The sequence below is a fragment of the Streptomyces sp. NBC_00045 genome, assembly GCF_045041095.1.
Lineage (GTDB): Bacteria > Actinomycetota > Actinomycetes > Streptomycetales > Streptomycetaceae > Streptomyces.
On sequence record NZ_CP108271.1, the window covers coordinates 3,880,415 to 3,936,347 of the forward strand.

Genomic DNA, 55,933 nt, shown 5'->3' on the forward strand with positions numbered 1-55,933 from the left:
ACGTACTGAACGCGCCGTCGCCCGCGGCCACTGCTTCGCTGCCGATCGGTCGCGAGATCGCGCGCCGCGCCCTGACGACCCTCCGCGCGTCGTAGTCCCGGGCCCCTGCCGCACCGGGTTCCGCCGGGCGGGGGCGGCCGGGCGCGGTGCGGGCGGGCGCGGTGCGGGCCGTGTCCCCTGCCCACCCTTCCGCCGTTCCCAGGGGCTCCGCCCCTGCCCCCCCCGCCTCGATCGGCGGCGGGGCTGGACGGGCCCCGGAAGCACGGTGGGGCTGGAGGCGCGGGCTACGGGTTCGGCTGGGGTGGGGGTGGCGGGGTGCGGCGTAGAATCCGGGGATTGTGTCTGAGTCCCTTAACCCCCAGCCCAGCGTCCCGGAAGCCGTGCCGGAGGCGAACTCCTACGTGCCCCCGAAGTGGCGGACCGAGCCCCGTTTCCCCGACGGGCCCTCCCCCGATCCGGCCGGCTCGCACCACGAGCGGCGGATCCGGAGCTTCCAGCCGCGGCGCAGCCGGGTGACCACCGGGCAGGGCGAAGCCCTGAAGCGGCTCTGGGGGACCTGGGGGCTCGACATCGACGGGAACTCCGTCATCGATCTCGACCGGATGTTCGACGGACTGCCCGTCGTCCTGGAGATCGGCTTCGGGATGGGTGAGGCCACCGCGCAGATGGCCGCCGCCGACCCCGCGACCGGGATCCTCGCCGTCGACGTGCACACCCCCGGCCAGGGGAACCTGCTCGCGCTCGCCGAGCGCGGCGGGATGACCAACGTGCGCGTCGCCAACGGCGACGCCATCATCCTGCTGCGCGAGATGCTGCCGCCGGCCTCCCTCGCCGGGCTCCGCGTGTACTTCCCGGACCCGTGGCCCAAGGCTCGCCACCACAAGCGGCGGCTGATCCAGCCCGAGTTCCTCGACCTGGCCGCGACCCGCCTGGCTCCCGGTGCCGTACTGCACTGCGCGACCGACTGGGAGCCATACGCCGAGCAGATGCTCGAAGTGCTCACCGCCCACCCGGAGTTCGAGAACACCCTGGCGGACGGCGGCTACGCGCCGCGGCCGGACTTCCGGCCGCTGACCCGTTTCGAGGGCCAGGGTCTCGACAAGGGACACGTCGTACACGACCTGTTGTTCGCCCGCCGCCCGAACGAGTAGACAACCACTTTCCTCACTCCGCGTGTCAGAGCGGCTCGCTAGAGTCATCGTGTGTCCCGAGCGCTCCCTGGTGTCCGTGCGTGCGTGCTCGCCGTGCTGTCGCTGTCGGGGCTGGCGATCCTCGAACTCGTGCGGGAGCAGACGGGTACCGCGGGGTTCTTCGTCGGCCTCGGGCTGGCCGTGCTGCCGGTGCCGCCGCTCATGGCGGCCTTCCGGTGGCTCGGCCGGGCCGCGCCCCGGCCGTGGGCGCAGTTGCTGTTCTGCTTCGGCTGGGGCGCCTGCACCGCGGCCCTGATCTCGATACTGGCCAACAACTTCGCCACCGAGTGGATAACGGCGGCCACCGCCGACGCCTCGGCGGCCGACCGCCTCGGTTCGGTGGCGATCGCCCCGGTGGTCGAAGAGAGCGCCAAGGCCGCGGCGCTGCTGCTGGTGTTCGTGTTCCGAAGACGCCAGTTCACCGGTCCCGCGGACGGGTTCGTGGTGGCCGGGTTCACCGCGACCGGCTTCGCGTGCACCGAGAACGTCCTCTATCTCGGCAACGCCTTCGGCGAGGACGTGCAGAGCGGTGCCGCGGCGCTGGACTCGGTGACGGCAGCGACGTTCTTCGTGCGGATCGTGGTGTCGCCGTTCGCGCATCCGCTGTTCACGGTGCTCACCGGGCTCGGTTTCGGTGCGGCCGCACTCGGCGCGGGCCGGTTGCGCCGGGTGGGGCTTCCGCTGCTCGGACTGCTGGCCGCGATGGGCTTGCACGCGCTGTGGAACAGTTCCTCGCGGTTCGGGGAGTACGGCTTCTACGTGGTCTACGGCTGCGTGATGGTCCCGGTGTTCGGGCTGCTGCTGGGGCTGGCCGTGCTGATAAGGAGGCGCCGGCTGCGGGCCGTCGCCGGGGAGCTGGCGGTGTACGCGGCCGCGGGCTGGTTGCGGCCGGCGGAGGTGGCGGCGCTGGTGTCGATGCCGGCCCGTTCCCTGGCCCGCGCCCTGGCCCGGAGCACCGGCGGCCGGGCGGCGGGCCGGGCGGTCGCCCTGTACGAGGCGGACGCGGCCGCCCTGGCCCTGCTGCGGCACCGGGCCAAGCACAGCGGCCCGGCGGGAGAGCCTGATTTCGCCTGCCGGGAGCGGGAGCTGCTGCGCCGGATGTGGCTGCGCAAGGCGACGGCGGGGCCGGCCCTGGCCCGGGCCGCGGTCCTGGAGGAGCTCCTTCCGCCGCGGCCGGCCCCCTGGGGACCGCGCGAACCGCTGGAACCCCTGGAGCTGGTGTCCGTACCGCCCGCTAGACGCTCAGGCCCTTGGACTCAAGCCACGCCAGCGGGTCCGATGTCGAGCCGCCGATGCGTACTTCCAGGTGGAGATGGGGTCCGGTGACGTTGCCGGTGGCGCCGACGCGGCCGATGGTGTCGCCGGCGCCGACCGAGCCGGAGGTCACCGACATCGAGGACAGGTGGCAGTACCAGATCTCCGTGCCGTCTTCGAGCTCCAGCACGATCCGGTAGCCGTACGCGCCGGACCAGCCGGCCGAGGCGATCTTCCCGGCGGCGACGGCCTTGACGGGGGTGCCGGTCGGGGCGGCGAAGTCGAGCCCGGTGTGGTGGCCGGAGGACCACATGGAACCGGCGTCGCCGTAGTGCGAGGTGAGGGTGTAGGCGGAGGTGGGCAGGGAGTAGGAGCCGGCCGGCTTGGCGGTCCGCTCCTGCTCGGCCTTGGCGTCGGCGGCCGCCTGAACCTCCTTGGCCTGCTTCTCGGCGGCCAGGCGGGCGTCGTCGGCCTCCTTTTGGGCGGCCTCCCGTTTGGCTTTGGCCTCCGCGGCGGCGGCCTCCTGCGCGGCGCGCTCGGCCTGCGCCCGGGTCTGGGCCTCGGCGGCGGTCTCCTGGGACTCGGCCTGCTGGAGGATGCGGCCGACCAGGGTGGCGCCCGCGTCGGCAGGCCGCCCCGCCTGCTGCGCGATGATGCCCGCCGATTCGCCGGAGGCCCCGGCACCCGCGGCGGAGTGACCGGCCTGCGCGTGCCCCCCGCCGCCGACGCCGAAGTCGGGCAAGTCGGGCAGGTCAGGCAACGAGGGCATGGAGATGGCGACTTGGGGCCGGTCCTGGGCGGTGGCGATGCCACCCGCACCGACGGCCGCGATGACGCCGACACCGAGCACGGTGGAGCTGCGGGCAAGTCCCCCGCGCTGCTTGACGACCCGGTGCTTGCCGCGGGGCGGGCGGGCCGAGTCTTCGGTGGGGTTCCACTCGCCCCAGGCGCCCGCGGTGGGTGCTTCTTGGAGCTCTATGCCTTCGGGGGCAGGCGAGTTGGAGGCCACCGGGCCACACTCCTCAGGGGGACGCGCACGCGCACGGCGCCGTCTCTTGCGACGGCTTGGACGACCGCGCTGCGTTATCGAACGGTAATAGACGGAGGGGAGTGATTCCAAGCTGTTGCGATTGATCGTTAACGGCAATCAGCCACCCTCTGCGCAGCCTTGGCCATCACTAATGCCACATTAACGGATCAACCCGGGCAAAAATAAAGCAAGATCCACATCTCTCCAGCCACGCCCACCTCTTGACGTGGCGTCATAAACCTTGCAGAGCGCACCAGTTCGCTTACGCACGGTTACGTGGCGACCACCGGTACGGTCCGCCGTCGCTGCGGCTCGCCCGCGCCCGGCCGGCCCACCGCGAGCAGTGCCATGTCGTCCGTCGCCCCGCCGCCCGTGTGTCGGCGCACATCGCTGCTGAGTGCACCGAGCAGCTCGCCGGGCCCGGGGAAGACCCGGCCGCTCAGCCGCACCGCCGGATCGTAGAAGGCCCCCGCCGCATCGCGGGCCTCGGTCAGCCCGTCCGTGAACAGGAGCAGGGTGGCGCCGGCCGGGAAGGCCCACTCCTCGACGCGGTCCGCCCACGCCCCGGAGAGCTCCCCCATCCCGAGCGGCAGCGCGGGCTCCGCCGGGGCGAGGACCGCCAGGCGCCCGTCGGCGTGCAGCAGCAGCGGCTCGGGGTGGCCACGGTTGACCAGGCGCAATACCCCCGCGCCCGTCAAGATCTCGCCGAGCACGCAGGTCGTGAAGCCCTCCACCGAGTCCAGGCTGTCGCGGCGGGTGCCCTCGCGGGTCAGCGCCCGCTCCAGCCGCTGCGCCACGCCCTCCAGCGTCGGCTCCGTCTCGGCCGCCTCCCGGAAGGCCCCGAGGACCACCGCCACGGCCTCCACCGCCTCCAGCCCCTTGCCCCGTACGTCCCCCACCGCCAATCGCACTCCGTACGGGGTCTCCTGTACGGCGTACAGGTCCCCGCCGATGAAGGCGTCGGCCTGTGCGGCCTCGTACCGGGCGCAGACGTGCAGCCCGGCGATGCGCTCGGCGGGCGTCGGCAGCACGGCGCGCTGGGCGGCCTCCGCGATCCCGCGCGCCGAGGCGAGCCGCTCGCCGCTGCGCCGTACGACCCGGTTGATCAGGACCGCGAGCCCGGAGACGGTCATCACGGTCACCAACTCGGTCAGCGCCTCGACCTTCCAGACGGTGCCGTTCAGGACGTGCAGCAGGAGCACGGCGAGGGAGGCCAGCACACCGGTGACGACCGTGCCCCGCAACGAGGACACCGGGGCGGCGACCAGCGGTGCCGCCGAGAAGAAGGGGGATCCGGTGTAGCTGGGCGGGGTCATCAGGTCGAAGGCCAGGCCGACCGCGATCAGCCCGGCCGGGAGCAACCGGACCACCGTGCGGGCCGTACCGCTGACGGTGTCCTGCGCGTACTCGTCGCCGCCCTGCCGCCCCAGCCGCGCCACGCTGCTCTCCTGCCGGTCCCTCACGCGGGTGCGGGCCGCCCCGCATCGCCCCTCAAGGCTGGCGGCAGTGGCGACCTACGGCGACCCGGCCCGGGCTAATCGGGTGAGGGCGCGGTGGGGAACGACGAAGGCCCGGTTCCCAAGGGAACCGGGCCTTCGTACTGAGTAGCGGGGACAGGATTTGAACCTGCGACCTCTGGGTTATGAGCCCAGCGAGCTACCGAGCTGCTCCACCCCGCGTCGGTAAACACAACTCTACGTCATCAAGGGGAGGGCTTGCGCCAATTAACCTTCCCGCCACCTCCAGGGCGGACGTTTCCGCAGGTCAGGGGCGTACAGAACGGTGGTAAGACGGTCGGCATCAGCCCATGAGCAGGCGGAGCAGGGCCAGGGAACCGATACCGAAGGCGATCGTCAGGTAGAAGTTCCGCGTGCGCCAGGCCAGCAGCAGGGTCGGCACGGCCAGCCAGAGGCAGTAGTTGCCGGGGCCGAGGTCCAGCGTGCCGGCCGGTGCGAACAGCGACGGGGTGAGTAGGGCGGCGATCACCGCGGGCGGCACCTGCCGCAGCCAGACCACGACGGGCCGTGGCAGGGCGGCCGCCGCGAGGAAGAGGGTGGGCACCAGGCGGGGGCCGAACGTGACGGCCGCCATGCCTGCGATGGTCAGGGCGAGGGTGAGGTGGCTCATCAGCCCGTTGCTCCTTGCGCGTCGCGGGGGTCCGGGCCGTCGGCCGCGACGTCCGTGGGGTCCTCACGGGGCGCGATGGCCAGACCGAAGGTGGCCGCGACGGCCGCCGCCACCAGGACGGCCCAGTACTGGAGGCCGAGCAGGGTCAGGCCCACCGCCCCGCCGCCCGCGACGACGGCGACGACGAGCCCGCGCCGGTCGGCGATGATCCCGGCGGCCAGCAGGGCCATGAACATGGCGGGCAGGGCGTAGTCGAGGCCCAGCGCCTGCACGTCCGTGACCAGGTCCCCGGCCAGCACGCCCAGGAGCGTGCCCGCCACCCAGGAGGCGTGCACGGCGGTGTTGAAGGTGAAGACCTCGGCCTTGGGGCGCTCCGCGCGGTCCGCGTACTGGGCGGAGTGGACGGCGAAGGCCTCGTCGGTGAGTTCGTACGCGAAGAGCGCCTGCTCGCGGCGGCGCCATCCGGCGAGCCGCGGCGCGATCGCGGCGGACAGCAGCAGATGGCGCAGGTTGACCACGAAGGTGGTCAGGACGATGGCGTACGGGGCGGCGCCGACGGCCAGCAGCTGCAGGGCCGCGAACTGCGAGGAACCGCCGTACACGAAGGCCGACATGGCGACCATCGCCCACCACGGCAGGCCGGCGGTGTGGCCCAACACGCCGAAGGCGAAGGCGACCGGCACGTAGCCGAGCATCACGGGGACGGCCTGCCCGAAGCCCGCCGCCCAGGCGGGCCGGGTTCCCCGGGCGGGGGCGGCCGGGGCCGGGACGGGGGCGGCCGGTCGGACGCCGGGCGGGTGAACCGACGCGCACGGCCTAGCGCAGGCCCAGCGATGTGTACGTGGCGTCGAGCTCGGCGACGTCGAGGCCGGCGGCCTCGCGGACGAGGCGGATGGCCCGGTAGATCTGGTTGATGTGCGCGATGTCGTGGCCGATGACCTTGCGGATCATGACCTCCATCGTTTCGCCGCCCTGCTCGCCGTGGCGGCCGGTGCGCTGCCGGTCTTCGGGCGTGAGCGCGGCGAGGAGCGCGACGTTGGAGGCGCGCAGGCCGGTCCAGGCGTCGAGCATCTGGCGGAAGGGGAGCCGGGGCAGCGGGGCCCACAGCTGCTCGTCGTAGCCGGGGTAGACGGGGTTGTCCTCGGTGGCCACCAGGCGCCAGCGGAAGCCGTAGACGATGTCGACGTCGAAGAGGTGGCCGACGATGAAGGCGGCGGGCCACTCGCCCGGCTCGGGGACGGTCTCGGCGAGGTCGGTCGGCAGGTCGGCGAAGAGCTGCGCGGCCCAGACGGGGGTCTTGGCGAGGACGTCGAACGCGTCGCGGTCGCCCGCGACTTCGAGGAGGGCGGCCACGTACGCGGCGGGGTCCTCGGTGGCGGAGGGGATGTCGATGCGGTGGACGCTGGCGCTGGCCTGTGCGGTGCTGGTGGTCATGTGGGTTGCCTTTCGGGGCTGGAATGCGGGTCGCGGTTGCGGTGGGCGGGGTCGGGGTCGCTGCGCGCGGGCTTCTCGGGGGCTCCGCCCCCGTACCCCCGCGCCTCAAACGCCGGCGGGGCTGAAAGTGCCTGGGCGTCCGCCGGGGGTGGACTGCCTTGGTGACCGTCAGGGGGGGGCAGAGGCTCGGTGGCGCCGGGGTCGGAAGTGCCTCGGCCGCGGCGGGGGTGGGAGTGCCTTGGTGACCGCCAGGGGGGAAGGGGCTCGGCCGCGGCGGGGGTGGGAGTGCCTCGGCCGCGGCGGGGGACGTGGCTCGGTGGCGGCGGGGTGGGAAGAGGCTCGGTGGCGGCTTTCGGGGCTCGGCACCGGGTGCGGGGGGAGGGTCAGGTGGCTGACACGGGTTCGGGGGTTTCGGTGGGCTGCGGAGTGTTCGCCTCCCCGCGGTTGCCGGGGTTGGCGCCCAGGATCAGCAGGGCGCCGAGGCCGGCGACGGCCGCGCAGGCCGTCCAGTGCAGCGACGGCGAGATGCTGTAGAGGAGGCCGCCGACGGCCGGTCCGAGGGCGCCGCCGAGGGTGTGGGCGATGCCCTCGGCCCCCTGGTAGCGGCCGCGCAGGTGGGCCGGTGAGAACTCGGCCGGGTACGCGTTGGCGATCGGGGTGTAGACCGTCTCGGCGACCGTCCACACCACCACGGTCAGGGCGAGCAGCCAGACCGCCTGCGCCGCTCCCGTGAGGGCCATGCCGATGCCCAGCAGGGCCAGCCCGGCGGCGATCACCCGGCGCGGGTTGCGGCGCTCGGTGTGCTTGGTGAGCGGGAGTTCGATGACCACGCAGAGCAGGGCGTTGAGGCCGAGCAGCAGGCCGTAGACCTTGTTGCCGAAGCCCGCGTCGGTCACGTGCAGCGGCAGGGTCGCGGTGGACTGGCCGTAGACGAAGGTCGCGGCGACCATCGAGCCGAGGAAGAGCAGGTACGGGCGGTCGGAGAGCACCTCGCGGTAGCCGCCCTTGCCCTTGGTGGCCCCGGCTGCGGCACCGGCCTGCGTGTCGGGGAGACCGCCGGGCAGCGTGCACAGGGCGAGCACGCCGAAGGCGAAGGAGAACAGCGCGTCGCCGAGGAAGACGTACGTGTACGAGGCCCCGCTGAGCAGGCCGCCGACGAGGGGGCCGACCGCCATGCCGACGTTGATGGCGAGGCGCAGCACGGCGAAGGCGGTCACGCGCTGCTCCTCGGGGACCACGTCGACGAGCAGTGCGCCGGCCGCGGGCCGGTACAGCTGGGCGAAGACGCCGACGAGGCCGACGAGCGCGGTGGTGGCGATCAGTCCGTGGGTCAGCGGGACGAGGGCGGTGGCGGCGCTGCTGCCGAACATGGAGACGGCGATGGCGGTGCGCCGGCCGAAGCGGTCGGCGACCGTGCCGCCGACGGCGTTTCCGATGAACGCGCCGACTCCGACCACGCCGAGGGCCACACCGGCCTGGAATGCGGAGAATCCCTGGGCGACCAGGAAGAGCACGAGGAATACGTTCAGGAAATTGCCGAATTTGATGAGGAACATTCCGGAGAAGATCACCCAGGCGCTTCTGGGCAGGTCTTGCAGTCGTCGGCGCAAGGGGTCCTCGCCGGCCATGGGGGGCTCCTTCTCGATCGGGGGGTGCAGCGTGGATGAGGTGGCGTCCACCATGAAACCCGCCGGTCAAGGCCCTGCCCAGAGCTGAGGGCTGGCACAAAGGAGGCTGGCACATTCCTGCCCGGCCCCCATTTCAAGATCGCTGCCGGGCGGTTGCTGCGTCATTCGTGCCGGGCATGGTTGTGCCAGCCCGAATCCATTTTCCGGGCCGGAATTCTGCTGCAGAGTTCTGGCCATGACCGAACACAACCTTCTCGTCGTCGGCGGACGGATACAGACGCTGCGCAAGGCGGCTGCCCTCGGAATCCGCTTCGTGCTGATCCAGCACAAGGACCAGTTCGTGCCCGAGGCCGCCCGGCTCGCCGAGGCCGTCCTCATCGCCGACTACACCGACTGGGACGTCACCCGTCCGCTGGTGGAGGCCGCGCAGCAGGCGTACGGCTTCACACGGGTGGCCTCGATCACCGAGCCGGGCCTGGTCCCGGCCGGCCGGATCAGCGACCACCTGGGGCTCGGCAACACCTCCGAGGAAGTCGCCGAGCTGCTGCGCGACAAGCACGCGATGCGCCGCCACCTGGCCGCGTCCCCCTCCGCTGAGGTGCGGGCCCTGTCGGTGGCGGCCGCCGAGGTCGACGGCGCCGAGGCACTGACCGCGTTCGGCGCCGAGCACGGCTACCCGTTCGTGCTCAAGCCGACCGACGCCACCGCGAGCCTGGGCGTCGTACGGATCGACGGGCCGGAGCAGGCCGCCGAGGCCTGGGCCGGGGTGGAGGCCCTGCGGGCCCGCACCGACCTCCAGTGGGGTTCGTTCTTCACCATCGGCCGGTTCATCGCCGAGCAGTACATCTCCGGCCCCGAATACAGCGTCGAGAGCTTCTCGTTCGCCGGGCGGCACATCGTCCTGGCGGTGACCGAGAAGCTCACCGGCGGCGGGTTCATCGAGCTCGGGCACGCCCTGCCGGCCCGCCTCGACCCGGCGGACGAGCGGAGCATCGAGGAGGCCGTCGCCCGCTTCCTGGATGCGATGGGCCTGACCGACGGAGCCGCGCACACCGAGCTGCGGCTGTCCCCGACGGGCCCGCAGATCATCGAGAGCCACAACCGGATGGGCGGCGACCGGATCTTCGACCTGCTGGACTCCGCCTACGGCATCGACCTCGAAGAGTGGATCGTGGCCTGGCAGTTCGGGCTGGTCCCGGCGCTCACCGAGCGCCCCGTCCCCCGCCACGCGGCGGCGACCCGCTTCCTGTCCGCCGAGCCGGGCACGGTCGTGGAGGTCCAGGGCGCGGACGAGGCCCGGGCGCTCGCCGACGTCATCGACGTGGAGACCACCGTGCGGCCCGGCGACAGCGTCGGGGAGCTGCGCGGCAACTGGGACCGGGTCGGTCAGGTCCTGGTCACCGGCTCGGACACCGAGGCCGCCGTCGCGACCGCGGAGCGGCTCACCGAGAAGGTCACCGTCGTCACCACCACCCCCTCCGTCTCCCATGGAAAGACCGCGTCATGAAGATCCTGCTGATCATGCGGAACACGTACGCGTGGCACCGCGAGCACATCGAGACCCTGGAGCGGATGGGTCTGGAGATCCACCTGGCGACCCGGGTCGCACAGGCCTCGGACGACGGCCGGTTCGCGAACGTCGTGCCCATCCCGCAGGAGCTGGAGGGCACGGAGCTCGCCGAGTTCTGCGCCGCCGCGGCCCGCCGGCTCGGCATCACCTCGGCGATCACCTTCTACGACAGCGACATCGCCGTCACCTCCACCGTCAACCGGCTGCTCGGGCACGCCTGGCCGCGCCCCGAGGCCGACCTGATCTCCCGCGACAAGCAGCTCCAGCGGTCCTTCCTGGAGCGGCACGGGCTGCCGGGACCGAGGTTCGCGGGCGTCGACGGCGTCGAGTCCGGGCTGGCCGCCGCGGAGGCGTTCGCGTACCCGTTCATCGTCAAGCCGAGCGCGCTGGCCGCCAGCATCGGCGTCAGCCTGGTCCGCGACCGCGCCGAGCTGGAGCGGGCGCTGACGGACGTCGCCCGCCTCGCCGAGGAGTGGGGCGGCTACTTCCCGAGCGACGGTCCCGAGATCGCGCTGCTGGAGGAGTTCCTGCCGGGCAAGGAGGTCACCCTCGACGGGGTGGTCCTGGACGGGGCGTTCCACCTGGTGGGCGTCACCAACAAGATGCAGATGCCCGGCCCGTACTTCGAGGAGGACTTCTACACCCTCCCTTTCCGCACGCCGGAGGAGGAGCCGGAGCTGGTCGCGGTCGCCGAGGGGATCGTGGCGGGCCTGGGCGTGCGGCACTGTCTGTTCAACGCCGAGTTCCGGCAGGACTCCGAGGGCCGCTACCGGGTCGTGGAGTTCGCCACCCGGATGAGCGGCGGCCAGAACTACCGCAACCTGCGCGAGGTCCACGGCATCGACGCGGTCCGGCTCTACGCCAAGGCCGTGCTCGCCGGGGACGACGCGGCGGCCCTCGCCACGCTGCTGGACCGCGAGGTGCTGCGGGCCGCGGCCCCGCGCGCCGCCACCTGCATCAAGTTCGCGTACCGGACGGGGACCCTCGTCCGCAACAACCCCGGCGACGCCACGCACTCCCCGCACTTCCGCTCGTACATCCCCGCCTCGAAGCCGGGCGACCGGCTGCGGCGCGCCCCCGAGGGCTGGTACGAGATCGCCGGCTCGCTCGCAGTGGCCGCGCCCTACCGCAGCGCCGCCGACATCGACCGGGTGGAGCGGATCGCCGCCGACCTCGACGAGCGGCTCGACGTGGTCGTCGTACCGGCAGCCTGACCGGCCGCGCCCCGACCGCGGCGATGTTTCACGTGAAACATCGCCTGCCGCCGGGCACTTCACCCGACTCCCCTTCACTCCACCGACGCGGAAAGAGCCCCACGTGCACGCCAACGACCCCGTGTTCCGGATGGGAATCACGGAGCCCACCGCCATCGACCCGTACAAGGCCCAGGAAGGGGAGGGGATCCTCGTCTGCAAGGCCCTGTTCACCGGGCTCCTCGCCCTCGACGAGGACGGCGTCCTGATCCCGGCCACCGCCCGGTCCTGGGAGAGCGACCCGACCGCCACGACCTGGACCTTCACGCTGCGCGCCGGGACGGTGTTCAGCAACGGGGAGCCGGTCACCGCGCACAGCTTCGTGCGCGGCTGGGCGCGGGCGCTGGACCCCGAGGCCAACACGGAGACCGCGTACCACCTGGCGGGCGTGCACTCCTTCACCGCGGTCGACGACACGACGCTGGTGGTCGAGCTGTCCGAGCCCGACGTGCAGTTCGACCTGAAGACCCTCCAGCCGATCTTCAGCCCAGTGCCGGAGTGCGCCGGCCCGGCGCTGAACCCGGCGTACAACGACCTGCCGGTCGGCAACGGCCCCTTCAAGATGGCCGGCCCCTGGGAGCACGGGACCGCGATCCGGCTGGAGCGCAACGACCTGTGGGCGGGGCCCGCGCCCGAAGTGCGCGAGGTGCACATCGACGTCCTCGACGCGGTGACCGGCCTGGACGACGAGTACGAGCGTTTCCTGGCCGGCGTGTACGACTACGCCCGGATCCCCCCGGCGCGCACCGCCGAGGCGGCCGCTCTCGACGGTTTCCTGGAGCAGGAGGGCGCCGGCCTCTTCTACCTGATCCCGTTCTGCCGCCAGGCGCCGATGGACTCGCTGGACGCCCGCCGGGCCCTGTCCGCGGCCATCGACCGCCAAGCTCTGATCGACACGTACTTCCAGGGGCGGCGCAGCGCGGCCCACTCACTGCTGTCGCCCTGGTTCGGCAAGGCCCACACCCCGCTCGCGGAGGCGGCCGCGGATCCGGACAGCGGCTGGTCGGGGTACGACCCGCAGCGGGCGCGTGCGGCGGCCCTGCGGGCGGGTCTGGAGCCCGGCAGCCGCGTCGAGTTCGCGTACAACACCGGTGCCGGGCACGACGACTGGGTCAAGGCGCTGGCCCGCGGTCTGGAGGAGGTCCTGGGCTGGCGGATCGATCTGCTGCGGACCGACGCCCGCGGGCTGGTCGACCACCGGACCTCGATCTCGGCGACCGGTTTCTGCCGGGCCGGCTGGGCCTGCGACTACCCCACGCCCGACAACATGCTCTTCCCGCTGCTGCACTCCTCGTGCACGGCGCCCGACGCCGAGGGCACGGCCCACGGCGACAACGAAGGCCGGTACGTGAACCCGGAGTTCGACGCCCTGCTGGCACGCGCCCGGGCCTCGACGGACCCGGCGGAGCGCGCCGACGCCTGGCGCCGCGCGGACCGCGCGGCGATGGCCGACCTGGCGCTGATCCCGCTCTGGTACCGGACCGACCAGCGGGTCCACGCCGCCGGCCGGATCACCGGCCTGCGCATCGACTTCGACGGAAATCCCACCCTCACCACTGTCAAGGCAAGGAAGACCACCCGATGAGTGCCAGCACGACTCCCGTCTACGACATCCTCGGCATCGGCTTCGGGCCGGCGAACCTGGCCCTCGCCATCGCCCTGGAGGAGCGCGAGTCGCCCCTCACGGCCCGCTTCCTGGAGGCCCGCCCGAGCCCCGAGTGGCAGCCCGGGATGCTGCTGGACGGCTCCGACATCCAGAACCACCCGAGCCGCGACCTGGTGACCCTGCGCAATCCGCGCAGCCGCTACACCTTCCTGAACTACCTGCACGAGCAGGGCCGGCTGCTGCGCCACCTCAACCTCCCCTCGGAGTTCCCGCTCCGCAAGGAGTACGCGGGCTACATCCGCTGGGCCGCCGGCTTCTTCTCCCACCTGGTCGACTGCAACCAGCGGGCGGCCCGCGTCGAGGTCGTCGAGGAGTACGGCGAGCGCGTCTACGAGGTCACCACCATGTCGGGCAGCCGCTACCTGGGCCGCACGCTGGTGATGGGCCCGGGCCGCACCCCGTACGTCCCGGCCCCGTACGACACGCTGCGCACCCCGCGGATCTTCCACCTGACCCAGTACCTGCCGAAGCTGGCGGAGCTGGCCGGCGAGGGCCGTGCCCCGGAGTCGGTGGCCGTCATCGGCGGCAGCCAGAGCGCCGTCGAGCTCGCCCTCGACCTGCACCGCCGCTTCCCGCGGACCAAGGTCACCACGTACACGCGCTCGCACTCGCTGCGGCTGAAGGACACCAGCCCGTTCAGCGAGGAGGGCTACTTCCCCGAGTTCACCGACTACTACTTCCGGGCGTCCCGCGAGGGCAAGAAGGCCCTCGACGCGTACATGCACGGCACGAACTACTCCTCCGCCGACGCAGACGTGCTGCGCGACCTCTACATGACCATCTACGAGCAGGAGCTCGACGGCGACCAGAAGGTGTTCGTCCGCGGCAACCACGAGGCCGTGGGCGTGGCCCCGGAGACCGGGGACCGCATCGCCCTGGACTTCGTCGAGCGCACCACCGGCGAGCGGATCAGCGAGGTCGTCGACTTCGCGGTCCTCGCCACCGGCTTCCGCAACATGGGCCCCGGCACGCACGAGGAGCTGTGCCCGCCGCTGATGGCCCCGCTCGCGAAGCTCTTCGCCACCGAGCCGGACGGCCGTCTCCAGGTGTCCGCCGACTACGCGCTCGAACCGGTCGCCGACGGGACCCCTCCGCTGTTCCTGAACGGCCTGTGCGAGTCCAGCCACGGCATCGGCGACGCGGGCTCCTTCAGCCTCCTGTCGCTGCGCGCCGCGACCCTCACCGACGCCCTGACCGCCCGCCTGACCGCCGCCGCCACCGACCGCAGCGCCGTACTCGCCGCCGCCTGACCGGAAAGGTCCACGTTTCCCATGACTGCCACGATCGACACCCCGGTCTCGGGCCCTCGGGTCTACACGGCCCCCGTGATCAACGGCCCGCTGCCCGGGCCGCTCAGTGCCGAGCTGCTGGACCGGCAGGCCGGCCGCGAGTCCAACTCCCGCTCCTACCCTCGCAAACTGCCGATGGCGATCCGCCGCGGCCGCGGCTCGTACGTCGAGGACCTCGACGGGAACGTCTTCCTCGACTTCCTCAGCGGCGCCGGCGTGCTGTCCCTGGGCCACAACCACCCCGAGCCGCTCGCCGCCGCGCACCGCCAGCTCGACGAGTTCGTGCACGGGCTGGACTTCCCCACCCCGGTCAAGGACGAGTTCACCGACCTGACCATCGGGATGCTGCCGGAGCCGATGCGCGAGCGCACCCGGATCCACTTCTGCGGGCCGACCGGAGCCAACGCCGTCGACGCCGCCCTCAAGCTGTGCAAGACCGCCACCGGCCGCGAGGAGATCATCACCTTCCAGGGCGGCTTCCACGGCGCGACCCTGGCCGCGATGAGCGTCACCGGCCTCGTCGAGCAGAAGGAACCGGTCCGCGGCCGGATGCCGGGCGTGCACTTCTTCCCGTACTCCAACTGCCACAACTGCCCCCTCGGCCTCAAGCGGGACGCCTGCCAGGTCAACTGCGCCGCGTTCCTGGAGAAGGCGCTGACCGACGTCAACGGCGGGATCACCCTGCCCGCCGCCGTGATCATGGAGCTGGTGCAGGGCGAGGGCGGGGTCATCCCGGCCGAGGTCGAGTTCGTCCAGCGGATCCGCGAGGTCACCCGGCGGCTCGGCATCCCGCTCATCGTCGACGAGGTGCAGAGCGGCTGCGGCCGCACCGGCACCTGGTTCGCCTTCGAGCAGTACGGCATCGAGCCCGACGTCGTGTGCGCCTCCAAGGCCCTGTCCGGCATGGGCCTGCCCGCCTCCGTGATCCTCTACGACGAGAAGCTCGACGTCTGGAAGCCCGGCGCCCACTCCGGCACCTTCCGCGGCAACCAGCCCGCCTTCGCCGCCGGCGTCGCCACCATGAAGGTCGTCCAGCGCGAGCGCGTCCTGGAGAACGTCCGGGCCCGCGCCGACCAGCTGATGGTCCACCTCCAGGGCCTGCGCGAGGTCACCCCGTACGTGGCCGACGTACGCGGCCTCGGCCTGATGACCGGCGTCGAGCTGACCGACCCGGCTACCGGGCTGCCCTCCGACGCACTCGCCAAGCGCGTCCAATGGGAGGCCGTCAGCCGCGGCCTGATCATCGAGCTCGGCGGCCGCGACGACTGCGTCGTGCGCATGCTGCCGCCGCTGAACTGCTCGGCCCGCGAGATCGACCAGGCCGGCCGGATCATCCGCGAGTCCCTGACCGCCGCCCTGGCCGCGCTCGACCTGCCGACCGGCGGTGCCCTGTGACGACGCACGACACCACCGTCCAGGACCTGGTGGTGGCCGGCTTCGGCCCCTCCGGGATCGCGCTCGCCGCCGCCGTCGAGGACCACGACGACGCCACCGGTACGGCCCCGCTGGCCGCCCGCTACCTGGAGAGGGCCGCCGACTCCGCCTGGCAGCCCAACCTGGTCCTGCCCGGCACCGACATCCAGCACCACTTCCTGCGCGACTTCGCCACCCCGCGCGACGCCCGCTCCCGCTTCACCTTCCCCCACTACCTCCAGCAGAGCGGCCGCTTCTACCCGTTCACGCTGATGGGCGGCTACGTCAGCCGCCTGGAGTGGTCGGACTACGTGCAGTGGGCCGCCGCCCAGGTCCGCGGCGCCGTCGACTACCACCGCGAGGTGCTGGGCGTCGAGCCCGTCACCGGCTCCGACGGCCGCGTCCGCACCGCCCGCGTCCTGTCCCGGGACACCCGCGACGGCTCCCTGCACACCGTGGAGGGCCGCAACGTCGCGCTCGCCACCGGCCACGAGGCGTACGTACCGGAGCTCTTCCGCCCGCACCTGGGCGAGCGGGTCTTCCACGCCTCCAAGCTGCTGCCGGGACTGGCGGCCCTCGGCGACCGGCCGCTGCGCAGCATCGCCGTCATCGGTGCCGGGCAGACCGCGGGCGAGATCGTCCTGCACCTGGCCGCGCAGCACCCGGACGCCGAGATCCACTCCGTGGTGCGCCACGCGGGCTTCCGGATGTACGAGCTCGGCCACTTCAGCAACGAGGTGTACTTCCCCGACGAGACCGACTACTTCTACGGACTCGAAGGCGACCAGCGCGAACGCGCCCTGGACCAGGCCCGCGCCACCAACTACGCGGCCGTCGACCCCGACGTCTCCACCGCCCTCTACCAGGCCGTCTACCAGGACCGGTTCACCGGCCGGCAGCGCCTGCACATGCACAAGCGGACCGAGGTCACCGACGTGGAGCGGGCCCCGGACGGCCGGGTGCTGCTGCGCACCGCCGAGGTGTTCACCGGCGGGGCCGGCCTGATCGAGGCCGACGTCGTGATCGTCTGCACCGGCTACCGCGAGGCCGCCCTCCCCCGCCAGCTCGCCGCGTTCGTCCCCCACCTGCGTCTGGACGCGCAGGGCCGGCCCGAGGTCACCCGCGCCTACCGCGCCCTCACCGGCGACGACTGCGAGGTCGGGATCTACCTCGACGGGCTCACCGAATGGCGGCACGGCATCGGCAGCGCCACCTCCTTCAGCCAGATGGCCGCCAAGGCCGACACCATCCACCGCGACCTGCGCGCCCGCCTGCGCCAGCCCGTCGCCGCCTGATTGGACCCGTACGCGATGCACATCTTCACCGCCCACGAGGACGACATGGTCTTCGAGGAGCCGTACAACGTCAGCGGCCGGCGGATCTTCCCCTGGCCCGAGGCCGTCGAGGAGCCCAACTGGGGCGGCGCCTGGGTCGACGTGGCGCCCGGCGCCACCTCCACCCCGCACGACCACGACGAGAACGAGATGTTCTTCATCGTCGAGGGCAGCGGGGTCATGCGGATCGGCGACGAGACCCGCCGGGTCCGCGCCGGCGAGACCGTGTTCATCACCCCCTTCCAGGACCACGACCTGACCAACGACGGCGACGTGCGCCTGCGCTTCGTCACCATCTGGTGGGGCGGCTCCGACGCCGTCGCCCGGGACCGCGCCAAGTGGGCCGCCGAGTTCGGCATCACGGACCCGGCGGCCCGCCCGGCAGCGCAGAACACCCCCGACGCCCCCGCGGACCCCCGGCAGGTGGTGGCATGAGCCCCATCGTCCACGCGCACGCCGACGCCATCGTCGTCGGCGGCGGGGTGATCGGCGCGGCCATCGCGCACCAGCTCGCCCTCGCCGGCGTCGGCCGGATCGTCCTGTGCGACCAGGGCCGGGTCAACGCCCAGGGCGCCACCTCCCGCTCCGGCGGACTCCTGCGGCTGCACCACACGTCCGTCGCCGACACCCGCCTCGCCGCCCGCAGCCTGCCCGTCTTCGAGCAGTGGTCGGACATCATCGGCGGCTGCTGCGGCTACCGCCGCACCGGATTCGTCATGATCGTCGGCGAGAACCACGCCGACGACCTGCGCTACAACGCCGCCGCCTCCGCGGACGCCGCCGGATACCGCCGCGTCGAGGTCATCGACCCCGCCGAACTGAAGGAGATCTACCCCGGCCTGCGGACCGACGGCGTCGCCCTCGCCGCGTACGAGCCCGAGGGCGGCTACGCCGACCCGATGGCCGCCTCCGCCTCCCTCCTCACCGCCGCCTACCGGCTCGGCGTCTCCCCCTCCGAGGGCATCCGCGCAGTGAAGGTGCTGGAGAAGGCGGGCACCGTCACCGGCGTCCTCACCTCCATCGGCCGCATCGACGCCCCGCTGGTGGTCCTGGCCGGCGGAGCCTGGGGCTCGGCGCCCGCCGAGTACCTGGGCATCCACATCCCCGTCACCGCGCGCCGGATCGGCCTGGCCCAGGCCGAACTGCCCGGCGCCGGCCGGCGCGGATCGGGCGCCTCCGTACCGACCTGCATCGACGACACCACCGGTAGCTACTTCCGGCCCGACGGCCTCGACCGCTTCTACTTCGGCGTCCCCAGCAAGCCCGACACCGAACTGGGCCGCGACGTGGAACCGCTGACCGAGAGCGAGCTGGAGTCCGCGATCGCCGCGATCGCCGACCGGGTACCGGCCGCCGCCACCGCCCCGCTCGCGGGCACCCGCTCCGGCCTCGACGGCTACACCCCCGACAAACGCCCCGTCGTCGGCGCGGCCGGCCCCGACGGGCTGTACCTGGCCCTCGGCTTCAGCGGCGGCGGCTTCAAGCTGGCCCCCGCCGTGGCCGAGCTCGCGGCCAAGGAGATCGTCGAGGGCGGGGCCGTCCCCGGCAAGGCCGTCCAGGAGCTGCTGGAGCCGTACCGGCCGCAGCGCTTCCTCGCGGGCCGCCCGATCCGTCCGGAGGCCCCGTATGACCACATGTGAGACGACCCCGAAGGACGACCTGCGGGACGGCGAGCCGCACGAGGACCGGCGCCCGCTGCGCGACGTGCTGCGCGAGGACGTGCAGACCGTCCTCGACAAGGACCCGGCCGCCGGCTCCCGCGCCGAGGTGCTGCTCTACCCGCACATCCACGCCCTGTGGACCTACCGGCTCGCGCACTGGCTATGGGGCCGCGGCCACCGGGTCTGCGCCCGCGCCCTGTCCCTGCTGGCCCGCGCCGTCTCCGGCATCGAGATCCACCCCGGGGCACGGATCGGCCGCCGCTTCTTCGTCGACCACGGCACGGCCGTCGTCATCGGCGAGACCGTCCGGATCGGCGACGACGTGATGCTCTACCACCAGGTCACGCTCGGCTCGGTCGGCTGGTGGAAGGACCTGCGCCGGCCCTCCGGCTCGCGCCGCCACCCCGTCGTCGGCGACCGCGTCGTCATCGGTACCGGGGCCAGCGTCCTCGGCCCGGTCACCATCGGCGCCGACTCCCGGATCGGCGCGCACTCGGTCGTCCTCGACGACCTGCCGCCGCGCAGCCGCGTCGTCGCCGCCGCCTCCGCCGCCCTGCCGCCGCTCGACACCGCCGCCCCGGCGGACGCCGCGGCCCTCGACCCCTCCGCCCTGATCCTCCCCGAAGGAACCCACGCGTCATGACCTCCTACGTCGTCACCAGCGCCCCGCCGAACCCGAACGGCGACCTCCACCTCGGCCACCTCTCCGGCCCCTTCCTCGGCGCCGACGTCCTGACCCGGCACCTGCGCCAGCGCGGCCACGACGTGCGCTACGTGGGCTACTCCGACGAGCACTCCTGCTACGTACCGCGTCGCGCCGCCGAGATCGGCTCCACCGCCCACCCGACCGCCAAGCTCTTCGGCGACCGCATGGAGGAGACCCTCTCGCTGGGCGCCATGCACCACGACTGGTTCACCCGCCCGCTCACCGACTCCGCCCACACCGAGTTCGTCCAGCGCTTCTTCCTCGAACTGTGGGAGTCCGGCGCCCTTGAGGTGCAGGAGCTGCCCGTCTTCCACTGCGCGCCGTGCGAGCGGTACCTGTACGAGGCCGAGGTGCGCGGCGAGTGCCAGTTCTGCGCCGTGCCCTCCGACGGCGTGTACTGCGAGGCCTGCGGCCTGCCGCAGAACCCGGCCGGGCTCGCCGCCCCCCGCTGCACCGCCTGCTGGAACGCCCCCGAGACGAAGACCATGCGCCGCATCGTCTTCCCGCTGGAGCGCTACCGCGAGCGCCTGCAGGCGTACTACTGCGACGCACAGGCCAAGGCCGAATGGCGGCCCCGGCTGATCTCGTACCTGGACGGCCTCTTCGAGCGGGCCCTGCCCGACACCGCGATCAGCCGCGAGGCGGACTACGGCATCCCCGTCCCGCTGCCCGGCTGGGAGGGGCACATCCTCGACACCTGGTTCAGCGGCATCTGGGGCTACGCCGCGGGCACCGCGCGGGTCGCCGAGGCGAACGGCGACCGCTCGGAATGGGAGCGGCTGTGGACCGACCCCGAGACCCGGATCGTCAACTTCATCGGCTTCGACTGCTCGTTCTCGCACGCCGTGCTGTGGCCGGCGCTGCTGCTCGCCCAGGGGGAACTGACCCTGCCCGCGCAGGTCGTCATCAACGAGTTCTACCGGCTGGAGGGCGACAAGTTCTCCACCAGCCGCGGCCACGCCATCTGGGGCGGCGAGTTCCTGCGCCGCGTCAACGCGGACGCCCTGCGCTTCCACCTGTGCCTGACCGGCCCGGAACGGGCGCAGAACAACTTCTCCATGAAGGAGTTCGCCGACACCCTCAGCACCGTCCTCGCGGGCGGCCTGGAGCGGTGGACGGACACCGTACTGGACCTGCTCGCCCAAGACTTCGACTCCGTCGTGCCGGCCGCCGGGCCCGCGGACGGCCCGCTGGCCGCCGAACGCGCCGCACTGCCCGGGCAGATCGCCGGCGCCCTCGGCGCGGAGGCCTTCTCCCCGCAGCGCGCCGCCGACGTCCTGGCCACCGTGATCGAGCGTGCCGACGCCGATCTGCGGGAGCTGGCCCTGCTGCGGGTCTCCGGGCCGCGCGAGGAATACGCCGGCCGGCTCGCCGCGCACGCGGAGCTGCTGGCCGCCGTCGCGGTCACCGCGGCGCCGCTGATGCCGGGCTGGTCCGCGTTCCTCGCCGGGCACCTGGGCCTTCCGGTGGACCTCGGCACGCGGATGCCCGAGTGGGCCGGCGTGGAGGGACGGCTCCTGGCGGAGGGCACGACGCTGCCGACCGCCACCCCGCTGTTCTTCCACGAACTGTCGTGATGCCGGACCGGACTGCGGGTGCGGGCCCGGCCGCGGGCCCGGCCGCGGCTCGCGGGGCCGGTGACGGCTGGGCCGCCGGGGCCGCGAAGACGCTGGGAGCGGTCCTCGGCGCGGGAGCCCTGCTGCTTCCGGCGGCCCTCGCCCCGCGGCCCGGCCCCTGGACCGGCATCGCCGTCGCGGCGGTGCTGGCCGGCTGGTGCCTGCTGGTCGCCGCTGCGGGCGGTACGGCTGATTCCGGGCCCGTGGCCTTCGTACGGGACCGGCTCGGCCCGGGACCGGCCCGGGCGGCCACCGCGCTCTACTTCGGTGGTTTCGCCACCGGGCAGGCCGCGCTCGCCCTCGGGGCCGCCGAGTTCGCGCTCCGCGACTCCGGCTGGCGCGCGTTCCCGGTCGCCGCCGCGATCCTGGGCAGCGCCGCCGCCTACGCCTGGTTCGCGCCGCGCGGGCCGTCCCCCGCGGGGCAGCGGCTGCGGCTCGCCGCCGTACTGGCGCTGGCCGTCGCCTGGCGGGCCCTCGGCGGGCCGCTCCCGGGACCGGGCTCCGGGGACCGGGCCGCGCTGCTCGTGGCCGTACCCCTGCTGTTCGGCTGGGTCGGCCTCGAAGGGGCGGTTCCCGCCCTGTCCCGGCGGCGGGCGCTCGGCGGGACCCTGCTGGGCCTCGCGCTGGCGGCTGCGCTGTACGCCGTGCTCCTGGCTCCGCCGGCCGCAGCGGCGGAGCCGTCCCCGGCCGTGGCCGCCGCCCTCGGGCTCGGTTCCGCCGCGCTCTGCTGGACGTACGTGCGCACCAACCTCCGGGCCACGGCCGTCCGGTGGACCGAGCTCACCGGCCGGACCCCGCGCGGCGGCCTCCTGACCGCGGCCCTCATCGCCCTCGGGGCCCTCGCCCTCGGCCGGGCCGCCCACCGGGACGTGTCCGCCCTGCTCCTCGGCCCCGGCGCCGCCGCCGCGGCCCTGTTCGCCCTCATCGCCCTGGCGGGCGTACGCCGCCCCCGTCCACCCCGTCCTCAGGAGTCCACCGATCATGACCGCGACCACGACCACGACCACGACCACTCAGACCGTGTCCCCGTCCTCGAAGGTGCTGCGCGTTCCGCCGGCTGACCCGGCGACCGCCGCCGCCCACTTCCACCGCCGCTTCACGTTCGAGGCCGACGTCGCCGACGTACACGCGGACGTGGAATCGGGCGCCGGCGGCTTCGTCCTCGTCGACAGCCGAAGCGCCGAGGCCTGGGAGCAGGGCCACGTCCCCGGCGCCGTCCATCTGCCCACGGACGAGATCCCGGCCCGGGCCGCCGAACTGGTGGTGCCCGGCAGCGTGGTCGTCACGTACTGCTGGGGCCCCGGCTGCAACGGCGCCACCCGGGCCGCGTACGCCTTCGCGAGCGCCGGGTACGCGGTCAAGGAGATGCTCGGCGGTTTCGAGTACTGGTCCCGGGAGGGCTTCCCGGTGGAGGACTCCGCCGGCACCCGCCAGTCGCCGCCGGACCCGCTGACGGCCCCCGTAGCGGCGGGCGCGGCCTGCGGCTGCTGAACCGCGGTTCAGAGCAGGCCCTCCTCCACGGCCCGCTGCCCGAGCTGGAAGCGGCTCTGCGCGTCCAGCTTCTCCATCAGCTCCGAGATGAGCCGCCGCTCGCTGCGCAGGGAGATCCCCAGCCGGCGTGCGGCGGCCTCGTCCGTGTAGCCCTGGGCCAGCAGGCGCAGCAGCTCGCGCGGCTGCGAGCCGGGGTCTTCCAGGCTGCGCCGGGGCGGCTCGCCGAACGGGGTGGCCGTCTCCCACACGGAGTCGAACAGCGCGCAGAAGGCGGTGACGGCGCCCGGCTCGCGCAGCAGCACCGCCCCCTGCGCGCTGTCCGCCGGGTCGATCGGCATCAGCGCGAACTCCCGGTCGGTGATGACCATGCGCATCGGCAGTGAGGGCACCGTCCGCACCTCGCCGCCCCGCTCGGTCAGCCAGCGGGCGTGCTCCAGGCTGCCCGGGTCGTTGCGGATGGCGTCCTGGTAGATGGTCCGGATCTTCACGCCGCGCGCGATGAGGTCCTCGGTCAGCGGCTCGCTGGCCTTGAACTGCGCGGCGGGCACCGGCCCGCCGGGATGGAAGCTGATCGACTCGCGGCGGGTGCGGGCGGACAGCTCGCTCAGCTTGGCCCGGACCGCCTCGACGCCGAGGAACCGCTCTGCCTCGTGCGCGGGCTGGGCCGGGTGGAGTTCGGCGTACTGCGACAGCAGCGCGCTCGCGGCGGCCTGGCTTTCTGCGAGGGCCCGGTGGCGCTGGGCGATCTCCGCCTGCTGGTGGGCGAGCAGCGAATCGAGCGCGGCCTTCGGGTTCACCGCCCGTAGCCGCCCATCGGTCCGCCAGGACGGTGCGAGGAGGGAGAGCCGGGTCAGCTCCTCCAGGTCCGCGCGTACGTCGTCCTCGGACCGCGCGAGTTCTGCGGCGACATCGGCGACGGCGAGATCCGGCCGTCTGAGGATGAGGCGGTAGAGCGCGTCGGAGCGCTCTGTCAGCCCAAGAGAAACCAACAAAAGGAGCCCCCCAGCTCACGGTTCGGAGCGGCAGCACAGCTGGACCGACAACGCTGGCGGCATGCGGCCCTCCGAGGGCCGATCTTGCACCCTGGATTGTCCATACCAGCCATCGTCTGCACAAACGACGTCCATCACGCGGACACGCCGCGCGGCCAACTCGCCCTGGAAACCGGCCCGCTGGCACGGTTATGTCAGAGCGTTTTGTGCCAGCGGAAACCGGCGACAGGGCCCTGCCGGGCTCGGCACGATGGCGGCACCCCGGAACGAGAGATCCGGCCAACCGCCCCCCTTCCCGCCGGCTCGATAAGAGGCATCCCCACCATGCGTCGCAAGCTCGTCACCCTCATCACCGTCACCGCCGCCGCCCTGATCGCCGTGATCGGCACGAGCACTTCCGGCCAGGCCCACGAACTCGCGGCAGGACCGAAGGACCCGGGCTGGTCGGTGGCCACCCCCCAGGACCCGGGCTGGTCGTGAACGCCGAAGCGCCCCGCCCGGCAAGATCATGCCGGGGTATCCCACTCGGTCCACCGAGGTCCGGAAGCGCCTGCTCAGAAGGCTGCACCGTGTCGTGTCTCAGGCGACCTACCGTCCCAGCGGAGGGCGATCCAGGATTGCTACACCACAGCCACATCTCGGCTGATCGCTGAACTCGGCAGTCGCCATCTGGTGGTGGCACGGCCTTCCGTCATCCACGCCATTCGAACAGGACGAGCGACGCATCGTCCGAGGTGGTCTCGCCGCGTGCCCTCTTGAGGGTGTGGGACAGGTCCCGGGCCACCGTGCGGATCCCGTGGTCGACCTGCTCCAGCTGGTTCACCCAGTCGATCAGCTGCTTCTCGCCGAACTGTTCCTGCCCGGTTTCGTGTTCTTCGATCAGGCCGTCGGTGAAGCAGAGGACGCGGTCGCCAGGCTCCAACGCCACCGCGCTGACCTGCGGCTGGGCCCCTCCGAAGCCGACAGGGAGGGTCGTGGGGCTGTCCAGGCGGCGTACGACGCGGTGCGCGCGGATCAGCATGGGTGCGGGATGCCCCGCGTTGACCCACTGGAGGCGCCCCGTGTCCGTGTCCAAGCGCATCATCTGGGCGGTCACGAAGTGGTCCGGGTCGAACTGCTCCGCGACGGCACGGTCCATGAAGAGGTAGATCTCGGACAGTTCGATGCTGATCCGGCGGGCGTGGCGATACGCGCCGATGGCCACCGTGGCCATCGTGGCCGCGTCCAGGCCGTGCCCCATGGCGTCGACCATGGCGAGGTGCAAGACGTCGCCGTTCAGGGCGTAGTCGAAGCTGTCCCCCGCCACGGCGTAGGCGGGCTCCAGAACTCCGGCGACCGCGACGTGCGGCATCACCATCGACAGCGGGGGCAACAGGGACCACTGGATCTCCGCAGCCACGCTCATCGGTTCACCGCGGCGGATCCGGAAGAAGAGGTCCGTGTAGCCGTTCTTGGTCTGCAGCAGGTCGGCCGCCAGGCCCGCGATCCTGCGCAGGAGGCGGCGGGTGTCGTCGTCGACCCCGTCCAGGGTGACCGCGAGCACCCCCACCTGGTCGCCGCCGTCCAGCAGGGGCAGGTGGACCCGTATGCCGTCGGGCGTCAGGACTTCGACGGGGCGTGACTCCAGGAAGCACCGGCCGGCTTCGGACCGGTCGATGGGCAGCGCATCACCGGCGGCCCCGCCGTCGGCGGGCAGGGGGACCAGCTGTTGCTGTCCGTAGTCCTGAAGCAGGATCTGCGGGTCACGTCCCCCCATGCGGGCAATCGTCTCCGCAACCAGCGGGCCGACCAGATGGGGCGGCAGCTCGTGCGCCCCGTCCAGGAGCACCCCGAGCAGTTCCTCCCCGAAGCTCTCCGAGCGGTCCGGGTCCGCGCGGCCTCCGACGGTCATCCTGTTGCCTCCAACCAGGCGGCCTGGCGTCCGGCTGCACGGGCGGCGTGGCCTCCAGGATGCTCCCAAGCGACCGGGCACGCCACACGGCTTCGATGCTCCGCCCTCAACGGCACTGCCGGGGCGCGCGGTCGCTGCCGCGCGCCCCGGCTCGCATCGGCTGATGATGGGAGTACGGCCGAACACGCGGAGCTGACCATGACGGGTTGGCATGTCAGGGACTACGCCCAGGACGATCTCGAAGCGGTGATCCGGATCGACGCGGAAGGCGGCACGGCCGGAGAATCACCTCTCTTTCCGCTCTCGGACGCCGTGGCGGCCCTCCAGGCCCTCCACCCGGCGGTGGTGGCCACCGCGGACGAGGAGGTGGTCGGTGCCGCGGTGAGCAGGGTGGACGGTGACCGAGCGTGGATCCTGCGCATCAGCATGGCGCCCGCCTGGCGGCACCAGGGGCTGGGCAGCGCCCTGATCACGGCCTTGGAGCACCGGCTGTTCACCGGTGGCGTCCGAACGGTGCACGCGGTCCTGCCCGACGGCGAGACCGGTGCCACCGCCCTGCACAACTGCGGCTTCGGCGCCCGTCCGGGCCTGGTCTTCTTCGAGAAGCGCGGGCGCGTGACCCCTCAGGCGGTCAGCATTCTCGCGTCGCTGGGAGCGGAGCTGCCGCCCGGGGGACTGTGGCAGAAGGTCGCGGGCATGCAGCGGGAGAAGGAGCTCATCGAGCGGCGTCTGGTCCTGCCACTGGCCCATCCCGAAATGGCCGCCCAGCACGGCGTGGAGCTGCCGCGGGCCGTGATGCTGTTCGGGCCGCCCGGGACGGGGAAGAGCACGTTCGCGCACGCGATCGCCAGCCGCCTGGGATGGCCGTTCCTCGAACTGTTCCCCGCCCGGCTGGCAGCCGAATACGGGCTGGCCAGCGGGCTGAACCGGCGCTTCGACGAGATCGCCGCGCTCGATCACGTCCTGGTCTTCATCGACGAGGTCGAGGAGATCGCGGGGACCCGAAGCGGCGCGGACGCGACCGCGGTCGGCGTCGTCAACGAGCTGCTCAAGGCGATCGTCCGGTTCCGCGGCCAGGACGGGCGCCTGCTCGTCTGCGCCACGAACGACGTGACCTCGCTCGACTCCGCGTTCCTGCGGCACGGCCGTTTCGACTACGTACTGCCGATCGGCCCGCCCGACGACCGCGCGCGGACTGCGCTGTGGGAGAGCTACCTGGCCCGAGCGGGCGCGCAGGCCGACAGCGCGGTGCTGGCGACCGCCAGCGAGGGGTTCACCCCCGCCGACATCGCCCATGTGGCGCGCACCGTCTCCCAAGTCCAGTTCGAGCGCACCTTCGACACCGGAGCCCGGGTCCGCCCCACCACCGAGGATTACCTGCGCACGATCGGCGAAACCAGGCCCACGGTCAGCGCGGCCATGGCCCAGGAGTTCGCCCAGCAGACCGAGAAGTTCGCCCGCATCTAGGCCGTCCCTCCCATCAGGCCGGGCCCGTGGCCGTCCCACCGTACTCCGGTCCGTGATCCAGGAACCGCTTCTGACCAGGTATTTTCCGGCGCAGACGGCGAGAGCGGCGCAGTCGGGTCCCCTCGCCACACCGTGAGGGTGGGCGGAGTACCGTGAAACGACGGAGACGTTTCCCAGCTCAACAGCCTTTTCGACGCCGCTGCCGGCCGTCGAACGGGGGTCGCCGCACCGCGAGACAGGCGGAATCACCATGGCCGCATCCGACAACCCCGACCCTTTGAAGCTCCTCCCAGACGCGATCCACCAAGCGGTCAAGCCGGGCGCCGCGCTGCTCCGGCTGGAAACCACACAGTCCCGCCAAGGGCTCCTGGACGGCGCCTGGTGGCCGCGCTCCCGGGACGTCACGATCGAGCTGCCCCTACTGATCACGGCACTGACCGCGCACCTCGGGCCCATCACGCGGGTTGGCCTGGACACCTCCGCCTGGCAGGACATCCCGACCCGTCTGGTCATCGACGGCCAGGTCGTGCACCTCGACGCCGACCCCGTCGGCGACGACACCGTCCTCGTCACTCGCGGCCACAACGACCATTTCGCCCTGCTGGTGGTCCCCCCGGACACCACCGCCGACGCCGCCCGCGAAGCGATGGCGCGCGCCGTCCGCGCCGACAACATCACGCAGGCCACTCAGATCCTCATCGCCACCACACCCGAACCTGAGGACGGCGCCGCCGGGGCGGCGGGCTGACCCCGAATCCTCAGTGGCGAGTGGCCGAGTGGTGCGCCGGTCAGAGCCCCTCGTCGTGCAGGTCCTCTTCGCGCAGAAGATCGTCCTCGCGGCGGCGCGAGGTCTCCTTCTGGCCGGCCTTCTGTCCCTTCTCGCGGGACGACTTGCCGGGCTGGGGCTGCGCAGGGTCTCCGGGGCGACGGTGTTCCTGCGCCTCGCGCCCCTTGCCCGGCTCCTGGCGCTTGTCCTGCCTACCGTCCATGACAGTGACTCCTCTGGATGCGTGGGGTACGGATTCCCTCTCCGTTCACGCTGACACGCACCGCGACGGTCTGCACCATGTCGCCCGCGAAGCGAGGCACACGGATGACGCCCCTCCCCGGTGTGGCAGCGTCGGAAGGCTGGCCATCCACTGTGGACCGCGCGGCGTCGTGCACGGTCTTCACCCGCTCGGACGGGAAGGAGGCCCGGTTCCCGCTGTACGCCTTCATGTTCGAGGACACGAGTGTCGTGGCCCGGCTGGACTTCACCCCGGCCTTCGGAGCTCTGGGCCAGCGGACGGGGCGCGCGACACGGGTCTACCGCCGCCTCGCGGATGCCGTAGTGGCCATCGAAGAGGCGCTGGAGACGACGCCTGTCCACGGCGAGCCCGCATCGTGGTGCTGGATGGCGCTCCGTCCCGGGCCGTCCGCTCACGCATCGCTCACGCACGGGCCCGGAAACGACTTAGCGCCCCAACTGGCCGAAACCAGATGGGGCGCTAAGCGACAGGACAGAGGGGTCAACCCCCGCCTGCGAGCGGTAGGCCATGTCGGACTCGAACCGACAACCAACGGATTAAAAGTCCGCTGCTCTGCCAATTGAGCTAATGGCCCTCACGTGCTCACCCCAGAGCATAGCCGGAGACCAACGGCCAGCCGATCGAGTATCGACCGACCGGCCCCGTCACGGCTCACAAAACGCGGACAGGGCCCCCACGACGGTGTCGTGGGGGCCCTGTCGGGCAGTCAGCTCAGGGCCGACAGCCGGGGTCAGCCGTTGCGCTTCCAGCGGGGCTTGTCGTCACGACGGCCACCGAAGGAACCGGTGGAGCCGGTGGAGCCGGTGGAGCCGGACGGGCGGTGGTCGTCGCGGCGGCCGTACGGGCGGTCGCCGCCGCCGGAGCGGAAGCCGCCCGACGGGCGGTCGTCGCGGCGGAAGCCACCGGACGGACGGTCGCCACCACGGTCGTCACGGTTGAAGCCACCGGAAGGGCGGTCGTCGCGGCGGAAGCCACCGGACGGACGGTCGCCACCGGAGCGGAAGCCACCGGACGGACGGTCATCGCGGCGGAAGCCGCCACGGTCGCCACCGCGGTCGTCACGGTTGAAGCCGCCCGACGGACGGTCGTCACGACGGAAGCCGCCACGGTCACCGCCACGGTCGTCACGACGGTCGCCACCGGAGCGGAAGCCACCGGACGGACGGTCGTCGCGGCGGAAGCCGCCACGGTCGCCACCGCGGTCGTCACGGTTGAAGCCGCCCGACGGACGGTCGTCACGACGGAAGCCACCGCGGTCACCGCCACGGTCGTCACGACGGAAGCCGCCACGGTCACCACCGCGGAAGCCGCCACGGTCGCCACCGCGGTCGCCACCGCGGTCGCCACCGCGGTCGTCACGACGGTTGTCGCGGCGCTCGTAGTTGCCGCGCTCGTCGCGGGCCTGGAAGGACGGACGCTCCTCGGCGACCGGCGCGGCCGCGACGGCTGCCGCGACCTCGGCCTCGGCGGCCTCGGCCACCTCGGCGACAGCGGCCTCCGGGTCCTCGCCGCGCTCACGGGCGGAGCGGGCGACCAGGCGGTCGGCCTCCTCGCGCAGCTCGGCGGCACGGCGCGTCAGGCGCTCCAGCTGCTTGGTGAGGTCGGCGACCTCACGCTCGGCCTGCTTGGCGGCGTTGTTCGCGGAGTCGGCCTGGACCTCGGTGAGCGAGCGCGCACCGGTGATCTCGGCGACCTCCGGGTCGAAGGCGCCGGCGCCCTGGACGATGTGGCGCGAGGCGTCCACGCCCGCGTCCTCCATCAGGCGGAAGATCTGGCGGCGCTGGTGCGGCAGGGCCAGGGAGACCACGACACCCGACTTGCCGGCACGGGCGGTACGGCCCGAGCGGTGCAGGTAGTCCTTGTGGTCGCCGGCCGGGTCCACGTTCAGGACCAGGTCGATGCCGTCGACGTGGATGCCTCGGGCGGCGACGTCGGTGGCGACGAGCGCGTTGACGTAGCCGTCCTTGAAGTCGGCGAGGACGCGGGTACGGGCGCCCTGCGTCATGCCGCCGTGCAGCGCGTCGGCCTTCACGCCGGCCTCGACGAGCTGCTCGGCGATGCGGTCGGCGCCCAGCTGGGTGCGGACGAAGATGATGGTGCGGCCCTTGCGGGCGGCGATGGCGGCCGTGACCGGCGCCTTGTCCTTCGGCTTCACGACGAGGACGTGGTGCGTCATGGTCGTGACGTTGCCCTGGGCGCTGTCGACCTCGTGCGTGACGGGGTTGGTCAGGTAGCGCTTGACCAGGGTGCCGATCTCGTTCTCCATGGTGGCGGAGAAGAGCATGCGCTGGCCGCCGCCGGGGATCTGGTCGAGCAGCTCGGTGACCTCGGGCAGGAAGCCCAGGTCGGCCATCTGGTCGGCCTCGTCGAGGACGGCCACCTCGACGTTCTCCAGGGAGCAGGCGCCGCGGTTGATGATGTCGCGCAGACGGCCCGGGGTGGCGACGAGGACGTCGACACCGCGCTCCAGGGCGTAGATCTGGTTGCCCATGGAGGTACCGCCGCAGACGACCTTCATCTTCAGGCCGAGCACGTCGCCGTAGGGCTGGAGGGCGTCCGCGACCTGCATCGCGAGCTCACGCGTCGGCGTGAGGATGATCGCGCGGGGCTTCTTCTTCTCGGTGTGGCCACCGGCCAGGCGGGCCAGGGTCGGCAGACCGAAGGAGAGGGTCTTGCCGGAGCCGGTGCGGCCGCGGCCGAGGATGTCCTTGCCGGCCAGGGCGTCCGGGATGGTCGCGGCCTGGATCGGGAAGGGGGAGGTGACGCCGTTCTGCGCGAGCTTGCGCACGACGCCCTCGGGCAGACCGAGGTCGCCGAAGGTGATGGTGGGCTCGGCGTCGGCGTCGTCCGCCTCGGCGTCGATGGACTGGTCGGTCGTCACGTCGGCCTCAAGAGCCTCGATGATCTCGTCCGCCTCAGCGGCCTCGATCGCCTCGGTGACCACGAGGGCCTCGACGGCGTCGACGATCTCGTTCGAGTCGTTCTCGGGCATGACGGCACGGTCAGAACTGGAAATGGACATGCGAAATGCGAAACCTTCCGGAGTCTCGGCACGCGCCCAAACTCCGTGAATCGCAAATCGACCGCCTCAATGCGGTCAGCCACGGCTAGGGAGAGTACGCGCCACACGGCGCTCTTCGGATTCGGCGCCGGGCAATGGGATCAAACGATCTATAACCATACGCACCCTCCTGGGGGTCTGGCAAGTCGCCCCTGCCACATCCCCTCTGACCTGCGACGATCCCCCCGCTCCGGGGAACCGGGCGCCGAGCCCGGGAGCCCCTGGGAGCCACCCGCGGCTACGGAGTGGGCGACGCGCTGGGCTCCGGAGCCGGGGGCGAAGGGTCCGCGGGAGTGGGCGAAGTCACTGGCGGTTCCGGGCTCGGCAGATGGACGGGCGGCGGTGAGACCTGCGTCCCACCGGAACCACTGCTTCCGGATCCGCCCGAGGTGGGCTGCTGCGGCCCCTGGCCGCCGGCGCCGCCGCCCGGACCGGCCGACGGCGAGGGGGCCCCGGGCCGGCCTGCGGGCGCGCCCGGGCTGGGGGAGGCCCCGGTGGCGCCGGACGCCTTGCCGTCCTCGGCCTGCTTGCCCTCCTCGCCCGCCGCGCCGGGCTTCGAGCCGTGGCCGCCGCCGTGGACCCCCGACCTCTTGCCGGATACGGAACCTCCGGCCTCGGCCGCCGCCTTGCGGTCCGAGGAGGAGGACGGCCCGGGCTTCGCGGCGTCCTCACCGACACTCATGCAGCCCGCGGTGGCAGCGACCGCGAGCGCGGAGACGGCCAGCCGGAGGGAGGCGGACAACTGGCGCACGGGGCACCTCCTGGGGGTCTCCCCGGCGGCTGCCGGGGGAGGGCGTTCAGGGTCCGCAGTGAGCGGGTCAATGTGCCCAACTCCCTTTGCCCCGTAAGAGACACGCCCTTGGGGACACCGCCTGTCCGCAATCCGCCGACCCGCCCCGCGCACACCGGCGGGGCCGCGGGTGTGACCCCGGGGGCGGCCGGGAAGGTGCGACCGGAACCGGCTCAGGCGAACAACTGCCGCCCCACCTGCACCCCCAGCGTCACCGCGCCCAGCCCCGCCAGCACCGAGGCCGTCACGTTCGCCATCGCCAGGAACCGCCAGCCGCGCTCGTACAGCCGCAGCGTCTCGTACGAGAACGTCGAGTAGGTGCTCAGCGCCCCGCACAACCCGGTCCCCAACAGCAGGTTCAACCGCCCGGGCGCCGCACCGGCCAACACCGCCCCCGTCAGCAGCCCGAGCACCAGGCAGGCGCCCGCGTTCACCACGAACGTTCCCCACGGGAACACCGAATCGTGCCGCGCCTGCACCGCACGGTCCGTCAGATAGCGCAGCGGCGCCCCCACCATCGCGCCCATCACCACCAGCAGCCAGTTCACGGCGACCTCCGCGGTCCGCCGTGCACCGCGAGGCCCGTTGCGAGGCGGGTCACCGAGGCCCCCGCCCACACCGCGCCCAGCGCCCCCACCACCGTGAGCCCGGCGTACGCCAGCGCGGTCACGGCCTCCCCCGCGTCCAGCAGCCGCGAGAAGTCCACCGCGTACGTGGAGAAGGTGGTGAACCCGCCGAGCACCCCGACCCCGACGAACGGCCGGACCAGCGGATGCGGCGCCGACCGGCCGCCCTCGCTGATCAGCACCATCAGCACCCCGATCAGCGCGCAGCCGATCACGTTGGTCCAGAACGTCGTCCACGGGAAGGCCGCCGACCCGGCCGGCCACAGCAGCGCCGCCCCGTACCGCGCCGACGCCCCGAGCGCGCCGCCGACGGCGATCGCGGCCAGCACCGGCCCGGGCCGCTCGGCGCGCTGCCCGGGCACATGGAGATCGACGTCCGGGTCGATCGCCTCAGCGCGGGCGCCGACGCCGGTGGCCGCGCCGATGCTCCCGGCCCGCTCCGGGCCGGTCACCCGTAGCCCAGCGCGTGCAGCCGGTCGTCGTCGATGCCGAAGTGATGGGCGATCTCGTGCACCACGGTGACCTCCGTCTCCGCGATCACGCTCTCCCGGTCCTCGCACATCCGCAACGTGGGGTTGCGGTAGATGGTGATCCGGTCCGGCAACACACCGGCGTACCACTCGCCGCGGTCCGTCAGCGGGGTTCCCTCGTACAGCCCCAGCAGCTCAGGATCGTCCGCCGGCGGTTCGTCCTCGACGAACACCGCCACGTTGTCCATCAGCCGCGTCAGCTCGGGCGGGATGCGGTCCAGGGCCTCTGCGACGAGCTCTTCGAACTCCTCGCGCGTCATCTCCAGCACCGGGCCATTGTCCCTCCGGGAGAAACCGTTTTGGCGATAGCTCCCCGGATCCCATATGCTTCTCACGTCCCCGACGCGCTGGAAAGTGCCCGGCGGGCCTTTAGCCCTCATCGTCTAGTGGCCCAGGACGCCGCCCTTTCAAGGCGGTAGCACGGGTTCGAATCCCGTTGGGGGTACGCATTACCGTGTGCAAGACTTTGTCTCGCACACTGCAAGGTCCTGTGGAGCAGTTGGTTAGCTCGCCACCCTGTCAAGGTGGAGGTCGCGGGTTCAAGTCCCGTCAGGATCGCTGAGGCCGGAAACGGTCTCGTGGCTGGGTAGCTCAGTTGGTACGAGCGATCGCCTGAAAAGCGATAGGTCGCCGGTTCGACCCCGGCCCCAGCCACCACAAGAAGGCCCCGTCCATCGGACGGGGCCTTCTGCGTTACCCGTTCTCCCGCGCCCCGTCCTCCTGGCGCTCCCCACGCTCACCGCGCTCGCTGCGGCGCCACTGCGTCACGCCGACCGCCGCCGCGCCCGCCGCCACCAGCCCGAGCAGCGCCCAGTCCGGCACCGCGTCCGCGAGGACGCGGACCCGCTGCTCCACCGCGTACGAGTCGTCCACGTCGAGGAGCCCCGGCAGTGCGCTCGCCCCGTCGTACGCGAGGAACAGCGCGCCGAGGGCGATGAAGAACAGCCCCGAGAGCAGCGAGGTGGTGTGCAGCTCGAAGCGGCCCACCCGGACGGCCCGCCCGCGCAGCCAGCGCCGCCGGCCCAGGTCGAACCGCTCCCACAGCAGCGCCAGCAAGAACAGCGGTACGGCCATGCCCAGTGCGTACACCGCGAGCAGCAGGCCGCCGTAGACCGGGCTGCCGCTGACCGCCGCCACCGTCAGGACGCTGCCCAGGATCGGGCCGGCGCAGAACCCTGCCAGCCCGTAGACCGCGCCCAGCGCGTACACCGACAGGGCGGTGGTCGGCCGGATCCGCCCCGACAGCTCCGAGATCCGCTTCGAGGTGAAACCCAGGCCCAGGATCTGCGCGAGCCCGAGCGCGATGATCAGCCAGCCGCCGGCCAGGACGAGTCCGTCGCGGTTGCTGTGGAAGAACCGGCCGGCGTACGAGCCCGCCGCGCCCAGCGGGACGAGGGTGCTCGCGAGGCCCGCGTAGAAGATCCCGGTCCGCGCCAGCAGCCGCGAGGCGGAGTCGATCGAGTACGCGAAGAAGGCGGGCAGCAGCAGTGCGCTGCAGGGGCTGAGCAGCGCGAGGAGCCCGCCGAGCAGGGCTGCCAGGTAGCCGATGTCGCCGACGCCGGTCACTTGGCGGCCTGCGGCTGCGCCTGGGCCTTGGCCTTGGCGATGGCTGCGGCGAAGGCGTCGAGCGGCTGGGCGCCCGCGATGGGCTGCCCGTTGACCAGGAAGGACGGGGTGGAGCTGACGCCGATGCGGTAGCCCTCTTCCTGGTCCTTCTGCAGGGCGGCCGCGGCGGCCTCGCCCGTCATGTCCTGCTTGAAGCGCTCCAGGTCCGGGACCCCGGCCTCGCCGGCCAGCTCCAGCAACCGCGCCTGGCCGAAGCCCTTCTCCTTGGCGCCGTCCGCGTACGCGGCCGCGTGGAACTGCGCGAACCGGTCCTGCCGGCCGGCGGCCCAGGCGGCCTTGGCGGCGGCCTCGGAGTCGGCGCCGAAGATCGGGAAGTTGCGCCACTCGATGCGCAGGGTGCCGTCCTCGACGTACTTCTTCACCAGTTCGGGTTCGGTGTCGCGGGCGAATTTGCCGCAGTAGCCGCACTTGAAGTCGGAGTACTCGATCAACACGACGGGGGCGTCGGCCCGGCCGGCGGCGAGCTTGTCGCCGGGCTCGCGCCGGGCGAGCTTCGCCAGCTCAGCGTGGATGTCGGAGCCCTTGGGGGCGGCCGCGGCGGAGGAGGTCCTGGCGGGGGCGTCCTCGGGGGCGGTGGCCTGCCAGGACACGATCCCGAGGGTGACGGCGGCGAGCGCGACCCCGGCGGAGATCAGCAGCCGCTTGCGGGCGGAAGAGGAAGGAGAAGAAGGCATACGGGTGCTCCAGAGCAACGGGTGGTGAAAGGGACCGGTGGAAGGGCCGGTCCTCTACACCCGCATCACGGACAGCTCCACCGGACCCGGCGCCGGCCGGTCGGGCCCGCGTACGAGCACCTGCGCGCGCGGCGCGGAGGAACAGCTCTGGGGTGACAGGGGCCGCCCGGCGGGAACGTGCCCCTGCTCGCCCCGCACCGGCCCGGCCGGCCCCTGCGGCCGATCGCCCCTCCCGGGCTCACACCCGGGCCCCCGCCCACCGGACCCGGAAGCCACGTCCGCAACCGGCCCGGCCTGCACGCTCCGGACAGCCGGAGCAGGACCCGGCCGGACCCCCGCGTCCACGGACCCCGACCCGACCACCGCCGGGAAAGCCGTCATGGCCTGCGCAGCCGGGGAGGCCGGGCCGGCCGGCACGGTCCATGGGATCCGGTGGGCGGGCACGGTCCGCGCGGCTCGCCCGGCCGGCACGGTCCGCGCGGCTCGCCCGGCCGGCACGGTCCGTGCGGCTCGGGCAGGGGGAACGGCCGCGGCAGCCGGGGCCGGCCGGACGGCCGACGGGATCCCTGCGGCCGACGGCGACGGCGCGGCATAGTCGGGGCGGAGCGCCGCGCTCGCGACCGTGGACCGCGCGGCTCGCGCAGCCGCAGTCGCGGCCGCGACGCCTGCGATCCGGCCCGGGGTCGGGGCCGCCCCGGCCGCGGGTACGGGGCCGGGGCCGGTCAGGGCCGTCACCCATACCGCCAGCGCAGCGACCGTGCACCACACGACGCGCACGCGGGACATGGCGGGCCTCTCACTCGGTCGGCGGGTCGGTTCAGGCGATCTCGTCCCGAAATGGTACGGGGAGGGGGCACAAATGCGTTCGCCACCCGGCGCCTGCGGGTGAGATCCTCGATCAGGTATGTCTACTTCCTTCGCCGCCCTGCAGACGCTTCTCGGTGAGATCTCCCTCCGTGACGCGCACCGCCTCGGCCGCCGCCTCGAAGGCGCCCGCCGCATCCGCAAGCCCGAGGCCAAGCAGGCCGTGCTCGACGAGATCGCCGCGGAGGCCGAGAAGGCCGCCGCGCGACTGTCCGGCCGTGCCTCGCGGATGCCGGAGGTCACGTATCCCGAGAACCTGCCCGTCAGCCAGAAGAAGGACGAGATCGCCGAGGCGATACGCGACCACCAGGTCGTGATCGTCGCCGGTGAGACCGGTTCCGGCAAAACCACGCAGATCCCCAAGATCTGCATGGAGCTGGGCCGCGGCGTCCGGGGCATGATCGGGCACACCCAGCCCCGCCGGATCGCCGCGCGCACGGTCGCGGAGCGGATCGCCGAGGAGCTGAAGTCCGAGATCGGGCAGACCGTCGGCTGGAAGGTCCGCTTCACCGACCAGGTGGACCAGGACGCGACCTTCGTCAAGCTGATGACCGACGGCATCCTGCTCGCCGAGATCCAGACGGACCGCGAGCTGCGCGCGTACGACACGATCATCATCGACGAGGCCCACGAGCGGTCCCTCAACATCGACTTCCTGCTGGGCTACCTGTCCCAGCTGCTGCCGAAGCGCCCCGACCTCAAGGTCGTGATCACCTCGGCGACGATCGACCCGCAGCGGTTCTCCCGGCACTTCGGGGACGCCCCGATCGTCGAGGTCAGCGGCCGTACGTACCCCGTCGAGGTCCGCTACCGGCCCCTGCTGGAGGAGGATTCCGAGGACTCCGACCGGGACCAGATCACGGCGATCTGCGAGGCCGTGGACGAACTCCAGTCCGAGGGGCCCGGCGACGTCCTGGTCTTCCTCTCCGGCGAGCGCGAGATCCGCGACACGGCGGACGCCCTGAACAAGCGAAATCTTCGCTTCACCGAGGTCTTGCCCCTGTACGCCCGCCTCTCCCACGCCGAGCAGCACCGCGTCTTCCAGCAGCACGCGGGGCGCCGGATCGTCCTGGCCACGAACGTCGCCGAGACCTCCCTGACCGTCCCGGGCATCAAGTACGTGATCGACCCGGGCACCGCCCGGATCTCCCGCTACAGCCACCGCACCAAGGTGCAGCGCCTGCCCATCGAACGGATCTCCCAGGCCAGCGCCAACCAGCGCAAGGGCCGCTGCGGCCGCACCTCGGACGGCATCTGCATCCGGCTCTACTCCGAGGACGACTTCAACGCCCGTCCCGAGTTCACGGATGCCGAGATCCTGCGCACGAACCTGGCTTCCGTCATCCTCCAGATGACCGCGGCCGGCCTCGGCGAGATCGAGAAGTTCCCCTTCATCGACCCGCCGGACCACCGCAACATCCGCGACGGCGTCCAGCTGCTCCAGGAGCTCGGCGCGCTGGACCCGTCGGAGAAGGACCCCAAGAAGCGGCTCACGCCGATGGGCCGCCAGCTCTCCCAGCTCCCCGTGGACCCGCGCCTGGCCCGCATGGTCGTCGAGGCCGACAAGAACAACTGCGTCCGCGAGGTCATGGTCATCGCGGCGGCGCTGTCCATCCAGGACCCGCGCGAGCGGCCCTCGGACAAGCAGACGCAGGCCGACCAGAACCACGCCCGGTTCAAGGACGAGACGAGCGATTTCCTCTCGTTCCTGAACATGTGGCGCTACGTCCGCGAGCAGCAGAAGGAGCGCGGCTCGTCCTCGTTCCGCCGGATGTGCAAGCAGGAGTACCTGAACTTCCTGCGGATCCGCGAGTGGCAGGACATCTACTCGCAGCTGCGCACGGTCGCCAAGGGCATGGGCATCCACGTCAACGAGGCCGACGCCCCCGAGCAGCACGTGCACGTCTCGCTGCTGGCCGGCCTGCTCTCGCACATCGGCCTCAAGGACACCGACAAGAACGAGTACCTGGGGGCCCGGTCCGCCAAGTTCGCGGTCTTCCCCGGTTCGGCGCTCTTCAAGAAGCAGCCGAAGTTCCTGATGTCGGCGGAGCTGGTGGAGACCTCGCGGCTGTGGGCCCGGGTCAACGCCAAGGTGGAGCCCGAGTGGGTCGAGCCGCTGGCCCAGCACCTGATCAAGCGCACGTACAGCGAGCCGCACTGGGAGAAGGACCAGGCGGCCGTCATGGCGTACGAGAAGGTCACGCTGTACGGCGTGCCGATCGTCGCCCAGCGGAAGATCAACTACGGCCGGATCGACCCCGAGGTCTCGCGCGAGCTGTTCATCCGCAACGCGCTGGTCGAGGGCGACTGGCGGACCCACCACAAGTTCTACGCCGACAACCGCAAGCTCCTGACCGAGGTCGAGGAGCTGGAGAACCGGGCGCGGCGCCGCGACATCGTGGTGGACGACGAGACCCTGTTCGACTTCTACGACCAGCGGATCCCCGAGCACGTGGTCTCGGGGGCGCATTTCGACTCCTGGTGGAAGCACAAGCGGCGCGAGGAGCCCGAGCTCCTCGACTTCGAGCGCGAGATGCTGCTGACCGAGAAGGCGGCCGGGGTCACCAAGGCCGACTACCCGGACTCCTGGCGGCAGGGGCAGCTGAAGTTCCGGGTGACCTACCAGTTCGAGCCCGGCGCGGACGCGGACGGCGTGACCGTCCACATCCCGCTCCAGGTGCTGAACCAGGTCACCGACGAGGGCTTCGACTGGCAGATCCCCGGCCTGCGCGAAGAGGTCGTCACGGAGCTGATCCGGTCCCTGCCGAAGCCGATCCGCCGGCACTACGTGCCCGCGCCGAACTTCGCGTCCCGGTTCCTGGATTCGGCGGTACCCCTGCAGGAGCCGCTTCCGGTGACCCTGGCGCGCGAGCTCCAGCGGATGGTCGGGGTACCCGTCTCCGCCGAGGACTTCGACCTGTCCCGCGTCCCGGACCACCTGAAGATCACCTTCCGGATCGTCGACGAGCGCCGCAAGAACGTCGCCGAGGACAAGGACCTGGAGGCCCTGCGGCTGAAGCTGAAGCCGAAGGCCCGTCAGGCCCTGTCCCAGGCCGCGGCCGCCACCGCCGAGCGGGCGGGCGGCGAGTCGGTGGAGCGCACCGGTCTGACCGACTGGACGATCGGCACGCTGACCAAGGTCTTCGAGACCCGGCGGGCGGGCCAGCCCGTGAAGGCGTACCCGGCGCTGGTGGACGAGGGCGCGAGCGTCTCCGTACGGCTCTTCGACACCGAGGCCGAGCAGCAGCAGGCGATGTGGCTGGGCACCCGGCGGCTGATCCTGCTGAACATCCCGGTGAATCCGGCGAAGTTCGCCTCGGACCACCTGACCAACCAGCAGAAGCTGGCCCTGTCCAGGAATCCGCACGGCTCGATCCAGGCGCTCTTCGACGACTGCGCGACCGCGGCGACCGACAAGCTGATCGCCGACCACGGCGGCCCTGCCTGGGACGAGGCGGGCTTCCGGGCGTTGTACGAGGGCGTGCGCGCGGACCTCGTGGACACGACGGTGCGGACGGTGGCCCAGGTGCAGCAGGTGCTGGCCGCCTGGCAGGCCTGTGAGCGCCGTCTGAAGGCCACCAACAGCCTGGCCCTGGTGGCGAACGTGCAGGACGTGAGGACGCAGCTGGCGGCCCTCGTGCCGGCGGGCTTCGTGACCCTGACAGGCCTGCGCCGGCTGCCGGACCTGATGCGCTACCTGGTGGCGGTGGACCGGCGGCTCCAGCAGATGCCGACGGGCGCCCAGCGCGACACCACGCGCATGGAGAAGGTCCACGAGATGCAGGACGAGTACGCGTGGCTGCTGGAGCAGCTACCGAAGGGCCGGCCGGTGCCGTCCACGGTCACCGACATCCGCTGGATGATCGAGGAACTGCGGGTCAGCTACTTCGCACACGCCCTCGGGACCGCGTACCCGGTCTCCGACAAACGGATCGTGAAGGCGGTGGACGCGGCGGCTCCGTGATCCGGTTCGACTGCACCCCCTGAGCTGCGGTACAGTCTGATTCGCAGCCGCCCAGCGGCAGCAAATCAAGGACCTGTGGAGCAGTTGGTTAGCTCGCCACCCTGTCAAGGTGGAGGTCGCGGGTTCAAGTCCCGTCAGGTTCGCAGCAACAGAAGGGCCCGCATCCTCAAGGATGCGGGCCCTTCTGCGTTGCCGTCGTGCGGTCCGCCCCGGCGGCGGCCCGAGGGACGGTCACGGGCGTTTCCGTGGCCGCCCCGCCGTCATCGTCTCCCCCGCACCCTCCGGGCGCCCCTGAGGGCCCGCCAGAGGCCCCGGGGGGCCACCCCGGGGCCTCTGGAGGGGAATGATCGCCACGGGGCGGGGCAGCCGTCACTCCGCGGCCACTCCCAGAACGCATCCGACGGCGAAAATCCCCCGTCCGCATGAGGCGCTCTGCAACGCACGTCCCCTTACGGGTGCATTGCGCGTTACACAAGAGTGACAGCCTGTGACGGGAGTCACCACATGAGTTTTTGAGACTCGCACTTTTATCGCACCCATACGCGTGCTCGATTTAATATGTGCAATGGCACCTACCTCGCCGGCGTCCCGCACCCGCCCGATCTCCCCCCGTCCCGGGGCATAAAAAAGATCGCGCTGGACCCGGCGGAGTCCAGCGCGATCGAACGACGAGAACCTGTTGGGGCAGGTCCAAGCGTTTGAAGCCATGTGGGTTTCATCGGATTGGGGGACCCGATTCAACCCCGGTAAAGCGGGGTGCTTACGTGCTTGCGCGACCTCAGGCCTCGCTGCGCTGCTGCGGAATTCCCGCGAGCAGAGCGCGAACCTCGGCCTCGCGGTAACGGCGGTGTCCACCCAGGGTGCGGATGGACGTGAGCTTGCCAGCCTTGGCCCAGCGGGTGACCGTCTTCGGGTCCACGCGGAACATCGTGGCAACCTCAGCCGGGGTCAGCAGCGGCTCGGCATCAGGGGTGCGAGCGGTCATGAGCGGCCTCCTCGGGAGAACCGAACCATCTCGGTTCTTTCCTCTAAATTCTGCACCTTGGCCCGCGTTGCCCGAAATGGACATACGCGGGCCGAGTCGGTTATAGGACGAACGGCTTGTCCTCGGCACTACAACTACACCATCCGTCCAGCCTCGACGGCCAAACCGATGGAATTGCCCTCCGAGGTGTTCATCAGCGGCGGAAGCCGATGGACCGCCCCATAACGGACAGTCACCCCACTGTGACGATCAGTCACAGAGCGATCAGGAGTCGTCAGGACCCCCCGTAGAGTGCAATGCCGAGCATTCCGCCCTTAGTTGGGCGGAAGGAACCCTCCCCGGACTCCTTGTCCTATTTTGGCACGAGGGTAGGGGAAGGGCGCAAGGGTGTGGTTAGTGCGGTCCGTCACGCTTGGGCCAATGGCCCGTATCGGGACGTAGGTCCTGGAACTAAGACCCGAATCGGGTGATCATGCCCCTGATCTGCCACTTATGGCAGATCGACCGATACGCACGGTACGCCAGCCCCGTCCGGCCGCCGCCCACCGCCACCGGGTCAGTTCGCGAACAGCCTCTCCCGGACCTCCCGCCAGCGCTCCGCCAGCTCCTCGTACGCCTCCGCCGCGCCGGTCTCGTCCCCGGCCCGCAGCGCCGCGATGCCCACCGCGACGTCCCGTGCCGAGCGGTCGGTGCGCAGCCGGTCCGCCGGCAGTGCGTGGACCAGCCCCCCGTAGTCCAGTTCGACCATCGACCGCGGGTGGAACTCCTCCAGCCAGCTGCCGACGTCCACCAGCCCCTCCGCGAGCCCCTCGTACTCCTCGGCCGCGCGCAGGATCCGCAGCCCCCGCGCGAGCCGCCGCCGGGCCTGCACCATCGGCGTCCGGTAACGCATCCGCTCGCCCGGCACGTACTCCCGCTCGTCGTCGGCCACCAGCACGAACCAGCGCAGGGGCACCTGCCACACCGCGGTGCGGATCCAGGGGCGCGCGTCCGGGTTCCGCTCGCGCCAGCGCTCGTAGTCCTCGGCCGCCCGCCGCCGCGCCACCGGTGGGAGCGCCGCGTCCAGCACCGGGAGCGGGAACTGCTCGGCCAGCTCCTGGAGCGCCAGCCAGCCCCTGAGCCTGGTCCGCCACGGGCAGACCAGCAGCACCCCGTCCACCTCCGCCGTGAAGGCGTCCGCGCTCTCGTGCGCGGGCACCCCGACCACCGGGACCCGGACCAAATCGGAGAGGGAGCGACGCAGTTCGTCCTGGGCGGTGGGCACCACCCCGCGCCGGGCGTACGAGGCCCAGTGCGTGCGCTCCGGCTCCGCGAAAGCGGCCAGGGGCTCGTAGACGCGCAGGTAGGAGGCGTACGGGACGGTCGGCGCCGAGCGCGCCGAGGGCAGCTTGGGGTCGGAGGATTCGCTCACGCTCTCGTACTCCCCCGCACCGCCCCGGGGTACTCCGCCCTGCGCCCGCGGGCCCGGAGCACGGGCGCCCGTACCACGGGAGGGTTTCGATCCTCGGACAGATCACCTGCGCACGCCCCGCAGGTCTTACTCTGCTCCCAGCACGCCCTCCCCCACCCGCAGGGCGGGCGTCATTCCGCCGCATCTCTTCCATGGGAGTCACCACCGTGACCGAAATGACCGACGGCGTCCTGCACACCCTGTTCCGCACGGAGCAGGGCGGCCACGAGCAAGTCGTGCTGTGCCAGGACCGGGCCACCGGACTCAAGGCCGTCATCGCCATCCACTCCACCGCCCTGGGCCCCGCCCTCGGCGGTACGCGCTTCCACGCGTACGCCTCCGACGAGGAGGCCGTCCAGGACGCGCTGAACCTCTCGCGCGGCATGTCGTACAAGAACGCCATGGCCGGACTCGACCTCGGCGGCGGCAAGGCCGTGATCATCGGCGACCCGGACGTCATCAAGACCGAGGAACTGCTGCTGGCCTACGGCCGGTTCGTGGAGTCCCTCGGCGGCCGCTACGTCACCGCCTGCGACGTCGGCACGTACGTCGCGGACATGGACGTCGTCGCCCGCGAGACCCGCTGGGCCACCGGTCGCTCCCCCGAGAACGGCGGCGCCGGCGACTCCTCGGTCCTCACCGCCTTCGGCGTCTTCCAGGGCATGCGGGCCAGCGCCCAGCACCTGTGGGGCGACCCGACCCTGCGCGGCCGCAAGGTGGCCGTGGCCGGTGTCGGCAAGGTCGGCCACTACCTGGTCGAGCACCTCCTGGAGGACGGTGCCGAGGTCGTCATCACGGACGTGCGCGAGGAGTCGGTGCGCCGCATCCTCGACAAGCACCCGCAGGTCGCCGTCGCGGCCGACACGGACGCGCTGATCCGCACGCAGGGCCTGGACATCTACGCCCCCTGCGCCCTCGGCGGCGCCCTGAACGACGACACCGTGCCCGCCCTCACCGCCTCGATCGTCTGCGGTGCGGCGAACAACCAGCTCGCCCACCCGGGCATCGAGAAGGACCTCGCGGACCGCGGCATCCTCTACGCCCCGGACTACGTGGTCAACGCGGGCGGGGTCATCCAGGTCGCCGACGAGCTGCACGGCTTCGACTTCGACCGGTGCAAGGCCAAGGCGACGAAGATCTTCGACACCACGCTGGAGATCTTCACTCGCGCAAAGTCTGACGGCATTCCGCCGGCCGCGGCGGCCGACCGGATCGCCGAGCAGCGCATGGCGGACGCCCGCGCCGCGAAGGCCGCGAAGGGCTCGGCCCCGGCTGCCGACGCGTCGTAACGGCCCCTGACGTGCGCCCGCCGGGGTTGCGGCGAGACGGAACTCACTGCACTTCGGCGGGTCGCCGGCCAGGAAAGGGTTAAAATCGCAGCTGACCAGCGAGGACGGGGCGCCTCATTGGTCCTGCACCGGGGCACGTCATGCGGGCGGCGTACCGTATGGCCGCGGAAGCAGGTACCGTTAAACCCCTACGGACGGTCTCTCCACGGAGAGCCCGCTCCGAACCATGAACGCGTGTCAGACTCTGGGGCCGTCGAGCCCCGTCACCGAGGGGGTCGAGCCATGGGGCGCGGCCGGGCCAAGGCCAAGCAGACAAAGGTCGCCCGCCAGCTGAAGTACAACAGCGGCGGGACTGACCTCTCGCGTCTGGCCAATGAGCTGGGCGCATCGCCGACGGAACCGCTGCCTGTCAGCGAACCGGTCGAAGTCGATGACGATCAGGACGACGACGACCCGTACGCCAGGTACGCGGATCTGTACAACAGCGATGACGACGACGACGAGGACGAAGAGTCCGGCCCGTCGCAACAGCGTCGCGGCGCTTGACGCTTTTCACGTCTGCACCATGCAGGTGGCAGCCAGTGGCTGACCCCCGCTGAGCAACACACAAACCCGGTCCAGGGCCTCGCCCCGGACCGGGTTTCAGTGTTGTCTCAGCCCGCGTAGGCGCCGGTCAGGGTCGCGCCCTCGGTGTGCGCGCCGCGGTCCAGGATCTCTCCCGCGACCCAGGCCTCGACACCCCGGTCGGCCAGCGCGGTCAGCGCCACGTCCACCGACTCCTGCGGGACCACGGCCATCATGCCGACGCCCATGTTCAGGGTCTTTTCCAGCTCCAGCTGCTCGACCTGACCGGCCTTGCCGACCAGGTCGAAGACCGCACCCGGGGTCCAGGTCGAACGGTCGACCGTGGCGTGCAGGTGGTCCGGGATGACCCGGGCCAGGTTCGCCGCGAGTCCGCCGCCCGTGATGTGCGAGTACGCGTGCACCTCGGCCGTACGGGTGAGGGCCATGCAGTCCAGCGAGTAGATCTTGGTGGGCTCCAGGAGCTCCTCGCCGAGGGTCCGGCCGAGTTCGTCCACGTGCTGGTCGAGCGACATGCCCGCACGGTCGAAGAGGACGTGCCGGACCAGCGAGTACCCGTTCGAGTGAAGGCCGGACGACGCCATCGCGATGACGGCGTCACCCGTACGGATGCGATCCGCACCGAGCAGGCGGTCGTACTCGACGACACCGGTGCCGGCGCCCGCCACGTCGAAGTCGTCCGGGCCGAGCAGACCCGGGTGTTCGGCGGTCTCGCCGCCCACCAGGGCGCAGCCGGCGAGGACACAGCCCTCGGCGATGCCCTTGACGATCGCCGCGACACGCTCGGGGTGGACCTTGCCCACGCAGATGTAGTCGGTCATGAAGAGCGGCTCGGCGCCGCAGACGACGATGTCGTCCATGACCATCGCGACCAGGTCGTGGCCGATGGTGTCGTAGACGCCCAGCTGGCGGGCGATGTCCACCTTCGTGCCGACCCCGTCGGTCGCGGAGGCCAACAGCGGGCGCTCGTAGCGCTTGAGGGCGGAGGCGTCGAAGAGGCCGGCGAATCCGCCGAGGCCGCCGAGGACCTCGGGGCGCTGCGTCTTCTTCACCCACTCCTTCATGAGCTCGACGGCGCGGTCCCCCGCTTCGATGTCGACGCCCGCGGCTGCGTAGCTGGCACCGGTGGTCTTCTCTGTCATGACAGGAGAGAGCTTTCGTGTCGTTACTGCGGGTGGTGCCGGGCCCTGGGAATAGCTTCAAAGACAGGGCCCGGCGCAGGTTGAGCCGGGAACGCGGGCCGCGGCGCTACGGGCGCCGGAGCGCGTCGGCGGCGTCGGTGCCGCCCGCGAGCTCGGTCTCCAGGAGCTGCTTGCCCAGGAGCTGCGGGTCGGGCAGGTCCATGGGGTACTCGCCGTCGAAGCAGGCACGGCAGAGGTTGGGCTTCTGGATGGTCGTCGCCTCGATCATCGCGTCGAGCGAGATGTACGAGAGCGAGTCCGCGCCCAGCGACGTGGCGATCTCGTCGACCGTCATGCCGTTGGCGATCAGCTCGGCCCGGGTGGCGAAGTCGATGCCGAAGAAGCACGGCCACTTCACCGGCGGCGAGGAGATCCGGATGTGGACCTCGGCCGCGCCGGCCTCGCGGAGCATCTTGACCAGGGCGCGCTGGGTGTTGCCGCGGACGATCGAGTCGTCGACGACCACCAGGCGCTTGCCCCGGATGACTTCCTTGAGGGGGTTGAGCTTCAGGCGGATGCCCAGCTGGCGGATCGTCTGCGAGGGCTGGATGAAGGTCCGGCCGACGTAGGCGTTCTTGACCAGGCCGGAGCCGTAGGGGATCCCGCTGGCTTCGGCGTATCCGACGGCGGCGGGCGTGCCGGATTCCGGCGTCGCTATCACCAGGTCGGCGTCGACCGGGGCTTCCTTCGCCAGGCGTCGGCCCATCTCGACACGCGAGAGGTAGACGTTCCGGCCGGCGATGTCGGTGTCCGGGCGCGCCAGGTAGACGTACTCGAACACACACCCCTTGGGCTTTGCTTCTGCGAAGCGGGAGGTGCGCAGGCCGTTCTCGTCGATAGCGATGAGCTCGCCCGGCTCGACTTCGCGGACGAAGCTGGCGCCGCAGATGTCGAGGGCGGCGGTCTCACTCGCGACCACCCAGCCGCGCTCCAGGCGGCCGAGGACCAGCGGGCGGATGCCCTGCGGGTCACGGGCGGTGTAGAGGGTTCCCTCGTCCATGAACACGAGCGAGAACGCACCCTTGACCTGAGGGAGGACCTTGGCGGCCGACTCCTCGATGGTCAGGGGCTTGCCCTCGTCGTCCGTCTGGCCGGCCAGCAGGGCGGTGACCAGGTCGGTGTCGTTGGTGGCCGCCACCTGGGTGGCGCGGCCGTCCTGACGGGGGAGGTCGGCGACCATCTCGGCGAGCTCGGCGGTGTTCACCAGGTTGCCGTTGTGACCCAGGGCAATGGAGCCGTGGGCGGTCGCGCGGAAAGTGGGCTGCGCGTTCTCCCAGACGGAGGCTCCGGTGGTCGAGTAGCGGGCGTGACCGACCGCGATATGACCCTGGAGCGAGCCGAGAGAGGTTTCGTCGAAGACTTGGGAAACGAGGCCCATGTCCTTGAAGACGAGGATCTGGGAACCGTTGCTCACAGCGATTCCCGCGGACTCTTGTCCGCGGTGCTGTAGCGCATACAGTCCGAAGTAGGTGAGCTTGGCGACCTCTTCACCCGGAGCCCAGACACCGAAGACGCCGCAAGCGTCCTGGGGGCCCTTTTCGCCGGGGAGCAGGTCGTGGTTGAGTCGTCCATCACCACGAGGCACGCTTCCGAGTGTAGGCGAGATCGACCACTGGTCCGAATTGGGGACGGTCCGCAAAAATCACAGTGCGGACAGTCGGGTAACCCCTGCGGAGGGTGACCGTCTCGATATCCGGAATGCCGTGGTTGACACCCGGTCGTGCATTCGTACAGGCTTCCGGCTCATGCAGCCCCTCGGTGACCGTGCCGTCACCCTCGTCGAGCGCCGCCACGTAGACCTGGTCCGTGTCGCGAGCGCCATCTGTCGCTGTTCTGCGTAGTCACTCGCCGCTTCCCCGTTTCTTCCTTTTCTTCGCTTTTCGCTGCGCCCTGCCGTAGCCCGCCCCGCCGTGCCGTGCGCCGTCCCGCGCCGCCCGGGGCGGGCCGCCAGGCCCTGCCTTGGAGTACCTGTGACCTCGTACGAACCTCCTCTGTCCCGGCGTGCCTTCGGCGGCGCGGTCGGTGCGACCGCGGCGGCGGCCGCCGTCGCGCTGGGCTCCGCGGGCCCGGCCCAGGCGGCCCCCGCGGCCGGCGGGACCGGCCCGCAGGAGCGGGAGTTCCGCGCCGCCCGCGGCCGGCACTCCCGGCGGCCCAACATCCTGTTCGTCCTGGGCGACGACCTCGGCTGGGCCGACCTGTCCTCGTACGGCGCCCCGCACATCAAGACCCCGAACCTGGACCGCCTGGCCCGCCAGGGCGTCCGCTTCACCGACGCCTACTCCGGCTCGGCCACCTGCTCGCCGACCCGGTTCAGCCTGTACACGGGCCGCTACCCGGGCCGCGTCGAGGGCGGGCTCGCCGAGCCCATCGCCGACAAGAGCGCCGGCCTGGAACCCACCCACCCGACGCTGGCCTCGCTGCTGCGCGACTCGGGCTACGCCACCGCGCTGATCGGCAAGTGGCACTGCGGCTACCTGCCCGACTACAGCCCGACCAAGTCGGGCTGGGACGAGTTCTTCGGCAACTTCGGCGGAGCCCTGGAGTACTACTCCAAGCTGGGCCTCGGCGGCGAGTACGACCTGTACGAGGGCGACGCCGAGTACAAGGACCTGCGCTACTACACGCGGATCATCACCGAGCGGGCGAGCGAGTACGTCTCCCGCGACCACGGCGGCAGGCCGTGGCTGCTCAACCTCAACTTCACCACCCCGCACTGGCCGTGGATCGCCGACGGGGACACCGCGGCGAGCGCCGAGGTCGAGCGCCGGATCAAGGCGGGCGACTCGCGGGCCCTGTGGCACCAGGACGGCGGCTCCGTCGAGAAGTACCGGCAGATGGTGGAGGACCTCGACCGTTCGATCGGCGAGGTGCTGAAGGCGCTGGCGCGCTCGGGGCAGGAGAACGACACCCTGGTCGTCTTCTCCAGCGACAACGGAGGCGAGCGGTTCTCGTACAACTGGCCGCTCTCCGGCAACAAGGCCTCCCTCCAGGAGGGCGGCATCCGGGTGCCCAACATCCTGCGCTGGCCCGCCCGGATCGACGGCGGGCAGGTCAGCGCGGTCCCGGTCTTCACCCCGGACTGGACGGCGACCCTGCTGGAGCTGGCCGGCACCCGGCCGCACCCGGCCCACCCGCTGGACGGGGCCAGCCTGGCCGGGTACCTGCTGCGCGGCGAGGAGCCCGCCGAGCGGAACCTGTTCTGGCGGGTGCGCGGGGAGCGGGCCCTGCGCCGCGGCGACTGGAAGTACTACCGCGGCAAGACGGGCCGGGACCAGCTGTTCAACCTGGCCGGGGACGTCCGGGAGCAGGCCGACAAGGCGGCCCTGGAGCCGGCCCGGCTCGCTCAACTGCGCGCGGCCTGGGAGAGGACGGATGCGGGACTGCTGCCCTACCCGGCCTGAGCTCCCGGGGTGTCACGGCCCTGGGGACGGACCGGCCCCGTAGGTCGACGTCCTGCCGGGCCACGGACCGGGCCCGGGTCACTCCGCGGCCGAGGCCCCCCGCGCGGTCAGGCCCTTGCCGTCGGGCGCGGTGAGGGTGAGGTCGTGGCCCTCGATCTTCCAGGTGAGCGGGGAGGCGGCGAAGAGCTCGGTCAGGGTCCGTTCGAGCTCGCCCACCGGGCCCTCGCAGGCCATCCGGGTCGTGGTCAGCGGCCCGAAGGTGAGCTGGGCGCCGTCGCCGGTGGCCTGGGCGCTGAACCGGTTGCAGCCGAGGCTGCCGCTCGCGGCGAGGTCGGCGCTCAGGACGAACCGTGCCTTGCCCGCGGCCTCGGCGGGCAGCGGGGTCACGGTGTCGCCGCTGATCAGGGACTCGACGGTCCACTCGGTGTCGTGGAGGGGCGCGTTCGGGACCGGGGGCTTCGTGCTCATCGCGATCGTGCTCCCGTCGGCGGTCTTCAGCGTGAGCCGGTCGGGCCCCCGGTCGATGGTCAGCCGGCCCTTGAAGAGTCTGGCGAACTCCTTCTCGAACTCGATGTTCGGACAGGACGTGAGGGTCGTGGCCCCGGGAGTGACGGTCACCGCGGAGGTGCCTGCGAAGGTGACCGCCACCGTGAAGCCGTTGCAGCCGTAGTTGCCCTTGGCTTCCTTCTCGGCGAGGTCCAGTCGGGCGCTTTCGGGCGCGTGCAGGGTGCGGCCACCGGTGGTCAGGGACTCGACGGCCCAGGAACCCTTGGGGTCGGGAAGCACGCGGGTCCCTCCCTCCCCGCCCTGGCTGCAGGCCGTGAGGACGAGCGCGAGGGCCGATGCGACGGCCAGGCCGGTCGGGACGTGCCGGTGGGTACCCATGCTCCTGGGACGGGCGGGCCCTGCGGGCGGTTCCCCCACGACTGCCATCCGCTCAGCTCATCACGGGCAGCAGCGCCGCCAGGTCGGCCCGCTCACCGCTGGCCCTGACCTGCGCGTCCTCGACGGCCGTGGCCCAGTCGGTACGCCCGGTGGCCAACCGGATCCAGGTCAGCGGGTCGGTCTCCACCACGTTCGGCGGGGTGCCGCGGGTGTGCCGGGGGCCCTCGATGCACTGGACCACCGCGAACGGCGGGATCCGTACCTCCACCGAGCCGCCCGGGGCCTTGAGCGCGAGGGCGTCGGCGAGCAGCCGGGTGCAGGCGGCCAGGGCCTGCCGCTCGACCGGGATGTCCACACCGGCGGCCCTGGCCAGGTCGTCGGTGTGGACGACCAGCTCCACGGTCCGGGTGACGAGGAAGTCGGCCAGGGTCATGTCCCCGATCCACAGGTCCAGTACGCGGCTGCCGGGGTTCGCGGCCAGCGCCCCGGCCATGCGGGCACCGGCGCGTTCGTACAGGTCGGGCAGCGGGGCGCCCTCCAGGGTCTCCCTGGCCGCCTCGGCGATCTTCCCGGCGAGGGAGGCGGTGGCGAAGGGCCATTCGATGGCCGTCAGTTCCGGCACGGCGGCCGGGGGGCGGGCCAGTCCGGTGGCCAGCGAGTCGGCGATCCACGCGATGTGCGCGGCGAGTTCGGCGACGTTCCACACCCCGACCCCGCTGGGCCGCGTGAGCTGCTCCTCGCTCAACTCCCGTACGGCGTCGGCCACGTGCCCGAACTGCGCGGTGACGGCAGCACGGATCTTCGCGGCGTCGTAGGTACGCGCCCTCTTCTTGGCGGGTGGCATGGACCGACCCTATCCGGCGCGGCCGACACCGGTACGGCCCCGCCACGCGACGCCGGTGCGGCCCCGCCCCGCTGCCCGCCGCGCAGCGGGGCGGGCACGCCCGAGCCCCCGCCCGCAGACCGCGGACGGGGGCTCGTTGGCGCAAGCGGGATCAGGCGAGCAGTGCCGGGATCGTCGCCTCATGAGCGGTACGCAGCTCCGCGAGCGGAATCGCGAACTCGCCCTGGATCTCGATCTCCTCGCCGTCCACCACGCCGATGCGGGTGGCGGGCAGGCCGCGCGCACCGCACATGTCGGTGAAGCGGAGCTCCTCGCTGCGCGGGACGGCCACGATGGCCCGGCCCGCCGACTCGGAGAACAGGAAGGTGAACGCGTCCAGGCCCTCGGGCACCACGATCCGCGCACCGTTGCCGCCGCGCAGGCAGGACTCGGTGAGCGCCTGGATCACGCCGCCGTCGGACAGGTCGTGCGCCGCGTCGACCATGCCGTCGCGGGACGCCGAGATCAGGATCTCGCCGAGCAGCTTCTCGCGGCCCAGGTCCACCTTGGGCGGCATGCCGCCGAGGTGGTCGTGGACGACCTGGGACCAGGCCGAGCCGCCGAACTCCTCGGCCGTGTCGCCCAGCAGGTACAGCAGCTGGCCGGCCTCCGCGAACGCCATGGGCGTACGGCGGTTGACGTCGTCGATCACACCGAGGACCGCCACGACCGGGGTCGGGTGGATCGCGGTCTCACCGGTCTGGTTGTAGAGCGAGACGTTGCCGCCGGTGACCGGGGTGCCCAGCTCCAGGCAGCCGTCCGCGAGACCGCGGGTGGCCTCGGCGAACTGCCACATGACGCCCGGGTCCTCCGGCGAACCGAAGTTGAGGCAGTCGGAGATGGCGAGCGGCTTGGCGCCGGTCGCGGCGACGTTGCGGTACGCCTCCGCCAGCGCGAGCTGCGCACCCGTGTACGGGTCGAGCTTCGCGAAGCGGCCGTTGCCGTCGGTGGCCATGGCGACGCCGAGGTTGGACTCCTCGTCGATGCGGACCATGCCCGCGTCCTCGGGCTGCGACAGGACGGTGTTGCCCTGCACGAAGCGGTCGTACTGGTCGGTGACCCAGGACTTGGAGGCCTGGTTCGGGGACGAGACCAGTGCCAGGACCTGCGCGCGGAGCTCCTCGGAGGTCTGCGGGCGGGGCAGCAGGCCCGCGTCGTCGGCCTGGAGGGCGTCCTGCCACTCGGGGCGCGCGTACGGGCGGTGGTACACCGGGCCCTCGTGGGCGACGGTGCCCGGCGGCACGTCCACGATCTGCTCGCCGTGCCAGAAGATCTCCAGGCGCTCGCCGTCGGTCACCTCACCGATGACGGTGGCGATGACGTCCCACTTCTCGCAGATCTCCATGAACCGCTCGACGTACTGCGGCTCGACGATCGCGCACATGCGCTCCTGCGACTCGCTCATGAGGATTTCCTCGGGCGAGAGCGTCGCGTCGCGCAGCGGGACGGTGTCCAGCTCGACGCGCATGCCGCCGGAGCCGGCGGAGGCCAGCTCGGAGGTGGCGCAGGAGAGCCCGGCGCCGCCGAGGTCCTGGATGCCCGCGACCAGCTTCTCCTTGAAGATCTCCAGGGTGCACTCGATGAGGAGCTTCTCCTGGAAGGGGTCGCCGACCTGGACGGCGGGGCGCTTGGTGGGCTTGGAGTCGTCGAACGTCTCCGAGGCCAGCACGGACACGCCGCCGATGCCGTCGCCACCCGTGCGGGCGCCGTAGAGGATGACCTTGTTGCCGGGGCCGGAGGCCTTGGCGAGGTGGATGTCCTCGTGCTTCATCACGCCGATGCAGCCGGCGTTGACGAGCGGGTTGCCCTGGTAGCAGGCGTCGAAGACGACCTCGCCGCCGATGTTCGGCAGACCCAGGCAGTTGCCGTAGCCGCCGATGCCCGCGACGACGCCGGGCAGGACGCGCTTGGTGTCGGGGTGGTCGGCCGCGCCGAAGCGCAGCGGGTCGACGACCGCGACCGGGCGGGCACCCATGGCGAGGATGTCGCGGACGATGCCGCCGACGCCGGTGGCCGCGCCCTGGTAGGGCTCGATGTACGACGGGTGGTTGTGCGACTCGACCTTGAAGGTGACCGCGTAGCCCTGGCCGACGTCGACGACGCCCGCGTTCTCGCCGATGCCGACGAGCATGGCGTCGTTCTGCGGGACCTTCTCGCCGAACTGCTTCAGGTGGACCTTGCTGCTCTTGTAGGAGCAGTGCTCGGACCACATGACCGAGTACATGGCGAGTTCGGCGCCGGTGGGGCGGCGGCCGAGGATCTCGCGGATCCGGGCGTACTCGTCCTCCTTGAGGCCGAGTTCCTTCCAGGGCTGGGAGGCGTCCGGGGTTTCGGTGGCGTTCTTGACGGTGTCGAGGCTCATGCGCTGACCAGCTTCTTCAGGACCGAGGTGAAGAACGGGAGGCCGTCGGTGCGGCCCGTCCCGATCAGCGGCTCGACCGCGTGCTCGGGGTGCGGCATGAGGCCGACGACGTTGCCCGCGGCGTTGGTGATGCCGGCGATGTCGCGGAGCGAGCCGTTGGGGTTCACGTCCACGTACCGGAAGGCCACGCGGCCTTCGGCCTCCAGCTCGTCGAGGACGCGCTCGTCGGCGACGTAGCGGCCGTCCATGTTCTTGAGCGGTACGGAGATCTCCTGGCCGGCGGTGTAGTCGCCGGTCCACGCGGTCTCCGCGTTCTCCACCCGCAGCGTCTGGTCGCGGCAGATGAAGTGCAGGTGGTTGTTCCGGAGCATCGCCCCCGGCAGCAGGTGGGCCTCGGTGAGGATCTGGAAGCCGTTGCAGATGCCGAGGACGGGCATGCCGCCCTTGGCCTGCTCGATGATGGTCTCCATCACCGGCGAGAACCGGGAGATGGCTCCGGCGCGCAGGTAGTCCCCGTAGGAGAAGCCGCCCGCGAGGACGACCGCGTCGACCTGGTGCAGGTCCTTGTCGCGGTGCCACAGCGAGACGGGCTCGGCCCCCGCGAGGCGGACGGCGCGCAGCGAGTCACGGTCGTCGAGCGTTCCGGGGAACGTGACGACTCCGATGCGAGTGGTCACCGTCAGGCCTCGACCTTCACGGTGAAGTCTTCGATGACGGTGTTGGCGAGGAACGTTTCGGCCATCTTGTGGATGCGGTCGAGGGCGGCCTGGTCGACCGGTCCCTCCACTTCCAACTCGAAACGCTTCCCCTGGCGGACGTCGGCGATGCCCTCGAAGCCCAGGCGCGGCAGTGCACGCTGCACCGCCTGGCCCTGGGGGTCGAGGATCTCCGGCTTGAGCATGACGTCGACTACGACGCGTGCCACTGGCACTCCCGATGAGGTGGTTGGTGCGAAGGCGGTTCCCTCAGCGTACCCGGCCGAAATTTCTACGCGGGTAGATATGCGCGCCCCGTGATCGCCCGCCGGTTTCGGCTTCACCAACGCTTCGCAAAATCCACCGGAAAACCACGCGCTCGGGATTGCGGCGGGACACGCGGAGACAATTAACTGGGCTTCGCAATGCAATGGGAATCACGGTACAAAGGATTCCACCGGGATTCCGGCGGAATGATGCATTGCTCCGAAACATCCACACAGGCGACATCACCGCACGTCCTGAGGGTTGGGCGGCGTCGCGCGAAGGGACCGATATCCGTGGCGCAGCGCGTAGTAGTCACGATCTCCGACGACATCGACGGCGGAGAAGCGGCGGAAACGGTCACGTTCGGCCTGGACGGTAAGTCGTACGAGATCGACCTCAATCTGGCCAACGCAAAGAAACTGCGGAAGAGCCTCGCACCGTTCGTGGAGGCCGGCCGCCGGCAGGCCCGTTCCGGGAAGGCGTACAAGCACACCTCACTGGCCCCGGACCCGGCGGTCGTCCGCGCCTGGGCCCGGTCCAACGAGCTCGACGTGCCCCCGCGCGGCCGCATCCCGAAGCGGGTCTACGCGGCGTACAACGAAGCTCACTGAGGGCGGATTTGCCATCCACCCCCTCCGATCCGCTAGTGTGTGGATCACGCCGAGGGGCCAGACCGCAGGTCAAAGCCCCGAAGGTCGTGCGGGTGTAGTTCAGTAGCAGAACACCCCCCTTCCAGGGGGGAGGCGCAGTGTGCAATCCCTGTCACCCGCTCTGCACGCTTTACCGACCACTCCGGTGGATCGGGTAGAGTGATGCACGCATCGCAGCGACATTCGTGTTGCCGCAAGCATGCGGACGTAGCTCAGTTGGTAGAGCACCACCTTGCCAAGGTGGATGTCGCGCGTTCGAGTCGCGTCGTCCGCTCAGCGAACAAAGGCCCTGATCATCGATCAGGGCCTTTGTCGTATGCACTCACCCTTTGCACCGGGCGTACGTGCTGACAAATGTCATCGGTGGTGATGACGGCGCGCACTGTCCCCTCCCGCGGGCTACCGCGAGGCTGGAGTCGTGCACGGCGGCGACCGCCGGAAGGTGATCGTTGATCGGGGGGACTGGGACCGTGTCGAAGCTGACCGGGTGGTGGCGAAACCGCAGCAGCGCGGCGAAGATCGAGCTCTACACCCGCTGGTCGCTGCACTTCTTCGTGGCCCTCGAAGCCCTATCGGTGCTCATCGGCCTCGCCCCCGAAGCTCCCGGCGCCGTCACCGGCATCCTGCTGCTGCCCCTGTCCGCCCAGATCGCCTTGAGCGGAGTGCTGGCTTCCAGGGCGCTGGACTGGGTCCTCGGCCGCCGCGAGCGCCCCGTGCGCCTGGCCGTGGCGCTGACCGTGCTGACGGCCGCCCTGGCTGCCGCCGTACTGGTCCTGCGCTCGGTCGGCGTCATCACCCACGGCGGCGTGGCCCCGGCCCTGGTGGTCAACACGGTCGCGTTCGCCTCGGGCTCGCTGACGCTGAGCCTCACGCGGGTCCGGCACATGATCTTCGTGGCCCCGGTCGCGGCGGTCGCCGCGGCCCTCGCTTCGGCGGCGACGGGCATGACCCCCGCGGAGGCCGCCGGCTACGGGGTCGGCCTCCTCTTCACCTGCACCCTGCTGACCCTGGCCTGCGGGTTCTCCTCCTGGCTACTGAAGGCGGTGTACGAGCTCGACCGCGCCCGGGAGCTCCAGGCACAGCTCGCCGTCGCCGAGGAGCGGCTGCGCTTCGGGCGGGACCTGCACG

Annotated in this window: 50 protein-coding genes and 8 tRNA genes (2 of these 58 cut by a window edge); 31 read left to right on the forward strand and 27 right to left on the reverse strand. The window is 71.7% G+C overall.

What is annotated here, in order from left to right; translation table 11 throughout:
* The 3 genes from lhgO to OHA65_RS18065 all read left to right on the forward strand — a co-directional run.
* Window positions 1-95 carry the final stretch of an L-2-hydroxyglutarate oxidase gene (lhgO, locus tag OHA65_RS18055; protein ID WP_327285704.1) on the forward strand. It extends 1,114 nt beyond the left edge of the window, so the window shows 95 of its 1,209 coding nt (coding positions 1,115-1,209); its start codon lies off the left edge, out of view; its stop codon occupies window positions 93-95.
* 243 nt (window positions 96-338) lie between these two features.
* Window positions 339-1,151, forward strand: a complete 813-nt coding sequence (gene trmB / locus OHA65_RS18060; protein WP_371643986.1) for a tRNA (guanosine(46)-N7)-methyltransferase TrmB — start codon at window positions 339-341, stop codon at window positions 1,149-1,151.
* Between the two features lie 51 nt (window positions 1,152-1,202).
* The gene (locus OHA65_RS18065) at window positions 1,203-2,516 is read left to right on the forward strand and encodes a PrsW family intramembrane metalloprotease (RefSeq protein ID WP_327284125.1); all 1,314 of its coding nucleotides are present in this window, start codon (window positions 1,203-1,205) and stop codon (window positions 2,514-2,516) included.
* Here the strand turns inward: OHA65_RS18065 and OHA65_RS18070 are convergent.
* The 7 genes from OHA65_RS18070 to OHA65_RS18100 all read right to left on the reverse strand — a co-directional run bounded on the left by OHA65_RS18070 (window position 2,425) and on the right by OHA65_RS18100 (window position 8,663).
* Window positions 2,425-3,453: a M23 family metallopeptidase gene (locus OHA65_RS18070; RefSeq protein WP_327284127.1), complete on the reverse strand. Its 1,029-nt coding sequence runs from the start codon at window positions 3,451-3,453 to the stop codon at window positions 2,425-2,427. The two genes, OHA65_RS18065 and OHA65_RS18070, sit on opposite strands and share 92 nt — an antisense overlap.
* 293 nt (window positions 3,454-3,746) lie before the next feature.
* Window positions 3,747-4,904, reverse strand: coding sequence for a PP2C family protein-serine/threonine phosphatase (locus tag OHA65_RS18075; protein ID WP_405763421.1), 1,158 nt, complete (start codon window positions 4,902-4,904; stop codon window positions 3,747-3,749).
* 175 nt (window positions 4,905-5,079) lie between these two features.
* Window positions 5,080-5,153 (reverse strand) — tRNA-Met (locus tag OHA65_RS18080).
* Window positions 5,154-5,274: 121 nt separating this feature from the next.
* Complete coding sequence (locus OHA65_RS18085) at window positions 5,275-5,601, reverse strand: AzlD domain-containing protein (protein ID WP_405762139.1); 327 nt, start codon at window positions 5,599-5,601, stop codon at window positions 5,275-5,277.
* Complete coding sequence (locus OHA65_RS18090; protein ID WP_327284131.1) at window positions 5,601-6,296, reverse strand: AzlC family ABC transporter permease; 696 nt, start codon at window positions 6,294-6,296, stop codon at window positions 5,601-5,603. The genes OHA65_RS18085 and OHA65_RS18090 overlap by 1 nt, the downstream gene beginning before the upstream one ends.
* Window positions 6,297-6,417: 121 nt before the next feature.
* The gene (locus OHA65_RS18095; RefSeq protein WP_405762141.1) at window positions 6,418-7,035 is read right to left on the reverse strand and encodes a DinB family protein; all 618 of its coding nucleotides are present in this window, start codon (window positions 7,033-7,035) and stop codon (window positions 6,418-6,420) included.
* 383 nt (window positions 7,036-7,418) lie between these two features.
* Entirely contained in the window at window positions 7,419-8,663 is a 1,245-nt protein-coding gene (locus tag OHA65_RS18100; protein ID WP_328763143.1) for an MFS transporter, read from the reverse strand.
* Between the two features lie 235 nt (window positions 8,664-8,898).
* On the opposite strand from OHA65_RS18100, the gene OHA65_RS18105 reads away from it, so the two are divergent.
* The 12 genes from OHA65_RS18105 (at window position 8,899) to OHA65_RS18160 (ending at window position 22,662) form a co-directional block, all read left to right on the forward strand.
* On the forward strand, window positions 8,899-10,170 hold the full coding sequence (locus OHA65_RS18105; RefSeq protein WP_328763144.1) for an ATP-grasp domain-containing protein: 1,272 nt from the start codon (window positions 8,899-8,901) through the stop codon (window positions 10,168-10,170).
* On the forward strand, window positions 10,167-11,447 hold the full coding sequence (locus OHA65_RS18110) for an ATP-grasp domain-containing protein (RefSeq protein WP_328763145.1): 1,281 nt from the start codon (window positions 10,167-10,169) through the stop codon (window positions 11,445-11,447). Before OHA65_RS18105 ends, OHA65_RS18110 begins: the two co-directional genes overlap by 4 nt.
* 103 nt (window positions 11,448-11,550) lie before the next feature.
* The gene (locus OHA65_RS18115) at window positions 11,551-13,071 is read left to right on the forward strand and encodes an ABC transporter substrate-binding protein (RefSeq protein WP_405762142.1); all 1,521 of its coding nucleotides are present in this window, start codon (window positions 11,551-11,553) and stop codon (window positions 13,069-13,071) included.
* Entirely contained in the window at window positions 13,068-14,402 is a 1,335-nt protein-coding gene (locus tag OHA65_RS18120) for a SidA/IucD/PvdA family monooxygenase (protein WP_328763147.1), read from the forward strand. The genes OHA65_RS18115 and OHA65_RS18120 overlap by 4 nt, the downstream gene beginning before the upstream one ends.
* A gap of 21 nt (window positions 14,403-14,423) precedes the next feature.
* The gene (locus tag OHA65_RS18125; RefSeq protein ID WP_328763148.1) at window positions 14,424-15,836 is read left to right on the forward strand and encodes a diaminobutyrate--2-oxoglutarate transaminase family protein; all 1,413 of its coding nucleotides are present in this window, start codon (window positions 14,424-14,426) and stop codon (window positions 15,834-15,836) included.
* Window positions 15,833-17,149, forward strand: a complete 1,317-nt coding sequence (locus OHA65_RS18130) for a SidA/IucD/PvdA family monooxygenase (protein WP_327284139.1) — start codon at window positions 15,833-15,835, stop codon at window positions 17,147-17,149. Before OHA65_RS18125 ends, OHA65_RS18130 begins: the two co-directional genes overlap by 4 nt.
* Before the next feature lie 15 nt (window positions 17,150-17,164).
* A complete protein-coding gene (locus tag OHA65_RS18135; RefSeq protein ID WP_327284140.1) occupies window positions 17,165-17,623 on the forward strand; it encodes a cupin domain-containing protein in 459 nt (152 codons plus the stop codon).
* Window positions 17,620-18,828, forward strand: a complete 1,209-nt coding sequence (locus OHA65_RS18140) for an NAD(P)/FAD-dependent oxidoreductase (RefSeq protein ID WP_405762144.1) — start codon at window positions 17,620-17,622, stop codon at window positions 18,826-18,828. Before OHA65_RS18135 ends, OHA65_RS18140 begins: the two co-directional genes overlap by 4 nt.
* Window positions 18,815-19,492 (forward strand): serine O-acetyltransferase EpsC, encoded by a 678-nt coding sequence (gene epsC, locus OHA65_RS18145; protein ID WP_405762145.1) that lies wholly within the window; start codon window positions 18,815-18,817, stop codon window positions 19,490-19,492. The genes OHA65_RS18140 and epsC overlap by 14 nt, the downstream gene beginning before the upstream one ends.
* Window positions 19,489-21,132, forward strand: a complete 1,644-nt coding sequence (locus OHA65_RS18150; RefSeq protein WP_405762146.1) for a methionine--tRNA ligase — start codon at window positions 19,489-19,491, stop codon at window positions 21,130-21,132. The genes epsC and OHA65_RS18150 overlap by 4 nt, the downstream gene beginning before the upstream one ends.
* The gene (locus tag OHA65_RS18155) at window positions 21,132-22,232 is read left to right on the forward strand and encodes a hypothetical protein (protein WP_405762147.1); all 1,101 of its coding nucleotides are present in this window, start codon (window positions 21,132-21,134) and stop codon (window positions 22,230-22,232) included. The genes OHA65_RS18150 and OHA65_RS18155 overlap by 1 nt, the downstream gene beginning before the upstream one ends.
* Window positions 22,153-22,662 carry a rhodanese-like domain-containing protein gene (locus OHA65_RS18160; protein WP_405762149.1) on the forward strand — a complete coding sequence of 170 codons (510 nt, stop codon included), beginning with the start codon at window positions 22,153-22,155 and terminating at the stop codon, window positions 22,660-22,662. The genes OHA65_RS18155 and OHA65_RS18160 overlap by 80 nt, the downstream gene beginning before the upstream one ends.
* An 8-nt stretch (window positions 22,663-22,670) precedes the next feature.
* On the opposite strand, the gene OHA65_RS18165 is transcribed toward OHA65_RS18160, so the two are convergent.
* Window positions 22,671-23,654 (reverse strand): helix-turn-helix transcriptional regulator, encoded by a 984-nt coding sequence (locus tag OHA65_RS18165; RefSeq protein ID WP_327284146.1) that lies wholly within the window; start codon window positions 23,652-23,654, stop codon window positions 22,671-22,673.
* A 324-nt stretch (window positions 23,655-23,978) separates the two neighbouring features.
* On the opposite strand from OHA65_RS18165, the gene OHA65_RS18170 reads away from it, so the two are divergent.
* Window positions 23,979-24,134, forward strand: a complete 156-nt coding sequence (locus tag OHA65_RS18170) for a hypothetical protein (protein WP_327284147.1) — start codon at window positions 23,979-23,981, stop codon at window positions 24,132-24,134.
* A gap of 211 nt (window positions 24,135-24,345) precedes the next feature.
* Here OHA65_RS18170 and OHA65_RS18175 read toward each other — a convergent pair whose 3' ends face one another.
* Window positions 24,346-25,545, reverse strand: coding sequence for a PP2C family protein-serine/threonine phosphatase (locus tag OHA65_RS18175; RefSeq protein ID WP_327284148.1), 1,200 nt, complete (start codon window positions 25,543-25,545; stop codon window positions 24,346-24,348).
* A 198-nt stretch (window positions 25,546-25,743) separates the two neighbouring features.
* On the opposite strand from OHA65_RS18175, the gene OHA65_RS18180 reads away from it, so the two are divergent.
* Window positions 25,744-27,012 carry a bifunctional GNAT family N-acetyltransferase/ATP-binding protein gene (locus tag OHA65_RS18180; RefSeq protein ID WP_327284149.1) on the forward strand — a complete coding sequence of 423 codons (1,269 nt, stop codon included), beginning with the start codon at window positions 25,744-25,746 and terminating at the stop codon, window positions 27,010-27,012.
* Between the two features lie 250 nt (window positions 27,013-27,262).
* The gene (locus OHA65_RS18185; RefSeq protein WP_328763152.1) at window positions 27,263-27,760 is read left to right on the forward strand and encodes a DUF5994 family protein; all 498 of its coding nucleotides are present in this window, start codon (window positions 27,263-27,265) and stop codon (window positions 27,758-27,760) included.
* 40 nt (window positions 27,761-27,800) lie between these two features.
* On the opposite strand, the gene OHA65_RS18190 is transcribed toward OHA65_RS18185, so the two are convergent.
* From OHA65_RS18190 to OHA65_RS18220, 7 genes are all read right to left on the reverse strand, one after another.
* Entirely contained in the window at window positions 27,801-28,001 is a 201-nt protein-coding gene (locus tag OHA65_RS18190) for a hypothetical protein (protein WP_327284151.1), read from the reverse strand.
* Window positions 28,002-28,541: 540 nt separating this feature from the next.
* A tRNA-Lys gene (locus OHA65_RS18195) sits at window positions 28,542-28,614 on the reverse strand.
* A gap of 156 nt (window positions 28,615-28,770) precedes the next feature.
* Window positions 28,771-31,062 carry a DEAD/DEAH box helicase gene (locus OHA65_RS18200; RefSeq protein WP_405762151.1) on the reverse strand — a complete coding sequence of 764 codons (2,292 nt, stop codon included), beginning with the start codon at window positions 31,060-31,062 and terminating at the stop codon, window positions 28,771-28,773.
* A 277-nt stretch (window positions 31,063-31,339) separates the two neighbouring features.
* Complete coding sequence (locus tag OHA65_RS18205; protein WP_327284164.1) at window positions 31,340-31,852, reverse strand: hypothetical protein; 513 nt, start codon at window positions 31,850-31,852, stop codon at window positions 31,340-31,342.
* 212 nt (window positions 31,853-32,064) lie between these two features.
* Window positions 32,065-32,439, reverse strand: a complete 375-nt coding sequence (locus OHA65_RS18210; protein WP_328763154.1) for a CrcB family protein — start codon at window positions 32,437-32,439, stop codon at window positions 32,065-32,067.
* Window positions 32,436-32,969 carry a fluoride efflux transporter FluC gene (locus tag OHA65_RS18215; RefSeq protein ID WP_405762153.1) on the reverse strand — a complete coding sequence of 178 codons (534 nt, stop codon included), beginning with the start codon at window positions 32,967-32,969 and terminating at the stop codon, window positions 32,436-32,438. The genes OHA65_RS18210 and OHA65_RS18215 overlap by 4 nt, the downstream gene beginning before the upstream one ends.
* Window positions 32,966-33,316: a metallopeptidase family protein gene (locus OHA65_RS18220; protein ID WP_266787084.1), complete on the reverse strand. Its 351-nt coding sequence runs from the start codon at window positions 33,314-33,316 to the stop codon at window positions 32,966-32,968. The genes OHA65_RS18215 and OHA65_RS18220 overlap by 4 nt, the downstream gene beginning before the upstream one ends.
* A gap of 103 nt (window positions 33,317-33,419) precedes the next feature.
* On the opposite strand from OHA65_RS18220, the gene OHA65_RS18225 reads away from it, so the two are divergent.
* The 3 genes from OHA65_RS18225 (at window position 33,420) to OHA65_RS18235 (ending at window position 33,704) form a co-directional block, all read left to right on the forward strand.
* Window positions 33,420-33,492, forward strand: a tRNA-Glu gene (locus OHA65_RS18225).
* A gap of 39 nt (window positions 33,493-33,531) precedes the next feature.
* Window positions 33,532-33,605, forward strand: a tRNA-Asp gene (locus OHA65_RS18230).
* 22 nt (window positions 33,606-33,627) lie between these two features.
* Window positions 33,628-33,704 (forward strand) — tRNA-Phe (locus OHA65_RS18235).
* 36 nt (window positions 33,705-33,740) lie between these two features.
* Here the strand turns inward: OHA65_RS18235 and OHA65_RS18240 are convergent.
* Window positions 33,741-34,613: a cytochrome c biogenesis CcdA family protein gene (locus tag OHA65_RS18240; protein ID WP_327284166.1), complete on the reverse strand. Its 873-nt coding sequence runs from the start codon at window positions 34,611-34,613 to the stop codon at window positions 33,741-33,743.
* A complete protein-coding gene (locus OHA65_RS18245; RefSeq protein ID WP_327284167.1) occupies window positions 34,610-35,347 on the reverse strand; it encodes a thioredoxin domain-containing protein in 738 nt (245 codons plus the stop codon). Before OHA65_RS18245 ends, OHA65_RS18240 begins: the two co-directional genes overlap by 4 nt.
* A 904-nt stretch (window positions 35,348-36,251) precedes the next feature.
* On the opposite strand from OHA65_RS18245, the gene hrpA reads away from it, so the two are divergent.
* Window positions 36,252-40,175, forward strand: a complete 3,924-nt coding sequence (gene hrpA, locus OHA65_RS18250; RefSeq protein WP_327284168.1) for an ATP-dependent RNA helicase HrpA — start codon at window positions 36,252-36,254, stop codon at window positions 40,173-40,175.
* Window positions 40,176-40,244: 69 nt separating this feature from the next.
* A tRNA-Asp gene (locus OHA65_RS18255) sits at window positions 40,245-40,318 on the forward strand.
* Window positions 40,319-40,953: 635 nt separating this feature from the next.
* Here OHA65_RS18255 and bldC read toward each other — a convergent pair.
* Both bldC and OHA65_RS18265 read right to left on the reverse strand, forming a co-directional pair.
* Complete coding sequence (gene bldC, locus OHA65_RS18260; protein WP_003949541.1) at window positions 40,954-41,160, reverse strand: developmental transcriptional regulator BldC; 207 nt, start codon at window positions 41,158-41,160, stop codon at window positions 40,954-40,956.
* Window positions 41,161-41,716: 556 nt separating this feature from the next.
* A complete protein-coding gene (locus tag OHA65_RS18265; protein ID WP_327284169.1) occupies window positions 41,717-42,571 on the reverse strand; it encodes a hypothetical protein in 855 nt (284 codons plus the stop codon).
* A 206-nt stretch (window positions 42,572-42,777) separates the two neighbouring features.
* On the opposite strand from OHA65_RS18265, the gene OHA65_RS18270 reads away from it, so the two are divergent.
* Both OHA65_RS18270 and OHA65_RS18275 read left to right on the forward strand, forming a co-directional pair.
* The gene (locus tag OHA65_RS18270) at window positions 42,778-43,899 is read left to right on the forward strand and encodes a Glu/Leu/Phe/Val dehydrogenase dimerization domain-containing protein (protein ID WP_327284170.1); all 1,122 of its coding nucleotides are present in this window, start codon (window positions 42,778-42,780) and stop codon (window positions 43,897-43,899) included.
* A 282-nt stretch (window positions 43,900-44,181) separates the two neighbouring features.
* The gene (locus tag OHA65_RS18275) at window positions 44,182-44,445 is read left to right on the forward strand and encodes a DUF3073 domain-containing protein (protein ID WP_327284171.1); all 264 of its coding nucleotides are present in this window, start codon (window positions 44,182-44,184) and stop codon (window positions 44,443-44,445) included.
* Between the two features lie 107 nt (window positions 44,446-44,552).
* Here the strand turns inward: OHA65_RS18275 and purM are convergent, their stop codons facing one another.
* Together purM and purF are read right to left on the reverse strand one after the other, a co-directional pair.
* A complete protein-coding gene (gene purM, locus OHA65_RS18280) occupies window positions 44,553-45,623 on the reverse strand; it encodes a phosphoribosylformylglycinamidine cyclo-ligase (RefSeq protein ID WP_327284172.1) in 1,071 nt (356 codons plus the stop codon).
* A gap of 106 nt (window positions 45,624-45,729) precedes the next feature.
* The gene (gene purF, locus OHA65_RS18285; RefSeq protein ID WP_327284173.1) at window positions 45,730-47,247 is read right to left on the reverse strand and encodes an amidophosphoribosyltransferase; all 1,518 of its coding nucleotides are present in this window, start codon (window positions 47,245-47,247) and stop codon (window positions 45,730-45,732) included.
* Between the two features lie 160 nt (window positions 47,248-47,407).
* On the opposite strand from purF, the gene OHA65_RS18290 reads away from it, so the two are divergent.
* The gene (locus tag OHA65_RS18290; RefSeq protein WP_352211348.1) at window positions 47,408-47,503 is read left to right on the forward strand and encodes a putative leader peptide; all 96 of its coding nucleotides are present in this window, start codon (window positions 47,408-47,410) and stop codon (window positions 47,501-47,503) included.
* Window positions 47,504-47,632: 129 nt separating this feature from the next.
* Window positions 47,633-49,063: a sulfatase-like hydrolase/transferase gene (locus OHA65_RS18295; protein WP_327284174.1), complete on the forward strand. Its 1,431-nt coding sequence runs from the start codon at window positions 47,633-47,635 to the stop codon at window positions 49,061-49,063.
* Between the two features lie 78 nt (window positions 49,064-49,141).
* Here the strand turns inward: OHA65_RS18295 and OHA65_RS18300 are convergent, their stop codons facing one another.
* The 5 genes from OHA65_RS18300 to purS form a co-directional block, all read right to left on the reverse strand.
* Window positions 49,142-49,948 carry an META domain-containing protein gene (locus OHA65_RS18300; protein ID WP_329313929.1) on the reverse strand — a complete coding sequence of 269 codons (807 nt, stop codon included), beginning with the start codon at window positions 49,946-49,948 and terminating at the stop codon, window positions 49,142-49,144.
* 52 nt (window positions 49,949-50,000) lie between these two features.
* Window positions 50,001-50,792 (reverse strand): sterol carrier family protein, encoded by a 792-nt coding sequence (locus OHA65_RS18305; RefSeq protein WP_327284176.1) that lies wholly within the window; start codon window positions 50,790-50,792, stop codon window positions 50,001-50,003.
* 151 nt (window positions 50,793-50,943) lie between these two features.
* Complete coding sequence (gene purL / locus OHA65_RS18310) at window positions 50,944-53,193, reverse strand: phosphoribosylformylglycinamidine synthase subunit PurL (protein WP_327284177.1); 2,250 nt, start codon at window positions 53,191-53,193, stop codon at window positions 50,944-50,946.
* Window positions 53,190-53,870 (reverse strand): phosphoribosylformylglycinamidine synthase subunit PurQ, encoded by a 681-nt coding sequence (purQ, locus tag OHA65_RS18315; RefSeq protein WP_327284178.1) that lies wholly within the window; start codon window positions 53,868-53,870, stop codon window positions 53,190-53,192. The genes purL and purQ overlap by 4 nt, the downstream gene beginning before the upstream one ends.
* 2 nt (window positions 53,871-53,872) lie before the next feature.
* Window positions 53,873-54,124: a phosphoribosylformylglycinamidine synthase subunit PurS gene (purS, locus tag OHA65_RS18320; protein ID WP_008740952.1), complete on the reverse strand. Its 252-nt coding sequence runs from the start codon at window positions 54,122-54,124 to the stop codon at window positions 53,873-53,875.
* Between the two features lie 324 nt (window positions 54,125-54,448).
* Between purS and OHA65_RS18325 the strand changes: the two genes are divergently transcribed.
* The 4 genes from OHA65_RS18325 to OHA65_RS18340 all read left to right on the forward strand — a co-directional run.
* Entirely contained in the window at window positions 54,449-54,766 is a 318-nt protein-coding gene (locus OHA65_RS18325; protein WP_327284179.1) for an Lsr2 family protein, read from the forward strand.
* Between the two features lie 88 nt (window positions 54,767-54,854).
* Window positions 54,855-54,926, forward strand: a tRNA-Gly gene (locus OHA65_RS18330).
* A gap of 80 nt (window positions 54,927-55,006) precedes the next feature.
* A tRNA-Gly gene (locus OHA65_RS18335) sits at window positions 55,007-55,079 on the forward strand.
* 196 nt (window positions 55,080-55,275) lie between these two features.
* Window positions 55,276-55,933, forward strand: partial view of a histidine kinase gene (locus OHA65_RS18340; RefSeq protein ID WP_327284180.1) — the 5' portion only. The gene runs 569 nt beyond the window's last position; only the first 658 of its 1,227 coding nucleotides appear in the window; it begins with the start codon at window positions 55,276-55,278; its stop codon lies off the right edge, out of view.

What these genes read in the sequence shown, in the direction of transcription:
- OHA65_RS18085 (WP_405762139.1), bottom strand. Translation starts at nt 5,601, where the DNA reads ATGAGCCACCTCACCCTCGCCCTGACCATCGCAGGCATGGCGGCCGTC.
- OHA65_RS18090 (WP_327284131.1), bottom strand. Translation starts at nt 6,296, where the DNA reads ATGCTCGGCTACGTGCCGGTCGCCTTCGCCTTCGGCGTGTTGGGCCAC.
- OHA65_RS18095 (WP_405762141.1), bottom strand. Translation starts at nt 7,035, where the DNA reads ATGACCACCAGCACCGCACAGGCCAGCGCCAGCGTCCACCGCATCGAC.
- OHA65_RS18100 (WP_328763143.1), bottom strand. Translation starts at nt 8,663, where the DNA reads ATGGCCGGCGAGGACCCCTTGCGCCGACGACTGCAAGACCTGCCCAGA.
- OHA65_RS18105 (WP_328763144.1), top strand. Translation starts at nt 8,899, where the DNA reads ATGACCGAACACAACCTTCTCGTCGTCGGCGGACGGATACAGACGCTG.
- OHA65_RS18110 (WP_328763145.1), top strand. Translation starts at nt 10,167, where the DNA reads ATGAAGATCCTGCTGATCATGCGGAACACGTACGCGTGGCACCGCGAG.
- OHA65_RS18120 (WP_328763147.1), top strand. Translation starts at nt 13,068, where the DNA reads ATGAGTGCCAGCACGACTCCCGTCTACGACATCCTCGGCATCGGCTTC.
- OHA65_RS18125 (WP_328763148.1), top strand. Translation starts at nt 14,424, where the DNA reads ATGACTGCCACGATCGACACCCCGGTCTCGGGCCCTCGGGTCTACACG.
- OHA65_RS18135 (WP_327284140.1), top strand. Translation starts at nt 17,165, where the DNA reads ATGCACATCTTCACCGCCCACGAGGACGACATGGTCTTCGAGGAGCCG.
- OHA65_RS18140 (WP_405762144.1), top strand. Translation starts at nt 17,620, where the DNA reads ATGAGCCCCATCGTCCACGCGCACGCCGACGCCATCGTCGTCGGCGGC.
- epsC (WP_405762145.1), top strand. Translation starts at nt 18,815, where the DNA reads ATGACCACATGTGAGACGACCCCGAAGGACGACCTGCGGGACGGCGAG.
- OHA65_RS18150 (WP_405762146.1), top strand. Translation starts at nt 19,489, where the DNA reads ATGACCTCCTACGTCGTCACCAGCGCCCCGCCGAACCCGAACGGCGAC.
- OHA65_RS18155 (WP_405762147.1), top strand. Translation starts at nt 21,132, where the DNA reads ATGCCGGACCGGACTGCGGGTGCGGGCCCGGCCGCGGGCCCGGCCGCG.
- OHA65_RS18160 (WP_405762149.1), top strand. Translation starts at nt 22,153, where the DNA reads ATGACCGCGACCACGACCACGACCACGACCACTCAGACCGTGTCCCCG.
- OHA65_RS18170 (WP_327284147.1), top strand. Translation starts at nt 23,979, where the DNA reads ATGCGTCGCAAGCTCGTCACCCTCATCACCGTCACCGCCGCCGCCCTG.
- OHA65_RS18175 (WP_327284148.1), bottom strand. Translation starts at nt 25,545, where the DNA reads ATGACCGTCGGAGGCCGCGCGGACCCGGACCGCTCGGAGAGCTTCGGG.
- OHA65_RS18180 (WP_327284149.1), top strand. Translation starts at nt 25,744, where the DNA reads ATGACGGGTTGGCATGTCAGGGACTACGCCCAGGACGATCTCGAAGCG.
- OHA65_RS18185 (WP_328763152.1), top strand. Translation starts at nt 27,263, where the DNA reads ATGGCCGCATCCGACAACCCCGACCCTTTGAAGCTCCTCCCAGACGCG.
- OHA65_RS18190 (WP_327284151.1), bottom strand. Translation starts at nt 28,001, where the DNA reads ATGGACGGTAGGCAGGACAAGCGCCAGGAGCCGGGCAAGGGGCGCGAG.
- OHA65_RS18200 (WP_405762151.1), bottom strand. Translation starts at nt 31,062, where the DNA reads ATGTCCATTTCCAGTTCTGACCGTGCCGTCATGCCCGAGAACGACTCG.
- OHA65_RS18245 (WP_327284167.1), bottom strand. Translation starts at nt 35,347, where the DNA reads ATGCCTTCTTCTCCTTCCTCTTCCGCCCGCAAGCGGCTGCTGATCTCC.
- hrpA (WP_327284168.1), top strand. Translation starts at nt 36,252, where the DNA reads ATGTCTACTTCCTTCGCCGCCCTGCAGACGCTTCTCGGTGAGATCTCC.
- bldC (WP_003949541.1), bottom strand. Translation starts at nt 41,160, where the DNA reads ATGACCGCTCGCACCCCTGATGCCGAGCCGCTGCTGACCCCGGCTGAG.
- OHA65_RS18275 (WP_327284171.1), top strand. Translation starts at nt 44,182, where the DNA reads ATGGGGCGCGGCCGGGCCAAGGCCAAGCAGACAAAGGTCGCCCGCCAG.
- purM (WP_327284172.1), bottom strand. Translation starts at nt 45,623, where the DNA reads ATGACAGAGAAGACCACCGGTGCCAGCTACGCAGCCGCGGGCGTCGAC.
- OHA65_RS18290 (WP_352211348.1), top strand. Translation starts at nt 47,408, where the DNA reads ATGCAGCCCCTCGGTGACCGTGCCGTCACCCTCGTCGAGCGCCGCCAC.
- OHA65_RS18300 (WP_329313929.1), bottom strand. Translation starts at nt 49,948, where the DNA reads ATGGGTACCCACCGGCACGTCCCGACCGGCCTGGCCGTCGCATCGGCC.
- OHA65_RS18305 (WP_327284176.1), bottom strand. Translation starts at nt 50,792, where the DNA reads ATGCCACCCGCCAAGAAGAGGGCGCGTACCTACGACGCCGCGAAGATC.
- purL (WP_327284177.1), bottom strand. Translation starts at nt 53,193, where the DNA reads ATGAGCCTCGACACCGTCAAGAACGCCACCGAAACCCCGGACGCCTCC.